This is a genomic window from Pseudoalteromonas tunicata (assembly GCF_002310815.1).
Classification (GTDB): Bacteria; Pseudomonadota; Gammaproteobacteria; order Enterobacterales; family Alteromonadaceae; genus Pseudoalteromonas; species Pseudoalteromonas tunicata.
This window is the reverse complement of sequence record NZ_CP011032.1, coordinates 1078086-1135756: the sequence shown is the minus strand read 5'-3', so window position 1 is coordinate 1135756 and position 57671 is coordinate 1078086. Positions and strand designations below refer to the sequence as shown.

50 protein-coding genes (2 of these 50 cut by a window edge) are annotated in these 57671 nt (G+C 41.1%); 14 read left to right on the top strand and 36 right to left on the bottom strand.

Features of this window, described 5'->3' with window-relative positions:
- Together PTUN_RS05220 and PTUN_RS05215 are read left to right on the top strand one after the other, a co-directional pair.
- On the top strand, positions 1-216 hold the 3' portion of the coding sequence (locus PTUN_RS05220) for a GrxA family glutaredoxin (RefSeq protein WP_009838653.1). It extends 48 nt beyond the left edge of the window; only the last 216 of its 264 coding nucleotides appear in the window; its start codon lies beyond the left edge, outside the window; the stop codon is at positions 214-216.
- Between the two features lie 97 nt (positions 217-313).
- Positions 314-2143, top strand: coding sequence for a DEAD/DEAH box helicase (locus PTUN_RS05215; RefSeq protein ID WP_009838652.1), 1830 nt, complete (start codon positions 314-316; stop codon positions 2141-2143).
- 139 nt (positions 2144-2282) lie between these two features.
- On the opposite strand, the gene PTUN_RS05210 is transcribed toward PTUN_RS05215, so the two are convergent.
- The 5 genes from PTUN_RS05210 to PTUN_RS05190 all read right to left on the bottom strand — a co-directional run bounded on the left by PTUN_RS05210 (position 2283) and on the right by PTUN_RS05190 (position 7311).
- Positions 2283-3404 (bottom strand): HD domain-containing phosphohydrolase, encoded by a 1122-nt coding sequence (locus tag PTUN_RS05210; RefSeq protein ID WP_009838651.1) that lies wholly within the window; start codon positions 3402-3404, stop codon positions 2283-2285.
- Between the two features lie 57 nt (positions 3405-3461).
- Entirely contained in the window at positions 3462-4772 is a 1311-nt protein-coding gene (paeA, locus tag PTUN_RS05205; protein ID WP_009838650.1) for a polyamine export protein PaeA, read from the bottom strand.
- Positions 4773-5035: 263 nt separating this feature from the next.
- Entirely contained in the window at positions 5036-5314 is a 279-nt protein-coding gene (locus PTUN_RS05200; RefSeq protein WP_009838649.1) for a YfcL family protein, read from the bottom strand.
- Positions 5315-6442, bottom strand: coding sequence for an ATP-NAD kinase family protein (locus PTUN_RS05195; RefSeq protein ID WP_009838648.1), 1128 nt, complete (start codon positions 6440-6442; stop codon positions 5315-5317).
- 212 nt (positions 6443-6654) lie between these two features.
- Positions 6655-7311, bottom strand: a complete 657-nt coding sequence (locus PTUN_RS05190) for a glutathione S-transferase family protein (protein WP_009838647.1) — start codon at positions 7309-7311, stop codon at positions 6655-6657.
- A 115-nt stretch (positions 7312-7426) separates the two neighbouring features.
- Between PTUN_RS05190 and PTUN_RS05185 the strand changes: the two genes are divergently transcribed.
- A complete protein-coding gene (locus tag PTUN_RS05185; protein ID WP_009838646.1) occupies positions 7427-8287 on the top strand; it encodes a LysR family transcriptional regulator in 861 nt (286 codons plus the stop codon).
- Between the two features lie 28 nt (positions 8288-8315).
- Here the strand turns inward: PTUN_RS05185 and aroC are convergent, their stop codons facing one another.
- Together aroC and prmB are read right to left on the bottom strand one after the other, a co-directional pair.
- Positions 8316-9416, bottom strand: a complete 1101-nt coding sequence (gene aroC / locus PTUN_RS05180) for a chorismate synthase (protein ID WP_009838645.1) — start codon at positions 9414-9416, stop codon at positions 8316-8318.
- 70 nt (positions 9417-9486) lie between these two features.
- Complete coding sequence (gene prmB / locus PTUN_RS05175) at positions 9487-10422, bottom strand: 50S ribosomal protein L3 N(5)-glutamine methyltransferase (RefSeq protein ID WP_009838644.1); 936 nt, start codon at positions 10420-10422, stop codon at positions 9487-9489.
- Positions 10423-10534: 112 nt separating this feature from the next.
- Between prmB and smrB the strand changes: the two genes are divergently transcribed.
- Positions 10535-11080 (top strand): endonuclease SmrB, encoded by a 546-nt coding sequence (smrB, locus tag PTUN_RS05170; protein WP_009838643.1) that lies wholly within the window; start codon positions 10535-10537, stop codon positions 11078-11080.
- A 29-nt stretch (positions 11081-11109) separates the two neighbouring features.
- On the opposite strand, the gene yegD is transcribed toward smrB, so the two are convergent.
- The 12 genes from yegD to PTUN_RS05110 all read right to left on the bottom strand — a co-directional run bounded on the left by yegD (position 11110) and on the right by PTUN_RS05110 (position 29335).
- Positions 11110-12474 (bottom strand): molecular chaperone, encoded by a 1365-nt coding sequence (gene yegD / locus PTUN_RS05165; protein ID WP_009838642.1) that lies wholly within the window; start codon positions 12472-12474, stop codon positions 11110-11112.
- Positions 12475-12552: 78 nt separating this feature from the next.
- Positions 12553-13392: a DNA ligase gene (locus PTUN_RS05160; protein WP_119081442.1), complete on the bottom strand. Its 840-nt coding sequence runs from the start codon at positions 13390-13392 to the stop codon at positions 12553-12555.
- A gap of 74 nt (positions 13393-13466) precedes the next feature.
- Positions 13467-14123, bottom strand: a complete 657-nt coding sequence (locus PTUN_RS05155; RefSeq protein WP_009838640.1) for an HAD family hydrolase — start codon at positions 14121-14123, stop codon at positions 13467-13469.
- 89 nt (positions 14124-14212) lie between these two features.
- Complete coding sequence (locus tag PTUN_RS05150) at positions 14213-14512, bottom strand: hypothetical protein (protein WP_009838639.1); 300 nt, start codon at positions 14510-14512, stop codon at positions 14213-14215.
- 218 nt (positions 14513-14730) lie between these two features.
- On the bottom strand, positions 14731-17670 hold the full coding sequence (locus tag PTUN_RS05145; protein ID WP_009838638.1) for a TonB-dependent receptor: 2940 nt from the start codon (positions 17668-17670) through the stop codon (positions 14731-14733).
- Positions 17671-18054: 384 nt separating this feature from the next.
- Positions 18055-20325 (bottom strand): TonB-dependent receptor, encoded by a 2271-nt coding sequence (locus PTUN_RS05140; RefSeq protein WP_009838637.1) that lies wholly within the window; start codon positions 20323-20325, stop codon positions 18055-18057.
- A gap of 474 nt (positions 20326-20799) precedes the next feature.
- Complete coding sequence (locus PTUN_RS05135) at positions 20800-21663, bottom strand: type 2 periplasmic-binding domain-containing protein (protein ID WP_009838636.1); 864 nt, start codon at positions 21661-21663, stop codon at positions 20800-20802.
- A gap of 32 nt (positions 21664-21695) precedes the next feature.
- Positions 21696-23570, bottom strand: a complete 1875-nt coding sequence (locus tag PTUN_RS05130) for a methyl-accepting chemotaxis protein (protein WP_009838635.1) — start codon at positions 23568-23570, stop codon at positions 21696-21698.
- A 159-nt stretch (positions 23571-23729) separates the two neighbouring features.
- The gene (locus PTUN_RS05125; protein WP_009838634.1) at positions 23730-23999 is read right to left on the bottom strand and encodes a hypothetical protein; all 270 of its coding nucleotides are present in this window, start codon (positions 23997-23999) and stop codon (positions 23730-23732) included.
- 150 nt (positions 24000-24149) lie between these two features.
- Entirely contained in the window at positions 24150-25631 is a 1482-nt protein-coding gene (locus PTUN_RS05120; protein ID WP_009838633.1) for a carboxypeptidase M32, read from the bottom strand.
- A gap of 6 nt (positions 25632-25637) precedes the next feature.
- Positions 25638-26981 carry a M20/M25/M40 family metallo-hydrolase gene (locus PTUN_RS05115; protein WP_009838632.1) on the bottom strand — a complete coding sequence of 448 codons (1344 nt, stop codon included), beginning with the start codon at positions 26979-26981 and terminating at the stop codon, positions 25638-25640.
- A gap of 173 nt (positions 26982-27154) precedes the next feature.
- Entirely contained in the window at positions 27155-29335 is a 2181-nt protein-coding gene (locus PTUN_RS05110; RefSeq protein ID WP_040643938.1) for a M3 family metallopeptidase, read from the bottom strand.
- Positions 29336-29611: 276 nt separating this feature from the next.
- Here PTUN_RS05110 and PTUN_RS05105 point away from each other — a divergent pair, with 276 nt between their 5' ends.
- Positions 29612-29971 (top strand): hypothetical protein, encoded by a 360-nt coding sequence (locus tag PTUN_RS05105; protein ID WP_009838630.1) that lies wholly within the window; start codon positions 29612-29614, stop codon positions 29969-29971.
- Positions 29972-30010: 39 nt separating this feature from the next.
- Here PTUN_RS05105 and PTUN_RS05100 read toward each other — a convergent pair whose 3' ends face one another.
- The 3 genes from PTUN_RS05100 to PTUN_RS05090 form a co-directional block, all read right to left on the bottom strand.
- Positions 30011-31270 carry an MFS transporter gene (locus PTUN_RS05100; RefSeq protein WP_009838629.1) on the bottom strand — a complete coding sequence of 420 codons (1260 nt, stop codon included), beginning with the start codon at positions 31268-31270 and terminating at the stop codon, positions 30011-30013.
- Between the two features lie 279 nt (positions 31271-31549).
- Positions 31550-31918: an MmcQ/YjbR family DNA-binding protein gene (locus PTUN_RS05095; RefSeq protein WP_009838628.1), complete on the bottom strand. Its 369-nt coding sequence runs from the start codon at positions 31916-31918 to the stop codon at positions 31550-31552.
- Between the two features lie 13 nt (positions 31919-31931).
- Positions 31932-33962, bottom strand: coding sequence for a TonB-dependent receptor plug domain-containing protein (locus tag PTUN_RS05090; protein WP_009838627.1), 2031 nt, complete (start codon positions 33960-33962; stop codon positions 31932-31934).
- A gap of 438 nt (positions 33963-34400) precedes the next feature.
- Between PTUN_RS05090 and arsB the strand changes: the two genes are divergently transcribed.
- The gene (arsB, locus tag PTUN_RS05085) at positions 34401-35429 is read left to right on the top strand and encodes an ACR3 family arsenite efflux transporter (RefSeq protein WP_009838626.1); all 1029 of its coding nucleotides are present in this window, start codon (positions 34401-34403) and stop codon (positions 35427-35429) included.
- A gap of 113 nt (positions 35430-35542) precedes the next feature.
- Here arsB and PTUN_RS05080 read toward each other — a convergent pair whose 3' ends face one another.
- Positions 35543-37045 carry a cryptochrome/deoxyribodipyrimidine photo-lyase family protein gene (locus PTUN_RS05080; RefSeq protein ID WP_009838625.1) on the bottom strand — a complete coding sequence of 501 codons (1503 nt, stop codon included), beginning with the start codon at positions 37043-37045 and terminating at the stop codon, positions 35543-35545.
- A 287-nt stretch (positions 37046-37332) separates the two neighbouring features.
- Here PTUN_RS05080 and PTUN_RS05075 point away from each other — a divergent pair, with 287 nt between their 5' ends.
- On the top strand, positions 37333-38358 hold the full coding sequence (locus PTUN_RS05075; RefSeq protein ID WP_050760034.1) for a tetratricopeptide repeat protein: 1026 nt from the start codon (positions 37333-37335) through the stop codon (positions 38356-38358).
- Between the two features lie 88 nt (positions 38359-38446).
- Here PTUN_RS05075 and PTUN_RS05070 read toward each other — a convergent pair whose 3' ends face one another.
- Entirely contained in the window at positions 38447-38893 is a 447-nt protein-coding gene (locus PTUN_RS05070) for a hypothetical protein (RefSeq protein WP_009838623.1), read from the bottom strand.
- Between the two features lie 277 nt (positions 38894-39170).
- On the opposite strand from PTUN_RS05070, the gene PTUN_RS05065 reads away from it, so the two are divergent.
- A complete protein-coding gene (locus PTUN_RS05065) occupies positions 39171-39785 on the top strand; it encodes a flavin reductase family protein (protein WP_009838622.1) in 615 nt (204 codons plus the stop codon).
- A gap of 216 nt (positions 39786-40001) precedes the next feature.
- A complete protein-coding gene (locus PTUN_RS05060; protein WP_009838621.1) occupies positions 40002-40211 on the top strand; it encodes a hypothetical protein in 210 nt (69 codons plus the stop codon).
- Positions 40212-40563: 352 nt separating this feature from the next.
- Here PTUN_RS05060 and PTUN_RS05055 read toward each other — a convergent pair whose 3' ends face one another.
- The 6 genes from PTUN_RS05055 to PTUN_RS05030 form a co-directional block, all read right to left on the bottom strand.
- Complete coding sequence (locus PTUN_RS05055) at positions 40564-40962, bottom strand: hypothetical protein (RefSeq protein ID WP_232285008.1); 399 nt, start codon at positions 40960-40962, stop codon at positions 40564-40566.
- Positions 40963-41204: 242 nt separating this feature from the next.
- The gene (locus PTUN_RS05050; protein ID WP_009838618.1) at positions 41205-41510 is read right to left on the bottom strand and encodes a hypothetical protein; all 306 of its coding nucleotides are present in this window, start codon (positions 41508-41510) and stop codon (positions 41205-41207) included.
- Between the two features lie 272 nt (positions 41511-41782).
- The gene (locus tag PTUN_RS05045) at positions 41783-42757 is read right to left on the bottom strand and encodes a ribonuclease Z (protein WP_009838617.1); all 975 of its coding nucleotides are present in this window, start codon (positions 42755-42757) and stop codon (positions 41783-41785) included.
- Between the two features lie 399 nt (positions 42758-43156).
- Positions 43157-43603 (bottom strand): hypothetical protein, encoded by a 447-nt coding sequence (locus PTUN_RS05040; protein ID WP_009838616.1) that lies wholly within the window; start codon positions 43601-43603, stop codon positions 43157-43159.
- Positions 43604-43678: 75 nt separating this feature from the next.
- Positions 43679-44257, bottom strand: coding sequence for a hypothetical protein (locus PTUN_RS05035; protein WP_009838615.1), 579 nt, complete (start codon positions 44255-44257; stop codon positions 43679-43681).
- Position 44258: 1 nt separating this feature from the next.
- Positions 44259-44768 (bottom strand): hypothetical protein, encoded by a 510-nt coding sequence (locus PTUN_RS05030; protein WP_157579380.1) that lies wholly within the window; start codon positions 44766-44768, stop codon positions 44259-44261.
- Positions 44769-45722: 954 nt separating this feature from the next.
- Here PTUN_RS05030 and PTUN_RS05025 point away from each other — a divergent pair.
- A complete protein-coding gene (locus tag PTUN_RS05025; protein WP_009838612.1) occupies positions 45723-47216 on the top strand; it encodes an MFS transporter in 1494 nt (497 codons plus the stop codon).
- A gap of 73 nt (positions 47217-47289) precedes the next feature.
- Here the strand turns inward: PTUN_RS05025 and PTUN_RS05020 are convergent, their stop codons facing one another.
- From PTUN_RS05020 to hutH, 3 genes are all read right to left on the bottom strand, one after another.
- Entirely contained in the window at positions 47290-48321 is a 1032-nt protein-coding gene (locus tag PTUN_RS05020) for a hypothetical protein (protein WP_009838611.1), read from the bottom strand.
- Between the two features lie 251 nt (positions 48322-48572).
- The gene (locus tag PTUN_RS05015) at positions 48573-50585 is read right to left on the bottom strand and encodes a urocanate hydratase (protein ID WP_009838610.1); all 2013 of its coding nucleotides are present in this window, start codon (positions 50583-50585) and stop codon (positions 48573-48575) included.
- Positions 50586-50598: 13 nt separating this feature from the next.
- Positions 50599-52092: a histidine ammonia-lyase gene (gene hutH, locus PTUN_RS05010; RefSeq protein WP_009838609.1), complete on the bottom strand. Its 1494-nt coding sequence runs from the start codon at positions 52090-52092 to the stop codon at positions 50599-50601.
- A 150-nt stretch (positions 52093-52242) separates the two neighbouring features.
- On the opposite strand from hutH, the gene PTUN_RS05005 reads away from it, so the two are divergent.
- Complete coding sequence (locus tag PTUN_RS05005) at positions 52243-53136, top strand: LysR family transcriptional regulator (protein ID WP_009838608.1); 894 nt, start codon at positions 52243-52245, stop codon at positions 53134-53136.
- Positions 53137-53163: 27 nt separating this feature from the next.
- On the opposite strand, the gene PTUN_RS05000 is transcribed toward PTUN_RS05005, so the two are convergent.
- Entirely contained in the window at positions 53164-53487 is a 324-nt protein-coding gene (locus PTUN_RS05000; RefSeq protein WP_009838607.1) for a hypothetical protein, read from the bottom strand.
- Positions 53488-53679: 192 nt separating this feature from the next.
- Between PTUN_RS05000 and PTUN_RS04995 the strand changes: the two genes are divergently transcribed.
- Positions 53680-54822, top strand: coding sequence for a sensor histidine kinase (locus tag PTUN_RS04995; protein ID WP_040643936.1), 1143 nt, complete (start codon positions 53680-53682; stop codon positions 54820-54822).
- Positions 54819-55433 carry a response regulator gene (locus tag PTUN_RS04990; RefSeq protein ID WP_009838605.1) on the top strand — a complete coding sequence of 205 codons (615 nt, stop codon included), beginning with the start codon at positions 54819-54821 and terminating at the stop codon, positions 55431-55433. Before PTUN_RS04995 ends, PTUN_RS04990 begins: the two co-directional genes overlap by 4 nt.
- 51 nt (positions 55434-55484) lie before the next feature.
- Here the strand turns inward: PTUN_RS04990 and PTUN_RS04985 are convergent, their stop codons facing one another.
- Both PTUN_RS04985 and PTUN_RS04980 read right to left on the bottom strand, forming a co-directional pair.
- Complete coding sequence (locus tag PTUN_RS04985) at positions 55485-56303, bottom strand: class I SAM-dependent methyltransferase (protein ID WP_009838604.1); 819 nt, start codon at positions 56301-56303, stop codon at positions 55485-55487.
- A 248-nt stretch (positions 56304-56551) separates the two neighbouring features.
- The gene (locus tag PTUN_RS04980; RefSeq protein WP_009838603.1) at positions 56552-56800 is read right to left on the bottom strand and encodes a hypothetical protein; all 249 of its coding nucleotides are present in this window, start codon (positions 56798-56800) and stop codon (positions 56552-56554) included.
- A 511-nt stretch (positions 56801-57311) separates the two neighbouring features.
- Between PTUN_RS04980 and PTUN_RS04975 the strand changes: the two genes are divergently transcribed.
- Positions 57312-57671: the 5' portion of a hypothetical protein gene (locus PTUN_RS04975; RefSeq protein ID WP_009838602.1), read on the top strand. 129 nt of this gene lie beyond the right edge of the window; 360 of the gene's 489 nt are visible here — the first part of the coding sequence; it begins with the start codon at positions 57312-57314; its stop codon lies off the right edge, out of view.

Below are 57671 nucleotides of genomic sequence, written 5' to 3'. Positions count from 1 at the left end.
GCAAAAGAGCTTGCCACTAAACTAAGTAACGAACGTGATGACTTTAGTTTCAAGTATGTTGATATCATTAAAGAAGGGATCTCAAAAGCCGATCTCGAAAAATCAGCGGGTGTACCTGTTGAGACTGTACCGCAAATTTTTCTCGACCAAAAACACATTGGTGGTTTTACAGACTTTGAAGCTTATGCCAAAGCTAATTTGGGTTTATACCAATAAAAATGCGGTCTTGCGGCCAATGTGGAGTTAAATTCACAAGCATAATGAAGCCAACTCCTGTATAATCTGCGCCTTATTCAACTTCTGAGGCGCTTTAATGTCCGAACCAGTTACTTTTTCATCCTTAAACTTATCTCCTGAAATCTTAAAATCCGTCGAAAAACTAGGTTATGTTACGCCTTCTGAAATCCAAGCGCAGTGTATTCCTTTTTTATTAAATGGTAAGGATGTTCTCGGACTGGCTCAAACGGGCACGGGTAAAACCGCAGCGTTTGCTTTGCCGTTACTTAATAACATCGATGCAACAGTTAAACACCCTCAAGTACTAGTACTTGCACCGACTCGTGAGCTCGCAATTCAAGTTGCTGAAGCGTTTGAGCAATACGCCCAATTCATTAAAGGCATTAACGTATTAGCATTATATGGTGGCCAAAGCTATAACGTGCAACTGAGTGGTTTACGTAATGGCCCTCAAGTCATTGTGGCGACTCCAGGTCGATTAATTGACCATTTAAACCGTGGCACAATTAAGTTTGATCATCTAAAAGCACTTGTGCTTGATGAAGCCGACGAAATGCTCCGCATGGGCTTTATTGAAGATGTTGAAACCATCATGGCAAAAACACCGAAACAAAAACAAACGTGTTTGTTTTCGGCCACTATGCCACAACAAATTCAAAAGATTTGCAGCACTTACTTAGAAGATGCTGAACATGTTCATATCTCTGCGCGTAACAGCACAGTAGAAAGTGTTGAACAAGTTTATTGGCAAGCCAATACCCATAAAAACAATGCTATTATCCGTTTCTTACAAGCTGAAACCTATGACGGTGCCATTGTATTTGTGCGCACACGTAACGATACCGTTGAAATTGCCGAGCTACTTGAACAAGCTGGTTTCTCTGCTGCACCACTTAATGGTGATATGAATCAACAAGCCCGTGAGCGTACTGTTGAGCGTTTAAAAAATGGCTTACTTGATATTGTTATTGCAACCGATGTCGCTGCTCGTGGTTTAGACGTTGACCGTTTATCATTAGTAATCAATTACGATATCCCACAAGATTCTGAAGCGTATGTGCACCGTATTGGTCGTACCGGCCGTGCAGGTCGTACAGGTAAAGCAATTTTATTCGTAAAACATAATGAACGTCATTTATTACGCAATATTATTCAGCATACCAAATCAACCATTAATAATGTTGATATGCCAAGCACTGCATTAGTTGAAGAAAAACGCATTCAACAACTAGCAATTAAAGTCGCTGCAAGTGCAGAGCAAAAAGACATTCTTTTTTACAATGAATTAGCTGAAAAGTTATCTGAACAATTAGGCTTAGTTGGTACTGATTTAGCGGGTGCATTATTGTACTTAGCTCAGCAAAGTGCACCGATTAAAGTTAAAGAAGTGGCTATTCATCGTGAAGCGCGTAATGACCGCGATGGAAAATCACGTGAACGCAGTGCTCGCCCAGAGCGTGATGGCCGTGCTCGTCGCGAAGAGCGTGCACCACGTGAACCGCGTCGTGATTCAGATAAACCCCGTGAACGTCGCAACAGCGAAAATGGCCCAATGGATACTTACCGTATCGATATCGGCCGTGAGCATGGTGTTCAGGTGAAAAACATTGTTGGTGCGATTGCCAATGAAGCTGATATTCCAAGTAAATTTATTGGTGATATTCGTTTATTTGATGATCACAGTACAGTGCAATTACCACTGAATATGCCAGCAGAAACACTCCAGCATTTCAAAAAAGTGTTTATTTGCAAACGCCCAATGAACTTGGTTTTACACAACGATAAAAACCATAGTCATGATAAAGCCCATGGCACTGAAAAAGTACACAATTACGATAAACCAGCTTCAGCCAATCGTGCTAAAGCCGTTGAAAAACGCGGGCCTCGTGCGCCACGTAATAAGTAATTAGCTTGTTATAATTAATAAAAAAACCAGTGCTCACTTGCACTGGTTTTTTTTACTCTTGTATTTGCTAAATCATCGACCTTTAGCAGTTTAAGCAAAGTGGAACTCTTAAAAAGTAATAACCCAGAGGTTGGTAAAATTAATCTGGATAAGTCCCATCAAAGGTAGGGTTATCGAGGATACATTTTAAAAATGCATCAACCACATAAGAGTCATACAGTAACCCCCGCCCTCTTTTTATTTCCTCAATTGCTTTACTTTTACCCGGCGCTTTTCGATAAGGTCTATCATTGGCCATCGCATCAAAGGTATCAGCCACTGCAATGATCCGCGCTTCAAGGCAAATTTCATGTTCAGTTAAACCAGACGGATAACCAGAACCATCAATACGCTCATGATGCTGGCTGATCATTTCTTTAATTGGCCAAGGAAAGAGCGTTTCTTTAAAAATCTCCTCACCATTCCCTGGATGGGTTTTTAATAAAGCCAGCTCTTCATTACTTAAAGTTCCAGGTTTATTTAAAATCGCACTGGGAATGATCATTTTACCAATATCATGGATAAGTGCCCCAACATACAAACCAACACTTTGCTTTTCAGGTAACAGCAGTACTTTTGCAATTTCAGTGCAAATATAAGCGACATTTTTTTGATGATTTGAAGTATATAAATCACGTAGCTCTAAGGCATGGGAAATCGCTTTTAGCATTTCAAGTAATACTTGATGGCTACTCTGACGGCTAAACGCAGTCTCAAGTTCGGCTTCACGCTCATGAATTTTGGCCAACTTCAAACGAACTAATAACCAAGTATCGGCTATTTTACTTTCAATAAACGCAATATCCTCTTGACTATATTGACCATTTTTATTGCCAATCCCCAACACAGCAATTATTTGCTCATTTAAAAATAATGGAAAAGCAACGTGGTTATCTAATGGAAAATGATCTTTTGGCAAGCCTTGGGCACTTGCTTGTTGTTGATAGCTGTTATGTACCACGGTATGACGTTTTCGAATTGCATCAGCCCAAATCCCGGCCTCTTTGAGTGGATAATGGTTATTGTAGCTTGCGGCGCAATTTTCTAATACCGATTTAGACCAAACATTCAATACAAGCTGCTGACTTTGTTCATCAAATAAATGTAAATAGCCAATATTACTGTCGCTAATGCTGACTATATATTCTAAAAAGTCTTGGTAAACACCTTTATCAGTGAAATAGTTTCTTCTTTTGAGTGTATCAAGTAATGATCTATCCATAAAAATCCTCCCTTGGTACTCAGTATAGAAAACTCAGTTCTCACCGCAACGAAACTATTAGCTAATTTTCTCATCCGGTATTATCACAGCTTCGACCACTCTTGATACGAGCAATTGCTCAACGCGTATTCCCTCAACATCAATGGCTTCAAATTTAAATCCTTCGTGAATTACGTAATCTGTGCGTTTTGCTAACCGTTTAAGCATATAGATTAAAAAGCCAGCCACTGTTTCGTATTGGCTATTGTTTGGAAAGGATTCAATTTCAAGTAAACGCATTAAATCAACAATCGGTGTGGCACCATCAACTAACCAAGAGTTTGCATCTCGTTGTACGATTTGCTCCTCACCATGAAACGTGACTAAATTACCCATAAAACTACTCATTAAATCTTTTACCGTGACCATGCCAACCACCATGGCATATTCATTCACTACAATGGCAAATGGTCGAGCTGCGGCTTTAAACGCATTAAGCGCTTCAGATAAAGTCAGGGTTTCGGGTAAATAGAACAAATCTTTATCTATAATTTCCTCTTTTAAGCTCACGGGTTCGCCTTTAAGTAACTGACGCAAAATCTCTTTTGACTCCACTGAACCAACTAATTTATCAAGGCTACCGTCACATATTAAAAAGTGATTATGTGGATGCTCTAAAATTTTGGCGCTAATTGTTTCACTGTCATCATCAATATCAAAATACACCAAATACTCACGAGTGGTCATTGCAGTCGGTAAAGTGCGCCCTTCAAGCTCAAATACATTACCTATTAAGTGATATTCTTGCTGTTGCAAACTGCCATACTCTGCACCTGCATCCATCATCGCCACAATATCTTCGGTAGTGACAATTTCTTCACGCTCAGTGGGTAAATTCATAATTCGAAGTACTAAATTACTAATACCGTTAAATAAAATAACCAGAGGTTTGAGCGCGTAAGTAACCGCGTTCATCAATAAGACTAATTTCATTGCCATGGTTTCAGGCATGATCATCGCAATTCGTTTTGGTAATAAATCAGCAAAGAGAATGAACAGTGAAGTGATAGCAAAAAACGAGAAGAAAAAGCTAATTTGTTCAGCTAAAGGCCCAACATAAAATAAACTAACAAACTCAGCAATATAAGGACTTAAAGCTTGCTCACCAACAATACCACCCATAATCGCAATGGCGTTAAGGGCAATTTGGATCATGGCAAAAAATGCCCCTGGGTTTTCTTGCAGTGTTAACACGGCTTGCGCTTTGACATCGCCTTCTTCAGCCATCACCCGCAATTTAATTTTGCGTGCCGCCGCAATTGCAATTTCTGACATTGCGAACAATGCACTGATCGCAATGAGTATCGCAATCCCAATTAAATCACCCATAAAATTTCCTTAAGCCTTTGTTTTTACAAAAAGCGACACGTCTAAAATTGGCGCAATTATTCACGCAAAAGGTGTTAACTGCAATCTAATTTATCGCTCTTTTTAACTTAACTATAGACGGGGATTTTAAGAAGGGAAATGTTTTAAAAACAATAATCTAGCAAAAATTTCTATCTTTTTAGGTGCTGTTTCAAGCTATTTTTGTCATCGAACAATAAAAAACCACCAGAGCATTTAACTTAAGTAACACTCTGGTGTGAAGATTAGGCTACTAACGCTTTAATTTGTTCCCAAATAACTACCACGTGACGCTTGTCGTCATCGTTGAGTTCACCATTATGGTAGGCTTTAACTAAGCTTTTTTCGATATTGGCATTAAGCTCTTCGATGGTTAGTGCTTGTTCATCTACTTGAGCATAACCAACCGCTAAATCAAAATGACCTCTTAAATAGCCGCCGGCAAACAATTCGTCATCGCTTGCATGCTCAACCAAGTTATCAAAAAATTGCTGGGCGCTTTCTACATATTCAAGGTACGACATTTATATTTCCTCTTGATGACCAACGCGATACAACACGTGATCGTTAAATCCGGTAATAACATTAATAAATCCACTGAGCTCATCATCTAATTGACTGTCGCCAGTATCGGCAATCAATGGGCGACCGTTCAGTGCCTGAAGCTTAGTTTTTGTTGCAATAACCATGATGTTTTCTTTGCCTAGGGTACGAATAAGCGCAGGACTTAATTGTTGATTACCCCGACCAAAAATATGCCCTTGGCCACCAATTAAAGTGATAATAAGTTTAGTTGGCTTTTGTGCAATATAATCAAGTAATTGGGCAGCTGTGAGGTCACTCGCCACAAGGTTTTGATCATCCACTAAATCAACCCCAAGCAAAGTATTATTTAAGCCCATTTCGGCCATCACAGCGCCAACGGTTGAACCAGAGCCCATGATGTATTGCCAATCTTCATCCATTTGCGATACAACATAAGCGGCGATGTCAGCCAATACCAGTTCATCGGTTTCTTTGCCACCGTTTTTAACGGCTTGCACATAGCGCAATTCACACGGTACCTGCATTTCACCATAACGTTTTGCTTTTACTGTACCTTGGCGAAACGCATCTTCGTCTATGTCCATTACATCCGCTTCGGTTAAGGTCACTAATTCACCTTTAACTAAAAGTTCAACCACACGGCCTGCTGCTTTTGGGGTAATTGCATATACGCCAGAATGAATTTTACAGCCTGCAGGTACGCCAAGTACTGGCAACGCATCAGCAACAACCGAACAAATATTTCGTGCTGTACCATCGCCACCTGCAAATAAAATTAAATCAACACCCTGAGATTTGAGCAAACGAGCCGCTTCTTCGCTATCTGCTGCTGTTGAAGGTATGTCGGCGTGATATATAACTTGAGTATTAAAACCTAATTCGTTTGCTATGGTTTCACCCATCTCGCCGCTCACAGTAAATATCTCAATTTCATGCTGATACGGTAATAAAACATCGAGCGCTGCTTTGGTTCGTATGTTGGCTTTGGGCTCTGCACCGAGTGCGAGTGCTTTGGCAGCCGTTTGTGCGCCATCGCTGCCTTTTAAGGCCACCGAACCACCAAGTCCAGCAAAAGGATTTACAATCAAACCTAGTTTAAATTTCATCTCTTACTTCTTCAAAAAGGAGCCTATTGGGCTCAATACTCATTGCTTGCAGTAGCAACGCATCAAAGCGCAGCTCATAGGTGATAAAACTGCTGGCGATTGTACGGATTTTTCACTACAAAGTAAAAGTGAGCTCGTTAATTCTAGTCCCCATTAACAGGCAAAAAGCCGAGCTAAGCTCGGCTTTTTGCATTGATTTTACCTAAGCTAGATTATACATCAGTGCCCGCTTCGTCGGCTTGCACCATTGTTGTTTCCAGTAACGCAGCGTCAATCCAACGCTTTAGCACCTCAGATGCCAATACGTGATTAAGATAACAAGTTGCATCGTCACTTAAATTTATTTGATAGGTTTTTAACCTTAAAACCACTGGGGCGTACATGCAATCAACAATTGACCATTGGCCAAATAACCAACCACCTTGCGCGCGATGAACCTGCTGCATTTGCTCTGCGAAAATGGTATCAATACGAGCAATATCTTTGAGCGCAGCCTCACTGAGTTCAACATGACGAGTAGCGCGAATATTCATCGGCATTTCGTTGCGCAGCGCATAAAATCCCGAATGCATTTCAGCTGCAAGCGCGCGTGCTTTGGCACGCTCAGCTAAATCCTCAGGCCATGCAGTGCCATTTAGATAAGCATCATTGATATATTCGCAAATCGCTAACGAATCCCAAACTGTGATGTCATTATCAATTAACAGCGGCACTTTTTGGCTAGGAGTCAAAGGCGCAAGGGTCTGATAAAATTCAGGAGTATCTAATTCAAGCATGACCTCATCAAATGAAACACCTGATTTCGCAAGCATTAACCATGCGCGCAGTGACCAACTCGAGTAATTTTTATTGCCTATATAAAGTTGCATTATCATTTCCTTGTGGTGAGATTAAGACTAAATTAAAGCAATTTTTGCTGTGCTACTAACGCTTTATTTTGATATAACCTATTCATAAATCAAATAGGTTAGTTTAAGGAACCTGATGGATATTGAAGCCCTTCGCACCTTGCTGGCCTTTGTTGAAACAGGCAGTTTTACCCGAGCTGGATTACAAATTCACCGCACCCAATCGGCCATTAGTATGCAAATGAAAAAGCTAGAACAAGAGCTTGGCAAAACGCTCTTTATCAAACATGGCCGCAACTTGGTGCTTTCTGCTGAAGGATTATTACTTGCTCGCGATGCAAAACAACTGGTGCATCTTCACGACCAAAGTGTGCTTAATATTAAACAACCTAAGCAACGCCTAATGCTGCGTTTAGGTTGCCCTGATGATTATGCCAAGCGAGTCTTACCAGACGTAGTTGCGCTGTTGCATCAAGAATTTTCAAATCTTGAGCTTAGTATTAGTACCGCATCGAGCATTGTGTTACGTGAGCAGCTCGACCAAGGCCTGTTAGATTTAGCAATTGTGACGCGCGCGCCCAATAGTGAAGAAGGCTATTTGCTGCAAACGGCTCAAGGAGTGTGGCTTAAGCACCCACAATTTAAGCTAAAACCTGAACACAGTTTGCCAATTGTGGTATTTCAAAAAGATTGTAAATTTCACCAAGCGGCTGTTGAAGGGCTGCTAAAATTATCGCAACCGTTTCATATTGTTGCCAATTGTGCCAGCGCCAGTGTGCTCAATGGGATTGTTGATCACGGTTTAGCCATTACCGCGATGGCAGATATTAGTCAGTCGCAATACGCAGAGCAAATTAAAGCCCCTTTTTTACCGGCTTTACCCAGCATTGCGATTGTTTTAATTAGCGCCTTGCATCCGTTAAATCCAATATCCAGCGCACAAGCAAAACAACTCAGTGAACGCTACCAAACCCTAGTCAATAAAAAAGACGCTTAACGCGTCTCTTTTAAAATCTAAACTTTGCTTATTTAATTGAACCCGGTATTGGGCCATGCGCTAAATTCACATGAGGGTTTTGCCCGCGTTGACGCAGCAAATGATCCATTAAGGTGATCGCGAGCATCGCTTCTGCAATTGGGATCGCGCGAATGCCGACACATGGGTCGTGGCGACCTTTAGTGATCATTTCAACCGATTCATTGCTGGTATTAATACTATTACCGGGAATGGTGATACTTGAGGTGGGCTTAAGCGCAATCGAGGCAATAATATCTTGCCCTGTTGAAATCCCAGCCAACGTGCCACCAGCATGATTTGAGGTAAAACCCTGTGGTGTTAATTCATCTCGGTGCTCAGACCCTTTTTGCTCAACCACCGCAAAACCGTCACCAATTTCGACCCCTTTAACCGCATTAATGCTCATTAAAGAGTGGGCAATTTCAGCATCTAAGCGATCAAATACTGGCTCGCCTAATCCTACTGGCACGCCTGTGGCAACCACCAGCACTTTAGCGCCTATGGAATCGCCGGACTTTTTAAGCTCGCGCATGTATTCATCAAGGGCGTCTAGTTTGCTTGAGTCAGGAAAGAAAAATAAATTGTTTTCAACTTCTGACCAGTCAATAACCTCGGCTTTAATTGGCCCAAGTTGACTTAAACAGGCTTTAACTTCAATGCCGTGATACTGTTTTAAGTATTTTTTAGCAATGGCCCCCGCCGCAACCCGAATGGCGGTTTCGCGCGCAGATGAGCGACCACCACCGCGATAATCACGTACGCCGTATTTGTGCCAATAGCTATAATCGCCATGGCCTGGGCGAAAAACATCTTTAATTTTGCCGTAATCTTGCGAGCGCTGATCGGTATTTTCAATCAATAAACCAATACTCGTACCCGTGGTTTTACCTTCAAATACGCCAGATAAAATTTTAATTTGGTCGTCTTCACGACGTTGGGTGGTATAACGACTTTGCCCCGGTTTACGGCGATCTAAATCGATTTGTAAATCGGCTTCGCTAATTTCCAATCCCGCAGGACACCCATCTACTACACCGCCAAGCGCAACCCCATGGCTTTCACCAAAGGTGCTGACACAAAACAGCCGTCCAATACTATTACCTGCCATTTTTTACCTCATCCCCAAAAAATGTCATGCCACTGAAATACAGCTTGAGCGCATCAAGCTGTGCGTTAAATTAATCTTCGATACTACGAATTAGCGCTTCTTTTGAAATAACAAACACGCCTAAGCCGCCTTTTTCAAAATCAATCCACTCAAACTCAGCATTTGGATAAATATCTTCCATGTGTACCATAGAATTACCCACTTCAACAAATAACAAACCGTTATCGTTTAGATGTTCAGCAGCACCGGCCAAAATTCTACGTGTTACGTCTAAGCCATCAACCCCAGATGCTAAACCAAGCTCTGGCTCATGGTGGAATTCGTTTGGTAAATCTGCCATATCTTCGGCATCAACATACGGTGGATTGGCAATAATTAAATCGTATTTTTGGCCGATAACACCCGAAAAAACATCCGATTGAATAGGGAAAACTCGGTCTTCAACTTGATAATCGCTGATATTAATATCGGCTACATCTAATGCATCGGTTGAAATATCCACCGCATCTACTTGCGCATCATCAAATTTTTCGGCTAGTGCAATGGCAATACACGCAGAGCCAGTACACATATCTAAAATACGATGTACCGCTTGGTCTTCGCTTAACCACGGTGCAAAACGCTTTTCAATCAGTTCTGCAAATGGCGAACGCGGAATTAAAACACGCTCATCAACATAAAATGGTGAGCCGGCAAACCAAGCTTGATTGGTTAAATAAGCCACAGGAGTGCGGTTATTGACCCGCTCTGCAACCACTTGAGCAAGGGTTTCTTTTTCTGATTGAGTTAAACGGGTATTAACTAATTCTTTAGGTGTATCAATTGGTAACGATAAAGTCGGCAACAATAACGTCACGGCTTCATCCCATGCGTTATCAGTACCATGACCAAAAAAGAGCCCAGCAGCTGAGAACTGGCTAGCACTCCAGCGTAACCAATCATTAATAGTTTTTAAATCAGAGATAGCTTCGTCTAGTTGTGCGGCCGATAAAAATTGTTCAGTCATGAGAAATACACTTTTAAGATCCAATATTGAACGCCTATTGTAGCGTCAAAACAAAGGTGCGAGGTACTCATTCACCTCGATTTTTTACATTTTTTTGTTTACACTGCGCGCCATGAAAAAGACTCCCGCTATTGACGCTGATGAACTCGCCCTATTTCGCCAAGAAATAGCAGGTGCGCGTGCCTTTAAACAAGACAAAATTCATTTCTCTCGGCCAACAAAAAAAAATACCATCAGCACTCAAGCTAAACAAATTAAGCTTGAACAGGCTGAGTTTTTCTTTTCTGACCAATACGAGCCAAATATTGATAGCAAAGCGGTTTTGTCATACGTCAAAGAAGGTCACGATAGCTTTTTAGCCAAACAATTACGCCGCGGTGACTTTCCGCCTGAGCTTATTTTAGATTTACATGGCTTAAATAAAGAAGATACCAAAGCAGAGCTAGTCGCCTTAATCAGCGCCTGCAAAAAACAGCATATTCACTGTGCATGTGTAATGCATGGCATAGGTCAGCAAGTACTGAAAAACAAAGTACCGCACTATTTAGTGCAGCACCCTGATGTAATTGCGATGCATCAAGCACCGCTTGAATGGGGTGGCAAAAGTGCAGTCCTTATTTTAATCGACCTGCACCTTCCTCATGATCCTAAGTATTAATTTACTCTTTCGTTAACTTAACCGTCACGTTAACTAAATAGCTGCATTGCGCGCTTAGTTAAGCCTGCGGTTACACTACCAAAGTGGTCGCCATTAAGCATAGGAATATCACCTAAAGCCAGCTGCAACGCCTGTTTTAACAACGGTGATTGTGCACTACCACCGGTTAAATAAATGATATCTGGCACTGTTGCCGCATCGCTAATGGCATCTTGCGCCAACGACACCACTTGGCTAATTGAACCAGCAATGGCTTGTGCTAGCTGCGCTTGGTTAAGCTGCTGCACTAAGTTTTTCTCAAAATCATTTAACTCAACCCGCGTTTCTGCCGTGCTCGATAAAGCAATTTTGGCCAGTTCCGCTGCGCGTACTAATTGATGGCCTTGCTTATTTTGCTGCAAATTAATTAAGCGATTAAATAAATCAGGTTGTTTAACTTCTTTAAAAATTTGCTGCAAATGGCGCAGGTTTTTCTCACTATAAAACTCACTTTGTAAAATTACATCATTAATTTTACATGCTTGCCAAAATGGTTGGTTAGGGATTTCAAGGCCTGATTTAAGCGCGGTTTTAGCGCCAAAAAGCGGCATTAACCCGTGGTACGCTAAGCTAATATCTAAATCGTTACCACCAATACGCTTACCGCTATGAGCTAAAAAGTCTGCTTGGCGGTCGGTTTTGTCACGAAAATCCGGGCCCATTTGCACAAACGAACAATCGGTTGTACCACCGCCGATATCGATAACTAATACTTTTTTATTTTCAGTTAAAGTTGTTTCAAAATCGATACCTGCTGCAAGCGGCTCATATAAAAACTCAACATCAATAAAACCGGCTTTTTTCGCTGCATTACTTAAAATAGTGAGCGCTTGTTGATTACTTTGCTCAGCACCAATAGCCTGAAAGTTAACTGGGCGGCCAATCACGGTTGAGGTTAAACTTTGCCCTAAATGCGCTTCTGCACGTTGTTTGAGCGCCATGATCATCACAGTCGCAATATCTTCAAAGAAATCGAGTTGGCTTGGTTTTAAGCCTACAGCACCAAAAAATGATTTTGGCGATTTGATGTAATGCCCCTCTTCTGGGTTGGCAATGTATTGCTCAACGGCATCGCGGCCAATGTGCACTACACATTCATCATCTTGCAGATCAAACTCAGACTTAGCAAAGGCTAAACTATTTAGCAGCGGCGCACGTGTGCGCTGAAAATCAGCTCGTAAGTCTTTACATTGCAGACCTTGATTGACCTGATGAACGATTAAACTTGGGTGTAAGGCGTACAAACTTGACGGTAAATAACAGTTATCTTGCTCAAGTGGCACCAATTCAGCACGATTATTTTGCCACACGCCAATGGCGCAATTTGCACTCCCATAATCGAAACCAACAAACATAAGCACCTCTTTTGCAAAAGGCGCGAAGTTACCATACTCACTGATAAAAACAAGCCTAAAATGCCAAATTTACTGACTCTAAGGCTCGTTTCGCACCCGTAAATAACTGGCAAAACGTGGCACGCCATTTTTGGTAAAACCATGATAGCGATAGGTAATCTGCGCACCAATCGCAGGGGGATTTAACCTATCGGCATCACTAAAACCAGTGCCAATTTTAAATTCAATTCCCTCAGGGGTTCTAACCGACAATGCGCCAAGCATATTAAGATACTTTCCTTTACCTGCAACATGAGCAACCACTTGCGCTTCGCTATCCATATAAGGTTTTAGTTTAATGAGGTTATCACTACGCCCATCTTTAAATAAGGCCGTTTTGCGATGCAGCATCACCCCTTCACCACCTTGTTTGGTGATTGAATCAAGAAAGAGCTGTAATTGCTGGTTGTCATTAAAGCTATGTTGTTCTACGGCTTTAATAAAGGGCTGATTAATCATCTGCACAATGTGCTGGTAGTGTTGTACGCGCCAAGAAAAAGGCTGTTGTTGATCTGGCGCATCAAAAATAAGGTAATTGATTGCCCGCCATGCTTGATCATCGGGAGTGTTGTCGCGCACTGTAGCCGATACTTGCTCAAACTTATTTCGCCCTGCCCAAAGCTCACCATCAAGCCAAAGTGCAGGAAGCCTCTCAGTAAACCAATTTGGAGCAGCAATAACGTGGCCACTGCGAGTCGTTAATTGCTTACCATCCCAAATAGCCCGAATGCCATCGTACTTTTCAGAGGCAAAATAATCACTCACTACCACAGTGTTTTGGTATACCGTTGCCAACTGCACTGGCATTGGCTCGGCCGCTTGCACAGGTTGCAGCCAGATACACAGCATTAAAGACCCTATTATCCATTTTAGGCTCATAACGATTCCTTTCGTTGTTTGTTTCATTCAATCGATTTGAACGAAATCTGCAAATAGTGATCCTAAATTATGGCTTAACTTTGCGCTAATTCAATGCGCTGCCAAGCTTGCATTAAATTTGTGCAAGTATGATCTGCAAGGGATAAATCTTGATGTTGGCTATGATGATTAGGCACTGCGATGGCCAACAAACCCGCCCCCTTCGCCGATGTTAAACCAGTACAAGTATCTTCTATTGCAACACCAAATTGCGCCGCTTGCCCCAATTGCTTAAGTGCCGATAAATACGGTTCTGGGTGCGGTTTAGGCTGAGTAACATCATCTTTTGTCACAATAACTTCAAAATAATCAAATAATTGATAACCCGCTAAAATCGGCATTACTTCAGCACGGGCAGAACCAGTAACGAGTGCAACCTGCAATGAACTTTGTTTGGCTAAGCTGAGCACTTCTTTGGCATAAGGCAATAATGGTGGTAAGTGATTTTGAACATAATCAGCAAAATAATCATTCTTTTGCCCGGCCAACGCTTTGGCATCAACCGTTAAACCATGTTCATCAATTATAAATTGCGCCGCTTCAAGGGTGGGTTTACCAGAAAATAAATGACAAAAATGGCCTTCATCATATGCAATGTTATAAGGCACTAAAATATGTTGCCAACATTGATAATGCAGTGATTCTGAATCCACTAAGGTGCCATCGCAATCAAACAGTACCGCTTTTAACATACTTAAATCCTTTTTTAGCTGAGATTTTATAGAGAAAAAAAGCGCCTAAGCGCTTTAAAAATAAACATTTAACCTAAAAATCAGGTTCTTTATTCAGTCAATCCTGCAGGTGGCTCAGCAAACGCATCAGCACCGGTTTCAACTTCAACTAACTCGTAACCACGCGGCTTACGCACTAAATGCAAAACTGGCTTTTCAAACGCACTGCGCTGGCGTTCAGTATCTTTACGTAACTCATCTAAGCTGCGGCCATAAGGTGCTACACTGGTTTCTGACCAATTTACCGCTTTACCTTTAATGTTGTATTCAACTTCATGAATTTGATAAAGCGTTTCTTCTGTGCCTGTACCTTCACATTTAATAACGCGAAAATTCCAAAATCCAGACATGACTTTTCCTAATAAAATAATTTCGCCAACTCTAACAATTTAACGTTAAAGTTTCACCTATTATCCCTCAATGTATATGACACAAGTACACTTTAGCTCAGTACTTTAGCAACAACATCTAATCTTTATTATTTAATAGAAGCGAGGTTTTTAGTTTTTTATAAATAAAAAAGCCGCTCTAGGCGGCTTTAAAATCTTCAGGGATTTATTCTAAAAGATTAGAATTTTATTGATGCGCTTAAACGCACATAACGTGGCGTTTCAACACTGGTTGGTAAACCATAAGCTACATTTAACTTACCACCCACTGACATTGTTTCATTAGTTTTTAATACGTTGTTTACGTTAAAGATGTTAAATACATCCATACGTAATTGCGCATCAACACCGTCAATGAATGTCACGTCGTATACGGCATTAAAGTCAACTTTAAAGCGCCAGCCTTCACGACCCATACAACCACGAGCACAACGCTCGTTGAATGGATAATACGTTAAGCCATACTGGTAATCTGAACCGTAATCATCTGGTAAGCTGTCACCAAAGGCACTTTTTGCACGACCAGATTGAGCAATCATGTTGGCACCGATTGATAGGTTTTCGGTTACTTTGTAAGCACCATACATTTTGAATGTATGACGACGATCATTAGGTAATGAACCACTTGCACCATCCATCAGGTACGGGTAATCCCAATCGGTTGTTAAACCAGCGTCATCTTGACCGTTATCTGATTTTACGTAACCTTCTGCATTACCATAACTCTTCGCCCATGTATATGAACCGTTAAATGCCCAATCATTATCCCAGCCGCGGGTTAAGCTGAACTCTAACGCATTATAAATACGCTTAGGCTCTGGATAACCAAGTTGATCAGCTGAAAGTTTAACTTGCTCACGTACACCATCACCATCGGTATCGTAATACACTGTGATATCAGTATTTGGATTAGTTAATACATAGTAACCGCCATGGCCTGGATCGAAATCCCAACCGTTGGCTTTAATAGCTTCATCAATTGTAACGTCATCGATAATGCTCTTAAGATCACGATGTACAAACTTAATACCAGTTGACCAATCTTCATTAATGGTATGTTCAAAACCTAAGATTAACTCATCTTGGTACATTGGCTTGATAGAAGTATCTAAAATCTCAGCTGGATCAGCCGCCGAACCATCAGAGAAGGTACGACGATCGCCAAGTGCAGCGCCAATTTCTGGTAACTCACCCGCACCAACACCATTTAAAATGTTGTACTCTTCATAATAAAGCTCAGCCCCCGCCATGCGTACATTAGTATTTGACGCAACAGGAATGTGGTAACGACCCCAGTTAGCAAATAACTTTGAGTTACCATCTTCAAACACATCCCATGCAATACCTAAACGTGGCGCAAGTTGATTATCAATCTTAATGAAGGTTTCCCCTTTGGCATTTAAGTTCTCAAACGACTCTGAACGTAAGCCAATACGGGCGGTAATGCTATCGGTAATATCCCATGTATCTTCAATGTAAAAAGCGGTAGATTTGCTATTAAAACTTCCACCATTTTCATACACCCGAGTACGTACATACTCCAAATCGTTTGGCGCTTGATAACCGTTTGGTAATTTTGTACCCGTAGCTAACTTAGCATAACGATAGTAAATATGACCTGAGTAGAAGCTGCCTTCTAGCGAGGTATTATCTTCATAATCCACACCAAAACGCAGTGCATGGCCTTCAAAATAATCTAAGCTCACATTAAATTGTGTTTGTTTTCGCTTATCTTCTTCCACACTTGCAGTAAAGTTTACCCAACAACCTAGCTCTACACCTGAACCTGAACGCACATCATAAATGGCAGGACAAGCTTCATCTTCAGGCGCTTGACGTGTTGAGTTAAATTCAACTTCTGCATAAAGCGCATCAATTGATAACCAGTCATTAATACGACCATCGTATTTTACCGACCATGTTTGACCACCCGTTTTTGTAACCGATGTTCTATCGGATGAACCTTCTGGTGAAAATGACGTAGTCACATCAACTAAATCGTTAGAGTCACTAAAACCCCAAACCATTAATGAATGGTCATCATTGATGTTCCAATCGATACGAGCTAACCATAATGGATCATTTGCTTCACCATTAACACGTTGATAGTTATCAAAACCTGAGTAAAAGGCTGAGTTATATGCTTCAGCTTCTTTGGTCTGAGCTTGATATAAACCGTAGAAAAACAAGGTATCTTCGATTAAATCACCTGATAGCCAAAATTCAGTTTCAACATCGGTAATATCTGTTTTTTCATCTGAGGTATATACATCAAATGGTTTAATTGTGCCTTCATCATTACCAATTGGGTAACGTACAGTGCCACGATTTTCTCGTAAAGCTTCTGGTACCCAGCGTGTTTCAATGCCAAAATCCCAACCATTGTTACCACGTTTAGTGATTGCATTTACCACACCACCGGTTGAGCGACCAAACTGAGCTGAATAACCCCCTGTTTTAACTTGGAATTGATCATAAGTGCTAAATGGAATATCCGAAATAGCAGTACCACGGCGAAAACCAGTTACATTTACACCATTAATTAAATAGGTGTTTTCAGCAACAGATGCACCACCAAACGACGCTAAATTACCAAATGCAGAATCCCCTTGTGTTGTACCTGGCGCAAGTAGCGCAACATTTACAACATCAAGTGCGATAGGTAAGCGTGCAACTTCATCAGCTGTAATCGTTAGAGCTATTTCTGGAGTTGCGGCATCAACCAAGGCAACTTTTGAACCAGTCACAGAGATAACTTCAATATCCCCCGAGGTCATAACTACATCGATATTTACTTCATTACCAATGCTAACCTTTGCGCTTTCAATTACTTGCGTTTGATAACCCGCTTTAGTAATGGTGATTTTATACTCACCGATAGGTAAGTTTGGCACCCGGAAGCCACCATTTTGACCAACGATAGAAGTAACAGTTGCACCGTTATTTTTATTAGTAATAGTAACAACTGAACCCGCTAACGCAGATGCTGTTGCAGCATCTGCAACCTTACCTTTTAACGAACCTGCCGTATTATTAGCTGCAAATGTTGGTGCCGATACAGCAAATAATGCTGAAACCGATAGTGCTACCAGCGAACGCTTAAAATGCGCCTTTCTCATTATTGTTTTCTCCCTTTGAGTGCTTACTATTTATTTTTGTTATTTATTTGTATGCTTAAAATATTAACATTTCAGCAACGTGGGAGATGTTATACAAAAATGTTTCAAAAAGAAAATAAAATGTTACAAATCAACTAAAAATAAAACGAAACAAAAACAGGTACTTAAAACAAGAGCACGACAATAAACCCATATAAAACAAAATAAAAAACCTTTAAACCCATAAAATGGGGGGTAAGCGGATGCTTTGCTGTTAGCTTTAAAGCAATAAACTTACAGGAAATGTGTTTTATTTTGTTTTTAAAAAGAATGTAGAGATAACTCAGGCAAGAAAAAACCCGCAATAATGCGGGTTTTTATATGAGTAAATTTAGCAGGAATTAATTAAAAGAATTTAATCTTAAATTCAGCACCGATAAAGCGCTCTTCATTTACCATACCTGTATTGTTGTTAAAATCAACACCACCAATGATCACTTGCTCATCAGTTAAATTACGAACAAATGCAGATACTTCGTATTCATTATCATCTTGAGTCCATGCATAACCTGCACGTACACCACCTTCAAATAACGCTTCGCCAGTAAACTCTTTCGCGCGATATAAGAAAAAATCGATTTCAGAACGGTATGACCAATCGGTATAAGCGAAGAATTCACCATTCTCAAGCTCTTTGGTATAACGCAAAGTGAAATTAGCAATCCACTCAGGAGCATGTGGTAAGCTAGTGCCATCAATGATAGCAAGGCCATCTGCGTTGCGTGGGCTTGTTACTGTACATTGTGCACATGCAGCTACAGCAAGTCCGGCACTGTCTAATTCAGTATGGTTGTAACTCACATTAAATGTCGCAAGCAACTCATCCGTTAATACCCATTCAGTATCAAGCTCAAAACCATAACCATTTGTTTTGTCAGCATTGATTAAACGGTTAAAGTTTGCATCACCACCTACCGCAGTTAACTGCTGATCATCCATTTGGTAGTAAAACACAGTTGCATTAACACGACCACGGCCATCTAATACGTCAGATTTTACGCCAGCTTCAATTGAGTTGATGGTTTCAGATTTAGCAATTGTCACTTCATCACCAAACAAAATACGGCCTTGAATACTTGGCGCACGGAAACCATTTGCAATACGAGCAAAGAAATTAACATCACGGCTATATTTATACGCCGCACTTAAATCCCAGCTTACATGGCTATCACTTGGGTTTGCAGTACGCATTAAATAATCAGGTGAACCATTCCAAGGTGTTGGATTACTGAAACGTTCAGCAACAAAATCTTTGTCATCATCAGAGTAACGTAAACCCGCAGTAATTTTTAGCTCATCTGATACAGTGAAATCTGCTGAACCAAATACAGCCCAAGCGGTGGTTTGTTGATTTTGTTTTGCATAACCATTTTGTACGCCACCCGCTAAGGTATCGTAACTAAAGCTTTCAATGGTTAAATCTTCATCAAAATAAAACGCACCTACTTGATAATTAAAATCACCATTAAAGTTGCTTGATAAACGAAGTTCTTGAGTAATTTGGTCGTGATCTGGAATCGCATCCGCACTTTCTGCAGCAAAACCAATCACACCTGGGCCCATCGCTGGCGCCCAAGGTGCACCAAAACCACCATCAACATCTCCACGAGAGAAAATCTCAACGCTATCCCATGCAGAGATAGAGGTTAAAGTATGCGTATCAAAGTCATATTCAACTTTTAAGCTTACACCTTGCGATTCAACTTGTTGCGTTGCATCTTTGGCTGCATCATGAAAAACAACATCGTTTTTAAAGTCTTTACGGATATTGTTGGTGCCTTTATCCATTAAATTTGCGTTAAATACGATTGGTTTACCGTCTAAATCACGTACGTGATAATTTAATAATGCTGATAAATCATCTTTCTTATATAAGAACTGTAAACGCGCCGCTTTTTCTGTGTAGCCGCCTAAAACGTCTTTTTCTTCAAAACCTGGCGCACGGTTATCAATAAAATCGCCTTTGTTTTGCACTAAAGCAGAAAAACGAGCCGATACATTATCAGATAAACCACCACCAACCGCGCCTTCAAAATCCACTGCGCCACGGCTACCGTAAGACACAGCGCCATAACCATCAAAATCTTGAGATGGTTTTACTGAGTCAAACTTCACTAAGCCAGCCGGAGTATTACGACCAAACAAAGTGCCTTGTGGACCACGAAGCACTTCAATACGCTCGATATCAAATACTGGGAAACCCTTTAAAATTGGGTTTTCTTGCACAACGTCATCAACAACCAATGAAACAGGTTGTGATGCGTTTAGATCGAAATCTGTATTACCTAAACCACGAACATAAAAACGTGGGAAAGTACGACCAAATGATGATTCAACCGTTAAACTTGGGATCTTGGCATTCATAAAACGAATGTCCATACCGGCTGAGCTATATGCATCAAGGTTATCACCTTGTAATGCAGAAACCGATACTGGCACTTCTTGTGCATTTTCAACACGTTTACGTGCAGTAATTTGAATCACTTCAAGCTGTGAATTTTTAGCTTTATTTTCGTCAGCTTGCTCAGCTGCAATTGCATTGGCCGATAGGCCGACTGCAGAAAACAAAGCAGCATTAATTAAAACTGCAAGCGTAGATTGTTTCATTGCTTTCATGTCTGGATAAACCCTTAGAATCACTCTTAGTTCAACGGTAATATGTAGCGCCATATTACTTTGGCGGTATAAGGTTCAATTTTACGCGATAAAGTGCGCGGACCTTAAGGTCAAGAGTGCTGTACCTTAAGACTGAACATTATGGTGGTAGAGTATAACATCTAATTACATTTTTTTTGCAATGGAATTAGACTTTAGCCGCTTTTTGGCAGCTTCGTAGATAAAATAACAACTATCTTAGGCACAAAAACACAAATAAGCGCATTTTTTATGCAATGAAAAATTAAGTTCAATTTGATTTTAAAGCAGTTTTTATTATAACGAGTCACCAAGGACATTTGCCCTTAAGACTAGCTGATATTCAGTAGGTTACCAAAAAAATGTAAGCGAACAATTACATTTTGCTAATTTACAAGCTTAATAGCTTGTTTTAGAAACAGTTTTCAAGCCAACAATTGTAAAATAAAGGCTAAATTAACGACTAATTTCCTGCCATCTTGTTACAAGCGGATTAATAAAACCAGCATCTTGATATGCCTTACGAATTTGACCTCGTGCTTTGAGAATTTTTAACCCTTTTTGCAGTGCCTGATATACTTCAAGGCCCAATGGATGCTGCTTAGAAACTAAAAAATGGCGACTATCATTAAGTGCCACCTTCACATTTGGTACTACAGTCAATTGATAGCCCTCACCCTGATAGACAAATGGAAACTCAGCATTAAAGGGAATTAACATCACATCGACCCAACCTCGGCTGACCATTTTGGCCATTGAGATCCAATCACTTTCATGAAGTAATTTTTTTGGCTGTAATTGCTCTAATGTTTGCCAATCCACTATCCAATCTTTGCTGGATACTACTGAATGTTGATGGAGGTGGCCAAGGCTTGCTATTTTTTGCGCATCAAGATTATTAACTCCTGTAAATATACCCGCTACATATTCGCCTTTTTCAATAAGAGGATCACTAATGTAGACTTGCTGTTCGATTTTTTGCGCCTGAGTGAGCCACATGGAATCAAAACTGAGCAACAATAAGCCCTTTTCTAACAATCTCAAGTTACGCGCATCGTAATTACCTTGTTTAAAATCAAATTCAATTTCAAGCCCGCCCAGTAATAAGGCTTGTTGAATTAAAATAAACTCAACCACATCCCGCTGTGCATTTTTTCCTTGGTAATCGGTAATTTCTAATAAAGGTCGGCCATTAATAAAATCTTGTGAGTAATTATAAATATCTGTTTCTATGGTAATTTGAGCTATGTAAGGCAGCTTTTTAGCAAAAACAGGGGTCGATAACAGCACAAACGAAAGCAATATCAAATAACGGATCATTATCGACCTCCTCAATACACCACAAATACAAGTTATACTTTAAACTGCTCCAACATCTGCTCTTGTTTGGCAATATTACTGACCTGATTGCGCATTGTGATATCAACACCATTTGCTTGCTCTGCAACAAGGTGGGATAAATCTTTAATCTCGAATGCATTTTGATTAACCGATTCGACCACAATACATTGCTCGTTGATTGACTGCGCTGTTTGTAAGTTTAATGCAACAATATGCTCTATCGCTTGGCGAATTGCAGACAACGCAGTATTTGCTTGCTCAGCTTGAGCTTCGGTTTCACTGGCAAGTTGATTACTGCGCTGCATTTCAATACCAGCAGATTTTGCACTGCTTTGTAGCTGATCTATTTTAGTTTTAATTTCGGTGGTCGCTTCTTGCGTACGCTGCGCGAGCGTTCTTACTTCATCAGCCACCACGGCAAAACCTCGGCCTGTATCACCCGCTCGGGCAGCTTCAATAGCCGCATTTAATGCCAATAAATTGGTTTGTTCTGCAATTGAATTTATCACCGCTAAAATGGTTTCAATGCCAGCACTTGACTCTGCAAGTTGCTGCACTACATCGTAAGTTGCGGTAATTTGTGCCGAAAGCTCTCCAATAAGTGCTGTAGTTTTGTTCACCACAGCTTGCCCTGCAATGGCCGAGTTATCGGTTTTTTGCACCGCATCAGCCGCTTCTTTTGCTGTACTGGCAATGACATTTGACGTTGCGGCCAATTGGTTGGTAGCGGCAGCGAGCGATTCAAGCGCCGCTAACTGTTGCTGCAAGGCATTATTTGACGAAAGCGCACCTTGTGAAGTTGATTGGGCATCACTTAAAATCTCATGACCAAGCTCTTGAATATCTTTAATTAACTTTTGTAAGCGGGCTGTAAATTGATTAAAACTTTGCGCAAGTGCTGCAAACTCTTGCTCATTACTTTGCGCTAGGCGCACCGTTAAATCTGCATTGCCTGTGGCGACTTCATTCATCGCATCATTAATTAAAGTCAGAGGTCTTAACATTACATTGACTAAATACCACAATCCGACCACACCAAAAATGAGTGAAAGTAGCGAATAAATCATCGAGTCTTGGCGCATTTCACTTACAGCTGAAAATACTTTACTTTTTTCAAGCGCCACACCCACCCACCAATCAACTCCTGCCACTTTATAAAATTTTACTAAGTGAGATTTGCCTTCAAGTTCCACATCTTGAAATTCATCAGATAAACGCGTTTGACCTAAAAAAGAGGAAGAGGCTTGGCCATTAAGCGCCGCATTTGGATGTGAAATAATGCTGCCATCACCACTGACCATAAAAGCAAATCCAGCATTAAATAGGTTAACTTGATTAATCATTTTACCAAGGGCAGCCAAACTAACATCGAAAAAAATAGCGCCGGTAAACTGACCCTGTTGGATCACAGGGGTTGCGATTGAGACGAGTATTTCTTTACTCACAGCATCAGCGTAGGGTGCAGTAATAATTAGTTTTTTGGCATTTTTTGCATCTTGATACCAAGGGCGTTTGCGCGGATCCCAAGTTGCACCGGGATCCCAACTAGGGTCACTTGCAACATAACGACCACTTTGCTCTTGCCCATAGCCAATTAATAAAAAGTTACTTTGCAAAATAGGTGCGGCCAAAATCGAACCTGCAGCCGCTAAATTAGATGTTTGTTCTACTAACGTGGCAGTTAAAGTGGCTAAATCAGCTTTACCCTGAATTTGAGCACTGACAGTTTGGCCAATCCCCACAATAATTTCGTTCACACTCAGTGAAACTTGTTGTTCTAGCTTATTTTTAATTAAAAAATATTGCTGTACCGAAATAAAAATTAAGGCGGCTAGAAGTACAAAAGAGGAGACAAAGACAATTTTAGCTTTAAATGTTACTCGCACATGAAGCCTAACTGGAGTTAAGAATTGAGTCTTTTAAGGTTAATCCATATCGGCGTAGATGCAAAAATTCAGATTAAAGAACAAAGTGCTGCGTCATCATTACCAAACAACTAATGCTCATCCACCAGCAAATAGCAGGATCCCCCCAACAAGTACACTCTAAATTTTAGTATTTAATTGATTTTCTTTACGGCGGTCTTGCTTCATTCGAGATTCAAACCATCGACCTCGGGCAAGCTTTTTTTTGCGCCGATCTTCATTTTTACGGCGTTCTTGAGCAACTAAAAACGGGGCATCGGTTGTATCTGCAACGTTACTTTTAACTTCAGCCGTAATACGTTGGTCATTGTGCTGACGTGATTTATTTTTAGCCGCATTATCCACTTCACTAACCAAATAAGGAGTGATTAATTTAACAAGAGACTCCATTTATTCTCCTTACGAGTTAAAAACCTGATGTAAATTTATCAATTAAAAATATATCGGCGCTCGTGGAGATAAATGAACTCTTTTAAATGCAACTTGAGAATTTTTCATCACCCAAAGATAAAACTATGCTTAGGTGATGAAAGAAAGCGTTTAAAGGTAACGCGTGATTAAATGCTGCTTAAAATAATCACTGTTAAGCGGCTCGCCCGTTGCGTTAATCACTAAATCATTCGTCGATAACGTACTGCCTTTTTGCCAAATATGTTGGTTTAACCAATTAAAAATTGGAGTTAAGTTTTGACTTGCTACTGCGCTTGCAACATCAAACTCTTGATTCATTTTTGCCATAAATTGTGCGCCATACATCGCACCTAAGCTATAACTTGGGAAATAACCAAATGAGCCATCGGTCCAATGAATATCTTGCATGCAACCATTTTTATAATCACCTGACGTATCAAGCCCTAAATAAGCCTGCATTTTTTGCTGCCATAACTCAGGTATATCTTGATAGGTAATGGTTTGATTTATTAAATCACGTTCAATTTCGTAGCGTAACATTACATGCGCAGGATAAGTCACTTCATCAGCATCAACTCGTATTAACCCAGGTTGCACTCGAGTATAAATTTTTTGTAAATTATCAACTGCAAAAACTTTTGCATCGATTGCAGGAAAATGTGCTGCAGCCAACGGGGCTAGCAGTTTAATAAACTCAGCACTGCGACCTAACTGCATCTCAAAAAAGAGACTTTGAGATTCATGAATCCCCATCGAACGCGCCAAACCAGCTGGTTGACCCGCAAGCTGTTTTGGTAAACCTTGCTCGTAACGCGCATGGCCAGTTTCATGCACTATACCCATTAACGATTGCACAAAATCAGTTTCATCATAACGCGTGGTAATACGCACATCGCTTGGCACACCGCCACAAAATGGATGCGAGCTCACATCAAGGCGACCTTGTTCAAAATCAAAGCCCAACAAACTCATTACTTTTAAGCCCAACGCCCGTTGTTGCTCGGTTGCAAAATGCCCTTGCGGCGCAATAAATGACTCACTCGCTTGTTTAGCTATGATGGTTTGGGTCAGTTCAGGCAACCACGCTTTAACCTTATTAAAAACCACATCAAGCTGCGCTGTGGTGACACCTGGCTCATACAAATTAAGCATTGCATCATAAGGTGTGGTTTGATTTGCCTGCGCCCTGATTTGTGCCTCTTGTTGTGATAAAGACACCACAGCAGCAAAGTTTTTACTAAAACCTTGCCAATCATTTTGGTTGCGCTGATTGCGCCATGCATGCTCACATTTTGAACCTGCAAGCGACTTGGCTTGCACTAAATCTTCAGGAATAACCGTGGCTTGTTGCCAGCAAAGTGTCATTTCCCGTAAATTTGCGTGCTGTATCTCTTCTAAGGTTTCGTTGGCGGCATTATTAAGCCATTCCCCTAATTGCGGCGCTGTTGATAATTGATGTACATGTAACGCCAACTCTGCCATGGCTTCGGCGCGCGCATCATTACCGCCACTTGGCATCATGGTCGCTTGATCCCAACCACAAATTGACGCTAAATGCTGAAAATGGCTAATTTTTTTAAAATGCTGCGTTAGTTTTTGATAGTGACTCATCGACAATTATTCTCTGTTGGTTTTTACATTGGCAGCCTGTGCCAAGCGATAAAGTAAGATGGTGGTTTTTTCAATATTCTTTTTTAATGAGGTTAAATCAGCAATCTCGTCTTTGGTATGCGCACCTTGGCCCATTAATCCTAAACCATCCAGTGCCATCTCAACATGATTGGCTGCAAACGAAATATCGGCCGCTCCCGCTTGACGCGGATTAGCAGCAACAACCTTGTTGTAACCTAAATCACGGCTCACCTCATCATAAATGGCTAATAATGCAAGATTCCCTTTAGTAAGCGCCATGGGTGGGTAACCGGTTTCAAAGGTAAGTTCTGCTTGCGAATGCTCTGCTTTGGCAGCAACTATTTTTTGCATCACCGCCATGGCTTGCTCAACTTGCAAAACCGAAAGCGCCCTTAAATCCCCAATCACTTTTACCTCTTGGGCAATGACATTACTTTTGCCAAATGCAGTGCCTGATGATTGCTCTTTTTGATAATCAATACGTGTGCCACCCACTATCATGCCGGGATTAAAGGTTAAATTCTCTTCGCTTGAGAGCTGCTCTCGAAATGCGTCTAAAATGCGCGCCGCTTCAAAAATGGCGCCATAGCCAATTTCAGGATTAAAAATACGCGATGAATGCGCGGGTTTTGCTTTAATTGCCAGCTCCCAGCCGGTATAACCCCGCCTTGCTGCCATCGCGGTATTAATATCGTTGTCACCGTTTTCAAAGCCAAGCGCAATATCAGCCCAAATGGCAGCATCAACAATGGCTTGTTTTGAATCTGTTAAAGGCTCGCCGCTGCTTTCCTCATCGCCAGTTAATACAATTTTGATGCTTAAATCTTTTAATAAATCGAGTTTGTTAAGAATACGCATGGCGGCAATAATAATAGCATTCCCCCCTTTCATATCAGCAACACCAGGGCCTGCGGCTTGTTGCTCGTTTAAACGGACAAACTTTTGAAAGTCATCTTCGGCTTCAAACACCGTATCTAAATGGCCAATCATCACTATTTTAGGCGCATTGGGATTATCACTTTCATGCGTGGCCACAATATGCCCCGCGCGATTAAAATAGCGACCATCAAGCCATTCAACCTTAAAGCCAACTTCTTCAAGCTGCAGCTTAGCCAAAGCGCCAACTTGCTTGACCCCCGCAAAATTCATGCTGCCACTATTTATATTCACCGCTTGTTCGAGTTCTTTTAATGTTTGCGGTAATAACAACTCAGTTTGAGTCACAATGTTATGTTCGATCTCATTTAGTGTGGTAGTCGTATTGGCAATTACAGGTAAACAGGCGCTGACGGCTATTGTTAATATCGTTTTTCGGATCAGGGGCAACATAGGGTCACTCTTTAAAATTGTTTTAACCAATATCCAGCAAATAACCCAGTGATTCAAATAAAATTCGATAAATACCAATATCTACCTGTTATGGTTAAAAAACAGATGCTTTAACGCAATAAAAAAAGGCCTCAAAAGAGGCCTTACTGGTTGGGGAACTTCTAAAATAGTATTTATTGTGTAACTGGAAAACCACGGTCACGCATTAAGGCGCCCACGTCAGCATCTTGACCACGAAATAGGCGATAAGCCTGCGCAGGGTCGATGGCGTTACGCACTGAGAATAAATGCTCAACGAGTTTATCGGCCATTGCTTGGTCATAAAATCCACCCGGACTTTTTGCAAATGCTTCTGCCGCATCAGAGGTTAAGACCTCAGCCCATAAGTAGCCATAATAACCAGCAGAATAGCCTTCGCCTGAAAAGATATGGCCAAACTGCGTACTGCGGTGACGCATCACCAACTCTTTTGGCATACCTAAACGAGCCAACTCTGTTTGCTCAAATTTTGCAGGGTCAATTAACGCCGGATCGGTGGTGTGGTAAAGCATATCCATCATCGCTGATGCTAAATATTCTGTGGTGCTAAAACCCTGATTAAACGTGGCTGAGCGATTGATTTTTTCAACCAAGCTTTTTGGCATTACTTCGCCCGTTTTAGCATGTACTAAGAAACGACTGATCACTTCATCTGTTGTTAACCAACGCTCAAGAAGCTGCGATTGAAACTCAGTATAATCACGTACCCCCGAATTTGAGGTTGGATACGCCACTTTAGCCGATAAGAAATGTAGTGCATGGCCAAATTCGTGGAAGAATGTTTCAGCATCAGACCACGAAACTAAGGTTGGTTGTCCTTCAGGCGCTTTAACAAAGTTTGAATTGTTTGATGATAAAACCGTTTTTTCGCCATCAAACGCGGTATAGCTGCGATATGTGGTTGCCCAAGCGCCAGAGCGTTTACCTTTACGGCCGTATGGGTCTAAATACCATAAACCAATGTGCGCACCCGACGTTTTATCGGTCACTTCCCATACTTTTACATCTTCATGAAATACAGGCACTTTACCCTCAGCAACTGGAGTAAAGTTAAAGTTAAACAAGCGCCCTGCTACATAAAACATCGCTTCGCGCAGTTTATCTAATTGCAGGTATTGTTTTACTTCGTTTGAATCTAAATCATATTTTGCTTTACGCACTTGCTCGGCATAAAAACGATAATCCCAAGGCTCAATGGTAATATTAGCACCTTGCTGATTTGCCAAGGCTTGCATGTCTGCCACTTCTTCTTTAACGCGGGCAATGGCTGCTGGCCATACTTTGTTCATTAAACCCATCGCATTTTCAGGTGTTTTTGCCATGCGGTCTTCTAAACGCCATGCTGCATAATTGTCATAACCAAGTAATGCAACGCGTTCATCACGTAGGGTTAAAATTTCTTTAATAATGGCGTTATTATCAAACTCATCACCATTACCGGCGCGGTTATAATAGGTTTTCCATACTTGCTCACGCAACGCACGCTCGGTTGAATAGGTTAAAAATGGATCCATTGATGAACGCGAATTAGTAATGGCATACATGCCCTCTTTGCCACGCTCTTTAGCCGCGCCCGCAGCAGCTGCAATTAATGACTCAGATAAACCACCTAATTGCTCTTTGGTTAAATACAACACGTATTTTTCTTCATCGGCCAACACATTGTTAGCAAATTGAGTGTGAAGACCTGCCAAAGTTTGATTAATTTGCGCATAACGAGCTTTGCCTGCTTCGTTTAACGTCGCACCATTTCGGGCAAAATTATTGTAAACCAACCAAGTAACGCGTTGTTGCTCTGGGGTTAGTGTTGCTAAATCAGCCGATTGATAGACCGCTTTAACACGGTTAAATAACGCTTCATTTTGAGTTATTTTCGAATTAAAAGCCGATAATATTGGCGCCATTTCACCTTGAATAGCACGAAACTCAGCGCTTGACTTGTTTGAGCGCCAAATACCGTAATAGGTAAATACTTGGGTTAAATCAGCACCCGCGCGTTCTAAAGCTGCAATGGTATTATCAAAATCAGGCGCAGCCGGGTTAGCTGTAATGGCATCTATTTCGGCTAAATTAGCAGCCATTGCATAATCAAAAGCAGGTTTAATATCAGCCAATTGCATTTGGTCAAAAGCTGGTACGCCATTATATGGACCGCTAAATGCTTTTAATAACGTATTTTTTTCTACAACAGGTGCAGCGGCTTGCTCAGTGACACTTATTTTAGTTGGCGTTAATGGTGTCGCAGCTTGCTCGGTACAACCGGCTAACGCAGCACACACTGCCAAGCTTAAAAAAGTAACGATTGGTTTATGCATCACAGCACTTCCATTTTTATTTAGAGTTATGGCGAAATCGCGATAGTGGCATAGTAAGAGCCCCATCAAAAACCACAATGTAATTGCGGTAGAGTGTGGTTTTTTAGAGATGTAGCCACTAAAACAGTCAGCCAAATGGTTCGGGTAAACACAATTTAAATCGAATCTAAAATAAGATTAACCTTGCTATTAAATCGCCACCAACAAGCTGTTTGGTGCTAGCCAACACTGACCTTTAACGCTATTGTGCGCCTTTATAAAAGAGGAAATAAGATAATGCGAGTGGTATGGTTTGTTATTAGTGCTGTGTTTATAAAAGTATCATTTTTAGGCTTAGGGTTGCTTGCCATTTTTATTGCTACTATTGCATTAGGAGTGCTCAGCAGCCGCCTTAATTACTTAAACCCTGAACAGAAAAATCAGTTTAGCCGCTTATTTAAAACGGGCTTAATCCTTCATTTTTGCGTTTACTTTGGCTTAATTCTAAAACTCACTTTCATTGATGGTTGGCAAGATGTGGCAACGTTTATTGTTGGCCACCTTGTGATGCACCACATCATGAGCAGCCTCATTGGCGCCATTGCCCTAATTATGGCGATCCGCATTTTTAACCAAAGGCACACACCTAGTTTATAAAATTACCGCATAAACCACTGCTTAAGATTTGGCTCACCATTAAGAGGTTGAGCGCACAAAATCAGGCCGTGGTAATGCCTCTAATATCGAATACAAATAAATGACCACTAAACACAATAAAGCTCCGATGAGGAACAACCAGCTGCCCCCTAAATAATCCAAAATAATTCCACCACCGAGTGGTGCCAATGCAAAACCAAGATCATAAAAAGAAGCTGCGCCAAAATACGCGCCACGCAAGTGAGCCGGCGCCAAGCGGTCAATATGTACATTCATGGTTGGGAATAAGATAGCTTCGGCCAAACTCATAATCACAATAGCGCCTATCCAACCCCAAAATAAATCAAGAGGGTTTGCGGCAAGCCAAAGTTGCGACACCATCAACAATACCAAACCAATTCGAATGCGCACCGTGAGCTCGAACCGGGCCATCATTTTAAGTAAAATAAATTGGGTTGAAATAATCACTACCGCATTGGTAAAAATTAATGCTGATATGAGTTCAAGTAACTGCGGCGCATTGGCTCGGGTTAAATATTGAATTAACGAACTGTCCATTTGTGCATAAATAAACATGCATAAAATATTGGCTAAAATCAGGCATTGCAACAGCTTGTCTTGCAGTAATACCGTGAGAATTTTACTTTTATTGTGCGCCGTTTCGGGTGTTTTCTGCTCCTCGCATGCAGCCACTTGAGCGGCCTTTAATTGACTATGATGTCGACTAAAACCCCAAAACAGCAGCAGCAATAACAACGCAAATGCAGCAGCAGTAATATAAAAACTCGATTGCTCACCCGTCAGGCCAAGCCAAACACCCAGCAAGGGACCCACCGCACAACCCACATTAACAATAAAATAAAGCGACTGCATGGCAAGCTCGCGGGTTTTCGCATCGGTGATTAAATCACCAATCGCCGCAGAAGTCAGGGGCCGCCAAAGTGCAGTCGCTATTGAACACAAAGTCATTACCACCACGTAACCGGCTACGGTATTAACCGATGCAAGCAGTGAAAATGACACCACATACAAAACCCCCGTCACATACATTAAGCGGTGACGACCCACTTTGTCTGATAACGAACTGCCAATAAAACTGGTAAATACCGAGATAATAGCCGCACTTGAAAGTACCAAGCCAACTTCGGTCGCGGTTAAAGCAAATTTTTCGTACAAGATCACAGCTAAAAATGGCCAAACCATGTAATAGCTACCACGGGTGATAAACGAACCAAACAAAAAAATCCACATTAATAAGGGAAACTGTTTAAACCGCGCTAACGACACATCGCCTTGCATGCTAAATCCTAAAAATATCAATGGCTTTTAAAATACCAAACCTCTTATTAAAAAGGATATAAAATTTACATAAAAAAATTTATTTATTCAGAGAAAGCTGAAGCCATAACAAAAAACCACTAATGCTTTGAACAATATGAAAATTATATGCTAAGCAGGAATACTTGAAGGCAATACAACGGATGGATAAGCCAAAGGCAAGCTGATAACAATCTTCTCAAAGTTTTTAACTTTAAAATCGCAGTTTGAGCTAGCTTTATTACTAAGAATTGAGGTGAGCTAAGTAACATGGTTGAGCAGCCTGATACTCAGCTGCTCTTTTTTACTGAGTTTACTTATCACTAAATTAAACGAGTTATCAATTAAGCGCATTGTTTCACTGTCAGCAACTGAACCATCAAAATAAAGGCTAATCCAATGCTTTTTATCCATGTGATAGCCAGGAGTGATGGCGCTATAAATATCACACAAAGCTGCTGCTTCATCGGGGTCACATTTTAGATTAATCATCATCACATTATTTCGCGTGCCAACCAGCGCAAACATTTTATTTTTTACTTTAAACACTGAAACATCATCACCAAATGGAAAATCTAGCGTAGCAAAAGGTTTGGCTAATAAATAAGCCTTTAATTCTTCATAATTCATCGTGTTATACCGCTTAAAAGTGCCAAGAATATTTTATGCTCACCGCTAGCCCGCGACTTGGCAACTCATTAATTGCAATACCATTACTGCTGCCAATTTGCTGAATAACCGGCACTTGATATGTTTTATCAAGTAAATTACTGACCTTTAATTGCCAGCGATGTCCTGCTGCGGGCAAAAATACCATTGAAGCATTCAAAAGTGATAACGTATTGTGATCATCTGTGATGGCAATATTATCGCGATACGACCATTGTAATTGTGCTTGCCATTGGCTCGCGATTTGCCAATCAAGTAAGGTCATCATGTAATTATCTGGACTTAGTTGCTCTGAAGGCACCAAACTCGCTTGTGCTTTGATCTCAGATTCATTTTCAAATAAATGCGTGCTATGGCCTTGTAAACGCACAGACTCAGTGACATTCCAGCGCCACTCTAACTCAATACCAGATGCATTACTTTTGGCGATATTAGCAAGTGCAACCGTATCGCCTGAATCAAAACCAATTAAGTCAGCAATATCATTATGAAACAATGTGGTTGAGATAAAAAAATCACTACCGGTATAGTTATAAATCAGCTCATAGGACTTGATAGTCGATGGGCGCAATGAAGTATTTCCTTGGGTTAAACCACTTTCTTCATCATATAAATCGCCCAATGATGGCACTCGGTATGCTTCACCATAAATACCTTTTAAAACATGGTGTTCTGCGGGCTGGTAAACCAAAGCTAAACGAGGATTAAGCTTACTGGCAATGTCATTGTAACCGTCAAAACGTAATCCCATAGTAAGATTAAGCGTATCAGTTAGTTCAGTTTGAGTTTGTAAATAAGCACTGCGAATAAAACGCGTTTTATCAAGCACAGTGCGTTGCTGTGGTAGGTCAAAGACCGTTACATTCTCGAGCCATTCGAGGTCGCCATATAAGTTATAATTGCTTTTTACGAAACCATCAGGCAGTTTACTTTCGCTCCATTCAAGGCCCGCCGAAAGCAGCCAATCATTATTAAGTTTTTTTGCTCCTTCCAGAGCAAGTTGTAATGACTGATATTTAAATTGCTCACCAAATAAAAAGTCAGCTTGCACAAACTCTTCGTTGTCTTGAGGCGCTAACATTGCCAATGATTGTCGCTCGCCTTCTTGCCATTGTGCTGAGAGGGTTAAATGCTCACCACCCTGTCGCCAAAATTGGTAACCTAGCTGATGGATCCAGTTTTCAAGCTGAACCTGATTGTGTTCATCGCTAACCCTGCGAAATAAATAGTAATCTTCAAAGGCTGAACGCTGTAAAAAGCTATGCCAACTAAAATCGGCGTATTGAAGGCTTAATTCGAGTTGTTGACTATCTATTGGGTCTTGAGTGCTGGTTTGTAAACCGAGTCTATCGTAAATATTATGATATGTTTCGCCATCATCTTGATAATAAGCTCCCGCTAATCCCCAATTGAGCTCACCAAGATGGCCATTGAGTGCAAAGTCTGCCGCGATCATGCCATTATTGCCACCTGAAACACTGACATAACTCTCTGTTCCAGTGATAATATTAACCACACCATTAAATGCATTAGCACCATAAAGTGCAGATCCCGTACCTCGGATCACTTCAATTCGTTTGGCACTCGCTAAATTAAAATGACGAATGAGGTAATTAATGCCGCCGGTATAATCTTCATTAATACGTCGCCCATTAAGTAAAAACAAAACCGTATTAGCGTATTTTTGTGCATGCCCTCGTGTCACTAAATAGGATTGATTGCCTTCAACCGAATTAAAAACAGGATAAAACCCAGGCACATGTTGCAATAATTCAATTAAATTAGTGACTCCTAAGCTTGCTATATCTTGCTCTGAAAACAAACTCACCGAAGCGGGGCTTAAGTTAATTTTTGTTTCAGTTTTATTCGATACCGAGACGGTTACATCAAGCAGCTCTTCCATACTCAGAGTAAATAAATCGTCATTACTTTCATTAGCTGCAAATACAGAAACACTGTGTAAGCTCGATGCCATTAAAAGCGCAGGAAAAAAACGTCCTTGCATTGACTTACCTCCTCTAAAATACTTTTCTCAAGTGTAGCTTGTCTTTAAGCTGATGAATAAGATAATAATTTGTTTTTAACTCAATAATTTTGCAAGCCTCAATCAAGTAATTTTTTCTCAATTTTGCGCTTAAAATAAAGACATCAAAGCGTATTGAAATTAAAAATCAATCTAATCAATCACTATAACTTTGATTTATCAGAACTTGGCAATTTCGCTGGTATCAATTTTAGCAGACTGAAATTTACATAAGTAATTGATAAGTTATAAATTTTTCAACTTAACCAAATAACTTGCTTGTTTAGTTTAAATCTCTCCTAAACTGTATTTTAGTTAATGAGTTTGTTGTTATTAAACAAAATAGCTTATGAAGTGTGAATAAAGCAGATGAAAACCAGCCGATAGACGAACAAGCAAATAATAATTAAGGAATTTACCGTGGGGATTTTTGAGCGCTTTTTGTCTGTTTGGGTGGGGTTAAGCATGCTATTTGGGGTTGTCTTCGGTTTGTGGCAACCTGATGTATTTAAAGCCATTGCCCAACTTGAAATTGCCCACGTTAACTTGGTGGTCGCGCTGTTTATTTGGGTTATGATTTACCCCATGATGGTACAAATTGATTTTTCCGCCATCAAAAATGTTAGTCGCCATCCAAGAGGGCTGTTACTCACCATTGTAATTAATTGGCTGATCAAACCCTTTACTATGGCTGGTTTAGGGTGGTTGTTTTTTCATATTATTTTTGCCGATATGGTCGATGCCCAATCAGCGCAGCAGTATATCGCCGGCATGATTTTACTCGGTGTTGCCCCCTGTACTGCAATGGTATTTGTTTGGTCACAACTTACAAAAGGTGATGCTAATTACACCCTAGTTCAAGTTTCAGTTAATGATGTGATTATGATTTTTGCATTTGCACCTATTTCAGCCTTATTACTTGGCGTCAGCGATATTCAAGTGCCATGGCAAACCTTACTGATTTCAGTACTATTGTATGTGTTGCTGCCGTTATTTGCAGGTGTTACCACTCGCCACCTCATCAATAAAAATCAAGGCGCTCACGCACTGCCTCATTTCTTATCTGCATTAAAACCTTGCTCTGTTATTGGTTTATTAGCAACGGTCGTTTTATTATTTGGCTTTCAAGCTAATACCCTTGTATCCCAGCCACAAACGATTGGTTTAATTGCTATTCCATTGATGATCCAAACTTATGGTATTTTCATCATTGCCTACGCGGCAGCCAAATGGCTAAAACTACCCCATAATATCGCAGCGCCTGCAAGCTTAATTGGTACATCAAACTTTTTTGAACTGGCTGTTGCCGTAGCTATCTCTTTATTTGGTTTACATTCAGGGGCGGCACTTGCAACCGTGGTTGGCGTATTAGTTGAAGTACCAGTGATGCTATCGCTAGTTTATATAATTAATCACACTCAACATTGGTTTAAGCCCTTAAATAACTAAGCTTAGAAAAACGTATATCAAGTGGCTTTGTTGATAAACATTAGATGAACAACCTTAATTATCAATACATTAAAGTTACCCCAAGTTAAAGCTAGATTTAAAAATCAATGAAATTATGAGCTGCTTTTATTTATAGCTTTGGTTTTTTTGAACGCTTTAGTATTCACATGCCGTTTTAAAATTGCCCCTATTGCCTGCTGCACATCCTTTCGCTCACGAAATCCCCACAAGCGTTCGCGGGCTATTTGGGCGGCAATATCAAGGTCAATCATCGACGGGTGGTAATCACGTTCTAAGTCAAAATCATTAAAAATGGCTTCCATTGGCGGTTGCAGCCAAGGCTGATGAATATATTCGCTCGGCAAGTTTTTAAGCTCTGGGCACCATGTGCGAATAAAGACGCCATCGGGGTCTTGATCTTGCGATTGTTTAATTGGGTTATAAAGCCTGATGGTATTCATGCCGGTAACAGAGGCCTGCATTTGAATTTGTGGGTAGTGAATACCCGGCTCAAAATCAAGAAAATACTGCGCCAGCGGCATACTTGCTTGTTGCCATGAAATATTAAGATGGTGAGTCACAAAACTGACCAGCATCGCCCGCATACGAAAATTAATATAACCGGTGTGCTTTAAGCAACGCATGCACGCATCAATGATAGGAATGCCTGTATTGCCGTGCTGCCAAAGAGCCAAATCATGTTCAACCTGCTCATCGGTGCGATAAGGGTAATGCAAATAAGCCATGTTTAGCGGCTCAAACTCGATGCGTGATTCACTTTCAAATTTTTGCATAAAATGGCAATGCCAATGCAAACGCGAAATAAAGGCCGCTAAAGGTTTGCGCCAACCGCGTTTTGCAATTTCATAGTGACCTATGGCTTGATGATAAACCTGACGCAGGCTGACATTACCCCAAGCCAAATAAGGCGATAAACGCGAACAATGCAAACGGCTTAAACTCGGGCTCGAAATTCCCTTTTGATACCCCACCCCGCGCTCTACAAAAAAACTCGCGATTAAAGCACGCGCTTGTTTAGGCCCACCAAGCTGAAAGTTTTCATCAACCATTTGATAACGCTCATCAAGCTTTAGTTCTTGATAATCAGTTAAATACACTGTATTAAGTTGCTGCCAATTAGGAGTCGATACCTGAGATAAAATACTGTTTTGCCAAAGTTGCTGCCAATCTCGTCGATGCTTTTTGCCTCGCACCACTGCGCCAGTTTGTGTTTCATGCCAGACAATTTTGTTGCTGTGACACCAAGCACTGACGGCTTTATCACGCATAAAGGTATTATTAAGCCCAATTTCTTGATGGCTAAACAACCCCCGAATCTCAAATTGCTCTCCTAAACGCTGCAGTAACGCGATCATCGGCTCACTAAAAATATAAATTTGTGTCTTAAACCGAGCTAACTGCTGATTTAAATCAGCAAGCGATTGCCAAACAAACCGCCAATGGCGTGCAGTGTAATGAGGGTCATCGAGCAATAAAGGCTCAAAATTATAAATGAGCAATACCGGAATGGAGGAAGCAAAAGCATGCTGCAGCGGTGCGTGATCAGACAAGCGTAAATCTCGCTTAAACCAAACAATATTTATCGGTGGGCGCATGTGATAATGACGAAATAGTAAAAAACAATTTATTCAATACGCTAAAACATCTTTTTTCGATCGCCCAAGGCTATGAAGCGGCATTAATATTTGTTGTCACATCAATAAGAGTGCACTGCTTTACCATCCCAAAAACGACACAATACAGGCTTGGTATTATCTCAATTTCGATACAGCTGAGAATAAACAGTATTAAATAAAAACTTAACTAATTGATATTTAATATTAAACCAATATGGCATTAAATCTGCTCTGCCTGTGTATCGTTTCTCTTTAAGTTTATGTTTATGCCGACACTACACATTAAATTATTATTACCCCTTAAATTCTCAAGTACTCGCTTGCTCGCATTTATCAGTGCAGTATCTATTACATTCGCTTGTACTGCTCAGGCAACTACCAGCTTAGCAAATATAGAGAATGCCTATTTCCACCGTGATTACCTTTTTGTACAAACCACAATCAATGCCATGCCCTCGCCGCTGAGTGAACAAACAGCAGCGTTAGCCATGGCCGCAAAAGTAAAACTCAACCCCGATCATGGCGAAGCTATTATTAACAATTTCATCAAAGCGCATCCCAATAATGCCTATGGTCACTACTACGGGGGGTTGCTCTGGAGTGAACTTGCCAAAAATGCGGGCTTATTTAGCCGAATGAGATTTTACAAACAGTCCGTCACATCGATGATAACAGCCGGTTTACTGGCTCCCGATAATCCACGTTTTCAAGTAGAAGCAGCCAAAGCATATGGCCAACCGGCCATGCTCGGCGGTCAAAGCGAGCTGCAAAAACCGATTGTTGATAAACTACAAACCCAACCTTCCAGTTTTGCCAAACTTGCTCTTATGGACTACCTACAAAACACTGAAGATAAGGCGGCAGCTTTACAACTCATTGCGCAATTAACGCCTCGTTATGACCAAAATGTCGAGCTATTAGAACGAATGGGGCAACTATTATGGACATTTGAGCAGCAAGATCGGGCGGCAGACTTATTCAGTCAAGCGTGCCAACTCACGCCGCCTAACAACCAAGGTTATGTAAAGTGGCTAAGCGCCTGCCAACTCACCGCAGCATTTGCACTTAATGATATTGGCTCAGTACAACACGGGCTTGATGCCTGTAAAACACTGCTGAAATACGACACAGTGAACGACTCTGAGCATCACTATTTCTTATTACTAAACAGTCAGCTACTTGCAAAAAACCAGCAATATGCAGAAGCAAAAACAGGCTATCAAAAACTACTGGCACTCAATCCTGACAAAAACATCAAAAAAGAAGCGATGCAACAACTGAAAAAACTGTAATTTCGGGGAGCAAAAAGTGGCGCAATCAGCCCTTCAAAGAAACAAGTCACCCTAAAAAGACGGTGACTTGTTCAAGATAAGTGTACATTTACTGAATGCTAATACGCTGTAACTCTTGTTCAGTTAATAATTGCTCAACGCGCTGTTTAATCTCAGTAGTGCTCCCTGTTAGGGTAAACTGATTTAATTGCTCATCCTGCATCAGTTGCACTGACAGTGACGCTGCTAAAATAGTGATACTGCTAATTTGGCTAATCTCAACTTCAACAGGCTCATTTAAATACGAAGGTGAAAGATGCTTATTACAAATCTGCAGCTTGTTTTCATGGCGCTGCAATAAAGAAGCCAGTTGGTTAGCTTGTTTAAATTGGCTCGCTTGCTTGGCAGCATAAGTGATAAAAAACGCCGTAGCAGAAAATGTACCGAGCAAAAACACTTGATAATCAAAGCCAACCAATACAATAAACGCGATACTTAATACTAAAAAAAGTATGCCGATAAAAAAGCTCACGCTTTGCCATTTATTTTCAAACATCTATCACTCCACCATTAAACGCCATCAACAACCGTGTTTTGCATTAATCCAACACAAAAACAAAGTACGGACTCTATATGGCCGCCAATTTAGCACTGCTACCAATAAAAAGTCATCAAAATCGGTCAAATAACCAATGCCATCAAGCAAGGCATAAAATAAATGTTAACGCCTTTCACTTATAACGACTCAGTGATTTAGCTAAGCTTTACATACCCCAGTTAACATGCGATGTTTGCAGTTCTTTAGCCACCATTCATAGCAACTAAGTACCTTTATGATCATTGATTTTTCTAGCATTTCGCCAAATGCCATTTATCATACCCTAACCCAAACGCTAATCCCGCGTCCTATTGCTTGGGTATTGTCTAAAAACCCACAAGGTGTATTAAACCTTGCACCTTTTTCGTATTTCACCGCGGTGAGTTCAAATCCACCTATTTTGATGTATGCCGTTGGGCAAAAACCAACGGGAGAATATAAAGACTCAGCGGTGAATGTTGAAGCTACAGACGAATTAGTGATCCACATTGCAAGCTCTGATCTTGCTGATGAGGTAACGCAATCGGCAACAACCCTGCCAAATGATAGCTCTGAGTTAGATTTACTTGATTTAGACCTCGTTGATTTTGATGGTTTTAGCCTTGGTCGCATTAAACAATGTAAAGTGGCGTATGCCTGTAAATTACATAAAGTGATCGACATGGGTGAGCTGCCAATGAAGTTAATGTTTGTTGAAGTTTTAAAGGCTTATGTTGCCGATGACATTATCGAAGCTGATAACAAAGGCCGCCATAAAATCGATGCCCTAGGGCTTGACCCTCTCGCTCGTTTAGGCGCCGCTGAATATGCTGATTTAGGTGATGTTTTTAAAATCAGCCGTCCGAAATAAGCTGTGTTCACTCAACTTAAGAACGATGAGAAACAATACTTAACCTATTGATAAAATTTACTTTTACATCCTACATATATGTTTGTTATTTAAAATGCCCTGATGTTTACGCACAACACTCAAGGTGCTAATATCGGTACTGATTAATCTGTTGAAATTAGAATTCACACAGATTTTAAAGCGCCTTTTTTACACTAAATAAATACAGGATATGTCATGAAATTAATTAAAGCCTCTTTAATAGCTGCCACCCTTGCATTAACAATTTCGCCAATAGCATCTGCTGGTACGGGATATTGGTATGTATATGCTAGCAAAGTGAATGGATTCAGAACTTGTGCGCAATTTAGCCCAGGCTCTGGTTGGTATAAAGCAAGCTCAACGGGCTATACAACACGAGGCGAATGTAATTACTATGGCCGATAATCTCTAGTTTAAGCCTAAGAGCTCGAATCCTTGGGCTCTTTAACCACAACCTGTCACTCTAAAATCAAACCATTTACACAAAATGGTAAAAACAAAATGGCAAATGAACAAAAACAAGCCATAAATATCTCATTGATTTTAAATATTATAATTAAAAATGCCTTTCAGCAATTCACCTTAAATAAGGTGATTAGTTGATCAGTGCAGCTCGAATAAAATTGGGAGTACAGTGTTTAACAATTAGAAATGCTGATAGGTCTATCTGATGTGAAATAGGCGAGCACTCGTAATTTCAGGCATGACAAAACTAGGTCGATACCTAATTTATGCAAATTAAACCTTAGGGGGATGGCTAACCTACCCCGCGATACCAACTTTGTTGATGCTGATGCGCGCATTGCCTTATGGCATTGGGTTGGCCAGCAAAGTTACTGTATTGCCGCCTGATATTTTGCACGGCTTCGAGCCAAACTGCGGTTTCTATACCCAATTCGACTAATATTTTGTGTTGAATGTTGCTGATAGCCCCGCGTTTTTTGGGGTCAAAATGTCGGCCACTCCAATCGGCAAGTTCCAAGTAATCCAGTAACTTGAATGGAATGGTTTGATTGTTTGCGTTACTGCCAAACGCCATAAGTTGCTTTGGTTGCCGAGTAACTTGTTCGGTGTTTTCAGAAGTTAGCTGCTTTTTATAATGCTCAATACGTTCTTGAATTGATGTAAAGTCGCTATCTTCTAAGCTTTTCGCCATTTTGGCTCTGATTAGATTCAAATCAATGTACACCATGCAACTCAGTACAGCTTGCTCGTCTAGTAAGGCTTGAGATTGATCTTAATTTAAAAGGAATCGCCCTTCCAAAAAATTCATCTGGAATGAATTTTAATGCCACTAGGCAGCCCGAAGGGTGAGCGCCATAGATGGCAGCGAATATAATCGGCCTGTGCAGTTATCTTCTTTATTCGCTTTTCTGGCAATAAACTCGTTTACTTATTTTAAAACGAAAGTCGCATGTACCAACTGATGTCAAAAAGCCTGTTGCGCCACACTTCCACTGTTTTATCAACGCTGTACATATAGGCTTTATCTAGCTGCTCACCCTTGCGATAGCGGTCGACCAAAATTGTGCCATGATACAACTGATACCAACGTTCAATCACTTCTTCTTTTGACCAATTTAATGCCCGACTTCTATCGACACTAAGCACCAAATGGTAATGATTCGACATCACCGCATAGGCCGCAATATCAATCGCAAAGACTTCATTCGTTGGGTAAAAATAACAGTTTAAATCGCCCAACTAACCAAGCCCGACGGTGTTCAAAATTTTGACCGGAATATTTATCAAATCCCGCTAAAAATGCCCTGCGAACACAGCGGCTAATGCAGTGCTTTTGTTAAATGGGAATAGAAGGAGTGGAGTCTAAATCAATTAACGAACGTCTTGCCTGTGCCCCCTTTATTTTGCAAAAAGTAGCCACAAAAACATGAAGTGATTAATTAAAATTAGACTCACTATTGTGATTTTTCAATGAGATATTTATGTCTAGTTTTTTTGCTTTCTGTAACCGTTTATGGGTGTCTAGTTTTTTTGCTTTCTGTAACCGCAAATTGTTTTTCGATGTGTAGGCTTAAACCGTCATCGGCTAAGGTTAACTGGCCATGGTAATAGGTTTTAGCTTCTGACTCTAACGGTGCCAACATGCCGCGGCCGTGGTAACGTGCAGAAAAATGGAATAATACTAAATGCGGGATGCCGAGGCGTTCAGCAAATTCGGCAATCCGTTTGGCACAACTGTGTCCTGTAGCTTTAGTAATACGTTGTAAATCGGCACTGATAAAGGTGGCTTCGTGTACTAAGACATCCACTTTCGCACAAGCGGATTTCAGTAAATTGGGGTTTTCGTTATCACCAGCAATCACCACTTGCCGCGGTCTCCAGCATAGGTAACTGTAATCTGAGGCTAGCAGTGTTTGGCCTGCATAAGCCGCATCCAGACCTTGTTGCAGTAATGCCAAATGCGGACCGCGGGGTATTCCTTGTTGCCGCAACTTCGCGCTAAACACACGTATGGGCACATGGCTTTCGCTAATCTTAAACGCTACCGATGCCGTACGATGTTGTAACGGATGCAGCGTCACTCTACACTGCTCTAGTTGCAACGCTTGGGCGCTCTCAAGCAAGGGCTCCCATGCTTTCAGTTGCAGCTCAAACCCCAGTTCGACCTCAGTTAAACGCAGTGCATGTAAAACAAAATCGATAACCGACTGTGGCGCTAGCAACAATAGTGGCAACTTGCGCCCAGCAATACTCACTGAGGATAATAAACCTGGCAGGCCAAAACAGTGATCGCCATGAGTATGGGTGATAAAAATCGCATTAAGGTGATACAGCGGCAAACCAGCTTGTAAAATTTTCTGCTGCGTGCCATCACCGCAATCGACCAATAACCACGTTTTATAACGTTCAAATTGCACCGCTGTCGCAGAAACATTGCGATATTTTGACGGGTTACCCGATGAAGTGCCTAAAAAATGAATGTTCATACTGATTCTCAAACCATCTAAAAATACCGGATTTACAATGCGCACCGGGAAAAACCTAAAACCGTTCTCCCCTTATGACCATTATTACACCCTAACAAATATAGGGTATGTCGAAGAGACATGAATTGGCCGAAATATCTATTTACAGAACCATCGCACTTGAATAATGAAGTCGAATAAAAACTAGACACTGGCAAATATTTTGTTTTAGCCAACTTTACATCAATAGAGATACGTCCGTATGCTGAATTATAAAATCGGAAAAGTCTAATCATTTCCGGACGCACTTATTCATCCGAGGATCCCATTTTTTAAAAAATCTATCTACTATTTAAAATCAACGAGATATTTGTGAGTGTCGAGTTTTCACGATGCTTGCTTCTTCCTTGCCTCTAACCTTTAGTGTTGCAGCATACGGTAGCGTTGTAATATGGTTTGTAGGCGATTAGGCACTGAGCCATAAATTTCTTCTGAGATATTATAGCGTTCGACATTATCGGCCATAAATTGTAGCGATGGCAGTAATCTTTCCATCACCGGTAGAATATTTTCGGGGTATTCATTAAGTTTTTCCAGCACTAAGGTAAATAGGCAATCGACCGCCATGTCCCCCTCACCTTCAAGATAATTATCCTCCATGATGAAGTGACTAAGGGCAAAAATATAATAACGAAAGGGGCGAACAGGCATAAAACGCAGCTCGTCTGCTCTTTCAATCACTGACTGGCGAAATTCCTCTGTTAACTCATAGATGGTTTTACCAAAAAAATATTCGTAGGCATAACGAGCATCAATGTCGTCTTGATAACCTTCCCAGTCTTGTTCTGTAGGTATGTGGTTGTGCATTTTGTATCTCAACTATTTAAATAGAGTGTATCATCCAGTACAGCTTACGGTGCTGGATGATACAAAGTTAGTTATCTATGGTAATAAATCAAGACAGTTTATAAGTTCGATAGCTTTTATCACTGGATGTTTAACTCCTTTTGGAGTACATCTGTTATTATCTCGCTGCTTGTTTCTCTCATGTTCTTGACCACGCCGGACATTTTCTTCATGTCGCAAAATACCGTTATAAGCTTTTTGCGCATTGATTGCCCTATTACGCATATCCGCGATTTTCTTTGTATGTTTTGTTTTTTTCCACTTGGTATCAAAGCTTTGATAGTCATTAGCAAGTCGGTTGAAATAATCAACAAGTCGTTTTTGATAATCTTTGGCACTTTCGCCGGGGTTTTGCTTTGGTGTGGTCATAGAACGGGCTTTTACATCCTTGTATTCAGCGTCTTTTTCAGCTTCTTGTGCTGGTGTCAGTATGTTGCTGCTGGTGCCACCACTGCCACCGCGAACACCTCCACTTCCACCTCCACTTACGTAACTCCCATCAAGGTCGGTAGTACGTGCATTAGGACGCTCACCTATTACTGAAACACGCTCGATTGCATGCGTAGATGTGGAAATAATACAGAATAAGCACCATAAAAGAATATGCAGTCTCATATTATGACTCCTGTCGATAAATCATAGTACTGTATATTTTGCAATGATCTTCGGTTTTATTGCAGGCTTTGGTCACAACAAGATGGTTCTTTAAATCTTCAAAAGTGAAAGAGTCAAATAAAAAATTGATTAGCACATCATCATCAAACGAAATGTTATTTTGATACATGCTGATTTCTGCAGCACAGGCATAGATTTTGTTATTTTCCTGGTATTGTTCGCAAACCAAGGTATCAAGTCCAATCGCTTGGGCTTGACTTTCGTTGGTAATAACATTTTTGAAGTTCACTTCGGCGTCGGCAATGAGCTGACGCTGCATATCATCGGTATAAGCATTATTGTAGCCATTGAGGGTATTAATAAAGCCCTTATAATAATCTGCATTGATTTGTTTCTCTCTGTAGTATTCAGCAGCAGCCTCATACTCACCATTTACAAATGGTTGCTCATTTGCTTGCGCAGAAGTTACAGCTGCAAGAAAAAACAACGCTAACGGTGTTACTTTCATCATTAATCTCCATGTATTTACCAACATTTCTCGTTGGTAAATACATGGTAATAAAATGAGTTTAAAAATACAACTTATTGTTTTGTAAGTATATTGTTGCAATTGTGTAGCGCTATTAAAGGTACTAAGGGATCCCTCAGGGTCAAATCTTGACTTCATACATCATGACGTTTGATTGACCGCTATTTACTCAAAATGATTTATCAGCTTGAGTCTAAGCCTAGAATCATTGGGATCAGGTCTTTCTTTTGCCTTTGATCATAAAAAGTAAAACTTAACTTCAACCCCTATTTCACATTTTTAAATGCAATTATCTACAAGGTTATCGATAAACCTTATAACAAACAATAAGATACAAGTTTATTTTCCTTACAACTTATTACAAGCAAGCTATTTTATAGCGATGAAAAAACGGCCGAGCTGCGCTCGCCTTCGCAAGCAGGCTTGCACCTACGATAAAATCTCCAAACAAACACGGATATTAACAATCAAAAGCTCGGTGTAGCGTAGCGCTCGGTGCCCTCTGTGGTGAAAGTCTTTTAACCGCTGAGCTTTCTTTGGTGAAAAAGAAGGTTAACCACCGAGGTTAAGAGAAACACAGAGGAAAGAAAAAGCTATTAATTAGTTGGCTTTACTCACTTAACTTTTCGCTGTGAGCGAAGCATCGGTGTACTGTGTGGTGAAAAAGTACTCTGGGATAAAAAATCATAATGCAACAAGCGTCGGGCTAAAGCCCGAGCTCAAAAGCTACCGAGCTTCGCCCGCCTTTGCAAGCTGGCTTGCACCCACACAAATCCAAAAATCCACAAACCCACAAACCCACAAATCACAAGCATGGCGCGGCACTTAAAACAAAGGCGGTTGCTCTGCTGATTACAAAGTCACTCCCTTTACCACTTGGAAAATCCCACTCGTTCCTCTAGTATCTGTTTGTCTATGCTCATAATTTGTATTTAAATGAAATCATTTCCTTCTTTGTATTTTGCCAATTTATTTTTAATTATTGGCACCGGTTTACTCACCACCTATCTAGCACTCTATTTAGGCCAACATGGCATCTCGACTTTCTGGATAGGGTTAATGACCTCGTGTTATTACCTAGGGTTGTTGTTTGGCTCAAAACTGGGCTATCAACTGATAAAATCGGTTGGCCATATTCGAACCTTTGCCGCAAGCACTGCGGCAGTAACTGCGTGCGTGGCAGCGCATGGCGTTACCGATAATGTCTATATTTGGTTAGCTCTGCGGTTTTTTGTTGGCCTTGGCATGATGTGTAATTACATGGTGCTAGAAAGCTGGCTTAACGAACAGGCCGCGCCAGAATCTCGTGGCCGAGTCTTTTCGTTTTATATGATCACCTCCTATTTAGGGATGATTTTAGGCCAATTTGCGCTAGCACAATTTCCTGAGCTGGGTTATGCGCCGCTGTTTTTAGTCTGTATGGCGTTGGCTATTGGCATTATTCCAATTTCTATCACCCGCAGAATTCACCCTAAACCGTTAAAACCAATCCAAATGAGCTTATTTGGCTTCTTTAAAAAAGTGCCGCAGTCACTTACTGCTGTGTTATTTGCCGGTATTATCAATGGTAGTTTTTATGGCCTTGCTCCCACGTTTGCAAGCTTATCAGGCTTTAACGCCGAGCAAATTGCTATTTATATGTCGGTCACTATTTTTGCCGGTTTATTGGCACAATGGCCGATGGGGTTACTGTCAGATAAAATTCGCCGTAGTATTTTAATTCGTACTAATGCAGTAGTGATTGGGGTGATTAGCTTGGCGTTATTTTTACTGCCGATGGCACAACTGCAAGCCTATATCCTGACTTTTATTTTTGGTTTATTTGCCTTTACCCTGTATCCACTTTCTTCGGCATTGGCCAACTCGCGGGTTGAAGATGAAGACCGCGTCGGTGTGTCGTCTGCATTATTGGTTGCCTTTGGCGGTGGTGCCGCTATAGGTTCAGCAGTCAATGCCCAAATCATGACTTATTTTGGCCACCAAGCCTTGTATGCCTCAATCAGCTTGTTAACTGTGGTGATGTTTTTATTACTGAGCTTCATTAATTCTAAACAAAAAGCCGAAAAACCAGAGCCGAGCGATTATGTAATGGGTACTTCTGATGTGACCAATTCACCGCTTGCTTCAACCATGGATCCACGCATTGAAGAAACCACCGCTCATGAACAAATGCTGGTAGTTGATGACGGTGATACAGCTGAAGAACTTGATGATATTGATGATATTGATGAAGTTAATGACCTTGCTCAAATGGACAATGATGCAGAAACCTATCACCCCCTTAAAAATCATCGCCAAGGCGAGCTTTTTAGCGACAATACAAACAACGATACAAATAACTCCGACTCGTTTAATCACGGTCAAATGAAAGACCTGAACTCGCAAGATGACGACTCGGCCAATGAATCTACAACAAAAAAACGCCCTTAACTAAGGGTTCTAAAACAAAAAAAGGGATGTAATCATTACATCCCTTTTTTGTCTATCTTAACTCAAAACAGCGTTACTCAAGTTGCTTGAGTTTGTGCTCCACCAGCGGATCATCGGGAGCGAGTTGCTGCGCCACTTTTAACAATTCAATTGCATCTTCAGGGTGCTTATCTTGGTATTTTAAGGCCACATCAATCAGCGGCTGAATGTCGATTTGCGCTTGATGCTCTTGCACATGCTCTTCTTTTTCACCAATCACAATATTATGCGCTTTGCTCAGTAATCCTAAGCGATGCGCCGAGTTTTTATTGGCTCTATTAAGGCGTTTGTAATAATCCTCTTTAAAGCGCAATGTTTTAGTTTGCTGGCGAAATTGAGCAATTTCAATTTGCTGATTACCAATAAAATCAACCGCAACCTGTTTGTAAAAGCCAAATTTATTTAAATATGTGGCATGGGTGCCATGCCCCATACCAAACACCCGTAAATGGGTTAACTGCTGATAACGCTTGGCATGCATGCGGTCAATGTGATTGGTTGGGTCGTAGATTATATAGCCTTTGGCATGGCCTAAATCTAAATCGTGGTAATCTCCTTGCCAATCAAACTGCTGAGCTATATCGGTGCTTGAACGGTCATCCCAGGTCGCTATCTGTTTATTTTTAGTGCTAACTGGATGAAACAGTAAAACCTGATCAAGTTTTAGCAAATTGGCAAACGCGCCCACCGCAAAACCACCTCGGCTTAAACCATAACCTAAACGTTGATTAAATGGTTCAAGTAAGGGTGATAATTGTTCAAGGAAGAAGATTAAATTACGACTGCGAAACCAATTACTTTTACCTAAGTGTTGGAACGAGATGATATTAACGTTTTGCTTTTTACCGAGTTTGTAACCCCAAGGGGCAAAATCACTGTGGAGGTCCTGCTCTTGCACATTGGTGCCGGCAGGTGAAAAGGTGAAGAGTAAGGGTTTATCGAGGTCTACAAAATCATACTTAACAAAAACATCATCGAGTAAGTCATCGCCGCGCATCGGTAATCGAGCTTGTTGCTCATCGCGCGAAAGTGTTAACCATTCATCTAACCAATATAATAACTTCATTCATCCTCCACTTGAATCAAGTTATTAATTGTAACAAATTTGGCTAAGTGATGGAAATTTGATTTCCCTTGGTTTTATTGTGCCTATAGTTAGTGGCTGGTTATTGTTGTTGGTTAGGTTTTAACTGGACAATCGCAAAGCGTATTTAATAATGAGCCTAGCTATGTTGGCCTAAAGACCAAGCTACAGAAAAGCCGTAAAAAAGCGAGGCTATGCCTCGCTGTTCGCTCACGCGTTAACCACTGACAACCTTACAGTGATAAATTGTTAAACACCGCGTCATCAACTAAGTTAGCCAGCGTAACTTTAAGTTTAGGTGTACGTGCCATTTCGCGTTTAATGGCAAAGTTAGCTTCAGCATTTCGCGCCCAGCTACGACGAGCTATACCGTTGTTCACGTCAAACAATAACATTGATTTGAGTTTACGCTCGGCATCGGCAGTGCCATCTAGCAACATACCAAAACCACCGTTAATTACTTCACCCCAACCGACCCCGCCACCATTGTGGATTGACACCCAGGTTGCACCACGAAAGCTGTCACCAATCACATTATGAATCGCCATATCTGCGGTAAAACGGCTGCCATCATAAATGTTTGACGTTTCGCGAAATGGTGAATCGGTGCCGCTCACATCATGATGATCGCGCCCAAGAACCACAGGGCCAATTTCGCCGCGGTTAATTGCATCGTTAAAGGCTTTAGCTATTTCCATGCGCCCCTCTGCATCGGCATATAAAATACGTGCTTGTGAGCCGACCACTAACTTGTTTTGTTTTGCGTCTTTAATCCAAGTGATGTTGTCTTGCATTTGTTGCTGAATTTCTTCTGGTGATTCGGCCATGATTTTAGTCAGCACGTGCGCCGCAATAGCATCGGTTTTATCTAAATCTTCTGGCTTACCTGAGGCACACACCCAACGAAACGGGCCAAAACCATAGTCAAAACACATTGGACCTAAAATATCTTGCACGTACGATGGGTATTTAAAATCAATCCCGTTTTGGGCCATCACATCGCCACCCGCACGTGAGGCTTCGAGTAAAAAAGCATTCCCATAATCAAAGAAATAAGTGCCTTTGGCAGTGTGTTTATTTACCGCACTGGCGTGACGCTTTAAGGTCGCTTGCACTTTTTGCTTAAACAGCTCAGGCTCTTCACGAATTAAACAGTTTGATTCTTCGTAGCTAATATCAACCGGATAATAACCGCCCGACCATGGGTTATGCAGTGAGGTTTGATCAGACCCTAAATGAATAAAAATATCTTGCTCATCAAAGGTTTCCCACACATCAACTATGTTGCCAATAAACGCAATCGACACCACTTCTTCATTTGCTTGCGCCTGTTTTACTCGCGCAACTAAGGCATCCATGTTATCAATCAGCTCATCAACCCACCCTTGTTGATGACGTTTGGTTGCCGCTTTTGGGTTGACCTCAGCACATACCGTAATACAGTTGGCAATGTTACCGGCTTTAGGCTGTGCGCCACTCATGCCACCAAGACCTGCGGTTAAAAAAATCTTACCCTTTGGACTTTCGCCTTTATTAAGCACTTTACGAAATGCGTTCATCACCGTAATAGTGGTGCCATGTACAATCCCTTGTGGACCAATGTACATAAACGACCCTGCCGTCATTTGCCCGTATTGTGTGACGCCCAGTGCATTAAACTTTTCCCAATCATCGGGTTTTGAATAATTAGGGATCATCATGCCGTTAGTCACGACCACACGCGGTGCATCTACCGATGATGGAAATAATCCCATTGGGTGGCCTGAATACATGTGCAGTGTTTGGTCTTCTTCCATTTCGCTTAAGTATTTCATCGCTAATAAATACTGCGCCCAATTTTGAAATACCGCACCATTACCACCATAAGTAATAAGCTCTTCGGGGTGCTGCGCCACAGCAGGGTCTAAATTGTTATCAATCATCAGCATAATGGCTGCAGCTTGAGCGCATTTAGCAGGGTAATCACTAAGCGAACGCGCACTGAGTGCGTAGTTTGGTTTAAAGCGATACATGTAAATACGGCCAAAACTCTTTAATTCTTCAGCAAATTCTGCAGCTAACTCTTGGTGCCACTCTTGTGGGAAATAACGCAGCGCATTACGCAGTGCCAACTGTTTTTCGTCGGCCGACAAAATATCTTTACGTTTTGGCGCACGATTGGCATCCGCAGGGTACGGCTTTGCCGCTGGCAATACGGTTGGGATCCCTTGCTTAATCTGCTCTTGAAAACTCATGCTTACATTCATTGTCATTGGCCCCTTAATTCACTATCAGTGCTTGTGTTTTTACTAACGAGATCATTGCATCAATATCAGGTTTGAGTAGGCGATCTTCTTCAAGTTTGGCAACTTTAGCGCGGATTAATGCAAAGTTTTGTTCAATAATGTCTGAACAGGTATTTGGGCGTCTAAAGTCAATGGCTTGCGCCGCATACATTAGCTCAATGGCTAAAATTTTATCTAAATTACCCAAAATTTGATTGAGTTTACGCCCCGAGATACTGCCCATCGAGACATGATCTTCTTGCCCCATAGAAGTGGGCACACTGTCGGCTGATGGCGGGAAACACAAGGATTTGTTTTCTGTTACTAATGCAGCGGTGGTGTACTGTGGGATCATCATGCCAGAGTTTAAGCCGCCTGATGCCGTTAATAAGCGCGGTAAACCATGTAACCCTTCTAATAATAAGTAACAACGGCGGTCTGAAATATTGCCCAATTCAGCTGCTGCAATCGAGGTATAATCAAGCACCATAGCCAGTGGTTGGCCGTGGAAATTACCACCCGAAATAGCTTCTTCACTGCTGATAATAATTGGGTTATCGGTCACTGAGTTCATTTCAATCTCAGCCATTTCTTTTAAATGATTAAACGCATTACGTGATGCGCCATGCACCTGCGGAATACAACGCAATGAATAGGGGTCTTGCACACGGCTACAATTGCTGTGGGAATTCATGTTTTGTGAACCGCTGAAAAAGCGTCTCATACGCGTGGCCACTTCAATATTACCCGCAAAAGCACGAATTTGATGTAGCTCAGCTCTAAATGGCGATTGACTGCCTTGCATACCTTCTATACTCATTGCCCCTGCTACATCGGCTAAATCGAGCAAGTAGCGCATTTTTTTAAGGGCAGTAATAGCATGAGATAAAATAAATTGTGTGCCGTTAATCAGTGCTAAGCCTTCTTTGGCATGCAATTCAAGCGGTTCAAGCTTGTGCTCACGCAGTGCCTCTGCCGCTGAAATAACTTCTTTACCTTGCCAAAATTCGCCTTCACCAATCAAAGGTAAAAATAAATGCGACAATGGCGCTAAATCGCCCGATGCACCTACAGAGCCTTGCTCTGGTACAGTTGGGATCAAATCAAGTTCAATAAACTTTAAAATACGCTCAACCACATCAAGGCGAATACCCGAAAAACCTTGGCTTAACGCATGCACTTTGGTGATTAACATCAGCTTAGAAATCGATTTATCAATCAACTCACCTACGCCAACCGCATGGGTAATCAACAAGTTTTTTTGCAATAAATGGGTTTGTGCTGGAGAGATTTGGGTATCGCACAGTGGGCCAAAACCAGTATTAATGCCGTACACCGCTTTGTCTGAGCTGGCCATAATATCGACATTTTTACGGCTGTTATTGATTTTATCAATCGCTTCTTGGCAAAGCTCAGCTTTAATTGTGCCCTCGGCAATCCCACATACGATATCCAGATTAAGCTGGTCAATACCATATCTAAACGTCATTTCTCTCTCCTAACTCATTGTTCTTGTAAGCACGACTTAAACACTGTGTGCATTGAATACTGTTATGCTAGCTTGCCGCTGTTGTTTTATAAATGCATAATAATCGGTGTTCATTCCGATTTTATCGAACTAAAAAGAGGTTAAACGACCATGCAAGTTCATGATGTTGATTTACGCTTATTGCGCATTTTTGTCGCCATTGTTGAAAGTGGCGGTTTATCGGCGGCTGAATCGCGCTTAAATATTGGCCGCTCAACCATTAGTTCGCATTTATCAGACCTCGAAGTTCGCTTGGGCATTAAACTGTGCAAACGTGGTCGCAGTGGCTTTGAACTGACCGAATCGGGGCGCATTACTTACCAAGCATCGCTTGAACTGTTGCAACAATGTGAAGCCTTTACCAGCACAGTCGCGAGCTCTAAAAACGAGCTTTCGGGCCGAGTGACCATCGCCATAATCGACACCTTAGTGAGCGACCCCCGCTCAGGCGTCGCCCATGCCATTGCCGCTCTCAAAAATAAAAGTAAAAATATTCAGTTTGATTTAAATGTCTGTGAAGCACGCGAAGTCGAAACGTCGGTGGTGAATGGCCGCTCGTTAGTGGGCATTGGTGTGAGCCGCCATCATTTGCGCGGGCTTAATTACACCCCACTTTACAACGAAACCAACTACCTTTATTGCGGTGTCGGCCATCCTTTATTTGATTGTGCCCCAGAAGCAGTCACTAAGCTGTTATCAAATGCCGAAGTGATCACCAGTAACTACATGCGCGATAAAGAACTACGTAACGATGGCTTAAACTACCAAAACAGCGCTATTGCCTATCATGACGAAGGCATTGCCCATTTGATTTTATCAGGAAAATTTATTGGTTATTTGCCCGAACACTACGCCGCGCATTGGGCCGACAAAGGGCTGTTTAGCGCCATTAAGCCTGCGCAATATTCTTATCAAATTCCGGTGATGCTGATCACCACCAAAACCGACACTGCTTCGCCTTTAGCAAAGGCGATTATTAACGAAATAAAACGCAGCCATCAGTAACGTCTCAATCGTTAATATTTGCAAACGTTACGCTTTTTGAGCCGCACAGTGCTGAGTTAAATATTCAACCCACCACGATGGCTCAGCCACGATAAATTCAAACGCACATCCATCAGTCAAAATGATGCGCATAGCGCTAGCTGTTATTGCCAATAGCCCCGCAGCTTTGCCTGTGGCGAGTGTAATATCTGCAATGTCGTTGCAAGCCAGTTTATAGGGGCCTAGGCCAAATGCCGTATTAAAAGGCGTAAAGCCAATCTCGTTTGCGCTCACCCATAACGTACCATCGGCCTTCGCCACACCCTGCTGTGCAGTGGCAAACGTTGAATTAAGTTTCGTATTTTGCACCATCACATTTCTCCATGCTATTTGTTGAGATAAAACGCTCAGCGCGCATCATAAGTAACGTTTGAGCGAATCTGAATTGATCATAACCAACACAGTGCATGACCCACAAGTGTCAAAACTCATGAGCCAGCTATGACATCTGTCACTGTTTTACTCTTTAAAAATTTGTATAATCATCAAAAAAAGTGGAACTTTATGAATATTCCCATCAGGCATAATGCTGACTGGCGCTTTTCAACTCTAACTTCATGGCTTGCGGCCACAGTATCGTGTGCTTACTACGCTGATTCTTTTTTGAACTTGACGATATTATTGGGTATCAATATCGGCATTTTGCCGTTACTTCTTTATGTGATTAAACACCCAAATAAGCATGTATTGGCCATGGCTGGCTGCTATTTTTTACTCATTTTATGTCTGATCCCGTTCACATCCACTTCATTGGTGTTTATTCACTTAGTGATGTTTACCGCTGTGTTTAGCCCTCACTTCGCGCTCTCGCGTTTTGTAATCGCCATTTTGGGCGCAATGCTCGTTTACGGAGCATGTCATTATGATACTTGGCAGGGCGATATCCCTTGGCTGATGTTTGTCGTCTGGTTCTTTTTTTGTGTAACAAATTGGTTTATCAGTCGTAAAATAGTCGAAAGCCTTAATATGCATTATCAATCTCGTCAGAATTACAAAGAGCTGCAAGCCACTCAGCAAATGATGAGTGCAATGAGCGCCAAACAAGAACGACTGGCAATTTCACGCGAGTTACACGACTCATTAGGCCACAAGCTTACAGCGTTAAGTGTTAATTTGGATTTTGCAAAACGCACCGCCCCAGCAAACCTTCAAACCATGATGATAAACTGCCATCAAATGAGCCAAGATGTGCTCGAAGAGATCAGAGACATTGTGAGTTCACAGCGAGACGATAAAGCATTGCTAAAAGATGTGCTTGAATCAATTTGTGCACTGACACCCAACCTAACAGCGCACATCAACATCGATAAAGACACCGCATACCTATCGCAAGATATCACGTTGTGTGTCATTCGCTTTTGCCAAGAAATGCTCAGTAATACGCTTAAACATACACAAGCAACAGACATTACATTTAACGTGACGCTAGATGAACAATACACGATGCTAAGCGCAGAGGTTTTTCATAATCAACCAGAAACCATACTCCCAAAACCGGGGAATGGCTTAACCGGCCTCGCTGAACGCGTCGCACAATTTAATGGCCATTTCACTCAAGCCATCAAAAATCAGGTCTTAATCAATACCATCAAGCTGCCTTTATGTCTGTCCAATCATTCGCATGCAACTACAGAGGTACTCCAATGATTAATTGTCTACTCGTTGAAGATCAAACCTTGTTAAGGTTGGGACTTGCTAACTTACTAAACCTTGAGCAAAGCATCAATGTCAGTAGCCAAGCAAGTGATGGTATTGATGCTTTGCAAAAGCTGAGTGAAGCCGATTTTGATATTGTGCTACTTGATATGCGCATGCCGAACTTAGATGGTTTAGGTGTGCTTGAAGCAATGCAGCAGCGCGGGGACAAGACCCCAGTCTTAATCATTACCACCTTTGAAGATTGCGATGTATTGGTCAAAGCCATTAACTTGGGCGCTAAAGGTTATGTACTCAAAAACATCGAGTTAGAAGAGTTCATTAGCGCAATCAATACAGTCATCAGCGGTCAGCTCGTACTGCAAGATGCACTCACTCACTATTTGCTCAATCAACAAAGCCCCCCAAGCTACCATTTAACAGCAAAAGAACTCAGTGTATTGCGTTGCATGTCGTTGGGTATGGCTAATAAAGCCATCGCGCTTTACCTAGACAACTCAGAAGGCACCATTCGTAATCATGTCTCGCAAATAATCGCCAAATTAGCCGTACACGATAGAACACAAGCGGTCATCAAAGCGATTCAAAACCAGTTGGTGTAAGGGTGAGCATCACGAAAAATCGGTACGTGATACTCACCGCCTAAACGCGAATTAACGTTTGCTAAACAATAAAGTCATGCGGTTAGATTCTCCCACTTTCTTGAATTTTTCTTTATCCGCATCTTCTTTCACATTAAGCGAAGGAGGTAACGACCATACACCGCCTTCCACGCCATCTACTATGATGCGGTCTTGGTGATTGTTATGAAAATACGCTTCGGCTTCTAATTCAAAGCCTGCGGCCACTGCAACAGCAACCACATAAGACTTTGGTAAATAACCTTTTTTGGCAGTCTCAATCGGGTCAAATCCTTCAGGTGCTTGGTGTTGTACCACACCTAATTTGCCGCCTACTTTTAGCATTTGATTAAACTGGCTAAATGCCGCAGCTAGCTCATTGCCATTTTGTAAACCGTGTAAGCCACGGAAAGTTAATACCACATCGGCATCCATCGTCGCTTTATCAATAGCTGCTTTAGTATCAAAGTCCGCAACGACCACTTTGCCGTACACATTTTTATTATCCGTAAGTTTTTTCTCAAAATTGGTACGCGAACGTTTACGATATTCTGACTCAACATTGGCTGGATAATGCGCCGCCACCAAAGTGCCCTGCTCTTTTAACATTGGCGCTAAAATTTCGGTGTACCAACCACCTCCAGGTAGAATTTCAACTACTTTGCTATCAGGTTTCACTCCAAAAAACTCAAGCGTTTGATAAGGCTTACGAAACGCATCGCGTTGCTGATTAGCTTCGCTTCGGTGCGCATTATTAACATGATGATTACCGTGGCCATCAGCTAAAACCGTTAACGGCAATGATGCGCTCACCAGCATCGCAAAAGGAAGGAGTAGCTTTGTATTTTTCATTTTAGTTTCCTGACGTTAGAATAATTAACCCAGTTATACACCTGCCAAGCCATTAAAGGTCACTCTTTGCGATAAAATTTTAGCTATCAATGTGTAAATGAGAACGGTGAATAGATTAACAGCGCTACAGATGAGCAGAATAAAAAAAGCTATGCAGAACAGAACATGGAATGGTTGAGTTGATTTATTGTCTTTAAAAGCTGTTGTTCATCCTTGAACCCACAACTTGTACCTTTAAAATAACATTCTTAATGTATTTTTTTAGCACCGCTGCGCACTAAATCTTTACCGTTATCAAATACTTCTTGGGTTACCCAGCGACCTAACAATAATTTATGTTGTTCATCAAGCACCGCAACAAACGGTCGGCCATTGCTGTTATTAGTTGCAAGCGCCACCCCAGTCACATTTGCCAGCCCCAAACCACCGTTATCAACCAATAATAAAAAAGACTCAAGTTCTTCAAGGGTATCAATGATGTCGTTATCGTTAATCATACTGCGTTACTCCGCTCATACTACACAAATACTGAAAGTGCGTAGAATAACAGGATTAAATAAGTCGATAAACCATCAAGCGCTCTGAAGAGTTTTCGCTTTGAAATTATAGCTATTTTCTAAAGACATTCTCACCACTGAGTTCATAGAAGCGCTGCGCTATACCGAGAATGATTGACTTAAAAGATTGATGAGTTTGTTAGTAGCTTGGGATGATTATCACGTCTGTTTTTTTTAAATAAAAGGCAAAAAACAAGACCCGCGCCCTTTCTTTTTGCTTAAACGAAGACGGAGGCGAGAGCTAAGGACCTAAATTGAACATTAATGATGCTTACTTAAACCAGCTAAATTCATATGACGTTATTTAATCAATTAAAGGTGCATATTCACACTCATCGACGTCATTACTATGTGCGTAGTCTTATTTAAATTGAGTTTAAAAATAAGAACACTTGATTTGTGAATAAAAGGAACAAGAAAACACTGCCGACTTCTTGACCGGATCTTTCTAATGGGGGACCCATTTGATTTCAATGAAATATTGATGAGTGTCTCATATTTTTCAAGCATCACCACAAAAGCTTTAACCCAATTTATCAATGACTCTATTAATCAAAGATTAAAGTCTGCAATTGATGAAAATTCGTCTGGAGTAACTTTAAATCGACTGCATGAACAGCTTGAAGATGAAACCGAGAGTGAAAAGCCGAAGATTGTAACGACAGAAGAGGAAATCACAGGTTTTAATATTGTGAAGGCCATACTTTGCCAAAAAGTTGAAATTGATAGAATAATCGCCAGAGATACGCAAAGTTATTTTGGTATATTGTTAGATGATAATAATAGAAAGCCAATTTGCAGACTCCACTTT

Excerpts from the sequence above, each read along its gene's own strand:
- PTUN_RS05215 (WP_009838652.1), top strand. The coding sequence starts at position 314 with ATGTCCGAACCAGTTACTTTTTCATCCTTAAACTTATCTCCTGAAATC.
- PTUN_RS05210 (WP_009838651.1), bottom strand. The coding sequence starts at position 3,404 with ATGGATAGATCATTACTTGATACACTCAAAAGAAGAAACTATTTCACT.
- paeA (WP_009838650.1), bottom strand. The coding sequence starts at position 4,772 with ATGGGTGATTTAATTGGGATTGCGATACTCATTGCGATCAGTGCATTG.
- PTUN_RS05200 (WP_009838649.1), bottom strand. The coding sequence starts at position 5,314 with ATGTCGTACCTTGAATATGTAGAAAGCGCCCAGCAATTTTTTGATAAC.
- PTUN_RS05195 (WP_009838648.1), bottom strand. The coding sequence starts at position 6,442 with ATGAAATTTAAACTAGGTTTGATTGTAAATCCTTTTGCTGGACTTGGT.
- PTUN_RS05190 (WP_009838647.1), bottom strand. The coding sequence starts at position 7,311 with ATGCAACTTTATATAGGCAATAAAAATTACTCGAGTTGGTCACTGCGC.
- PTUN_RS05185 (WP_009838646.1), top strand. The coding sequence starts at position 7,427 with ATGGATATTGAAGCCCTTCGCACCTTGCTGGCCTTTGTTGAAACAGGC.
- aroC (WP_009838645.1), bottom strand. The coding sequence starts at position 9,416 with ATGGCAGGTAATAGTATTGGACGGCTGTTTTGTGTCAGCACCTTTGGT.
- prmB (WP_009838644.1), bottom strand. The coding sequence starts at position 10,422 with ATGACTGAACAATTTTTATCGGCCGCACAACTAGACGAAGCTATCTCT.
- smrB (WP_009838643.1), top strand. The coding sequence starts at position 10,535 with ATGAAAAAGACTCCCGCTATTGACGCTGATGAACTCGCCCTATTTCGC.
- yegD (WP_009838642.1), bottom strand. The coding sequence starts at position 12,474 with ATGTTTGTTGGTTTCGATTATGGGAGTGCAAATTGCGCCATTGGCGTG.
- PTUN_RS05160 (WP_119081442.1), bottom strand. The coding sequence starts at position 13,392 with ATGAGCCTAAAATGGATAATAGGGTCTTTAATGCTGTGTATCTGGCTG.
- PTUN_RS05155 (WP_009838640.1), bottom strand. The coding sequence starts at position 14,123 with ATGTTAAAAGCGGTACTGTTTGATTGCGATGGCACCTTAGTGGATTCA.
- PTUN_RS05150 (WP_009838639.1), bottom strand. The coding sequence starts at position 14,512 with ATGTCTGGATTTTGGAATTTTCGCGTTATTAAATGTGAAGGTACAGGC.
- PTUN_RS05145 (WP_009838638.1), bottom strand. The coding sequence starts at position 17,670 with ATGAGAAAGGCGCATTTTAAGCGTTCGCTGGTAGCACTATCGGTTTCA.
- PTUN_RS05140 (WP_009838637.1), bottom strand. The coding sequence starts at position 20,325 with ATGAAAGCAATGAAACAATCTACGCTTGCAGTTTTAATTAATGCTGCT.
- PTUN_RS05135 (WP_009838636.1), bottom strand. The coding sequence starts at position 21,663 with ATGATCCGTTATTTGATATTGCTTTCGTTTGTGCTGTTATCGACCCCT.
- PTUN_RS05125 (WP_009838634.1), bottom strand. The coding sequence starts at position 23,999 with ATGGAGTCTCTTGTTAAATTAATCACTCCTTATTTGGTTAGTGAAGTG.
- PTUN_RS05120 (WP_009838633.1), bottom strand. The coding sequence starts at position 25,631 with ATGAGTCACTATCAAAAACTAACGCAGCATTTTAAAAAAATTAGCCAT.
- PTUN_RS05115 (WP_009838632.1), bottom strand. The coding sequence starts at position 26,981 with ATGTTGCCCCTGATCCGAAAAACGATATTAACAATAGCCGTCAGCGCC.
- PTUN_RS05110 (WP_040643938.1), bottom strand. The coding sequence starts at position 29,335 with ATGCATAAACCAATCGTTACTTTTTTAAGCTTGGCAGTGTGTGCTGCG.
- PTUN_RS05105 (WP_009838630.1), top strand. The coding sequence starts at position 29,612 with ATGCGAGTGGTATGGTTTGTTATTAGTGCTGTGTTTATAAAAGTATCA.
- PTUN_RS05100 (WP_009838629.1), bottom strand. The coding sequence starts at position 31,270 with ATGCAAGGCGATGTGTCGTTAGCGCGGTTTAAACAGTTTCCCTTATTA.
- PTUN_RS05095 (WP_009838628.1), bottom strand. The coding sequence starts at position 31,918 with ATGAATTATGAAGAATTAAAGGCTTATTTATTAGCCAAACCTTTTGCT.
- PTUN_RS05090 (WP_009838627.1), bottom strand. The coding sequence starts at position 33,962 with ATGCAAGGACGTTTTTTTCCTGCGCTTTTAATGGCATCGAGCTTACAC.
- PTUN_RS05080 (WP_009838625.1), bottom strand. The coding sequence starts at position 37,045 with ATGCGCCCACCGATAAATATTGTTTGGTTTAAGCGAGATTTACGCTTG.
- PTUN_RS05075 (WP_050760034.1), top strand. The coding sequence starts at position 37,333 with ATGCCGACACTACACATTAAATTATTATTACCCCTTAAATTCTCAAGT.
- PTUN_RS05070 (WP_009838623.1), bottom strand. The coding sequence starts at position 38,893 with ATGTTTGAAAATAAATGGCAAAGCGTGAGCTTTTTTATCGGCATACTT.
- PTUN_RS05065 (WP_009838622.1), top strand. The coding sequence starts at position 39,171 with ATGATCATTGATTTTTCTAGCATTTCGCCAAATGCCATTTATCATACC.
- PTUN_RS05060 (WP_009838621.1), top strand. The coding sequence starts at position 40,002 with ATGAAATTAATTAAAGCCTCTTTAATAGCTGCCACCCTTGCATTAACA.
- PTUN_RS05055 (WP_232285008.1), bottom strand. The coding sequence starts at position 40,962 with ATGGCGAAAAGCTTAGAAGATAGCGACTTTACATCAATTCAAGAACGT.
- PTUN_RS05045 (WP_009838617.1), bottom strand. The coding sequence starts at position 42,757 with ATGAACATTCATTTTTTAGGCACTTCATCGGGTAACCCGTCAAAATAT.
- PTUN_RS05040 (WP_009838616.1), bottom strand. The coding sequence starts at position 43,603 with ATGCACAACCACATACCTACAGAACAAGACTGGGAAGGTTATCAAGAC.
- PTUN_RS05035 (WP_009838615.1), bottom strand. The coding sequence starts at position 44,257 with ATGAGACTGCATATTCTTTTATGGTGCTTATTCTGTATTATTTCCACA.
- PTUN_RS05030 (WP_157579380.1), bottom strand. The coding sequence starts at position 44,768 with ATGATGAAAGTAACACCGTTAGCGTTGTTTTTTCTTGCAGCTGTAACT.
- PTUN_RS05025 (WP_009838612.1), top strand. The coding sequence starts at position 45,723 with ATGAAATCATTTCCTTCTTTGTATTTTGCCAATTTATTTTTAATTATT.
- PTUN_RS05020 (WP_009838611.1), bottom strand. The coding sequence starts at position 48,321 with ATGAAGTTATTATATTGGTTAGATGAATGGTTAACACTTTCGCGCGAT.
- PTUN_RS05015 (WP_009838610.1), bottom strand. The coding sequence starts at position 50,585 with ATGAATGTAAGCATGAGTTTTCAAGAGCAGATTAAGCAAGGGATCCCA.
- hutH (WP_009838609.1), bottom strand. The coding sequence starts at position 52,092 with ATGACGTTTAGATATGGTATTGACCAGCTTAATCTGGATATCGTATGT.
- PTUN_RS05005 (WP_009838608.1), top strand. The coding sequence starts at position 52,243 with ATGCAAGTTCATGATGTTGATTTACGCTTATTGCGCATTTTTGTCGCC.
- PTUN_RS05000 (WP_009838607.1), bottom strand. The coding sequence starts at position 53,487 with ATGGTGCAAAATACGAAACTTAATTCAACGTTTGCCACTGCACAGCAG.
- PTUN_RS04995 (WP_040643936.1), top strand. The coding sequence starts at position 53,680 with ATGAATATTCCCATCAGGCATAATGCTGACTGGCGCTTTTCAACTCTA.
- PTUN_RS04990 (WP_009838605.1), top strand. The coding sequence starts at position 54,819 with ATGATTAATTGTCTACTCGTTGAAGATCAAACCTTGTTAAGGTTGGGA.
- PTUN_RS04985 (WP_009838604.1), bottom strand. The coding sequence starts at position 56,303 with ATGAAAAATACAAAGCTACTCCTTCCTTTTGCGATGCTGGTGAGCGCA.
- PTUN_RS04980 (WP_009838603.1), bottom strand. The coding sequence starts at position 56,800 with ATGATTAACGATAACGACATCATTGATACCCTTGAAGAACTTGAGTCT.